This is a genomic window from Collinsella aerofaciens (assembly GCF_015546965.1).
GTDB lineage: Bacteria > Actinomycetota > Coriobacteriia > Coriobacteriales > Coriobacteriaceae > Collinsella > Collinsella aerofaciens_X.
Genome location: NZ_JADMUF010000013.1, coordinates 1 through 48,269, shown reverse-complemented (window position 1 = coordinate 48,269; position 48,269 = coordinate 1). Strand labels below are relative to the sequence as shown.

The following is a 48,269-nucleotide window of genomic DNA, read 5'->3' as shown; positions in this document are numbered from 1 at the left end:
GCCTCAAGAAGGAGTAACATCGGGGCTTGCAGCGACGGACCTCAGGACACTCTTACACCACGTCTGCGCGCGCGACCAGGTGGGTCATGTCCCGACGTACATTTTTGGGAGTATTCAGCATTGGAGCGCGCCGTGCGCCGTCCTCGGCGCCCCATTTGATGCGCACATTGCGTCCGATCGGCATAAAAAGTGCCGCCGATGGCGAAATACGCCACCGGCGGCACTTAAAACAGTCGTTCTGCGCCTCATTCAGGGCATGCCAATGCTGAATACTCCCAAAAATGCACGTCGCAAGAGGGGGTACCTGCCCAATCGGCTAAATTCCCGCAAGTTCGCAGTAGCGGTCGACGTTGCTGCCAAACACCATCTCGACGGCGCCCTTTTGCACAGGCTCCGCCGGTGTCTTTCCCCACAGCAGGTAATCGCCTAAGGTCTTGGCGCCACGATATGCCAAACTCACTGGGTCCTTGTAGACGATATTGGTAAAAATGCCGCGACGCAGGGCAAGCACACTCTCGGGAAACAGGTCATTGCCGATCACCATGACCTCGCCCGCCTTGCCGGCCGAAACGAGCGTATCGGCAACCAGCTCGGAGCCCACGGCAAACACGCTGCAGATCAGCTCGGGGGCGTCCGGAGCCTTGAGACGATTCTTGAGCTCGCGCTCGAGCTGCTTGACCTGGGCATGAGCGCCGGTAAGGTCCTCGACCTGCCAAGGAACATCATGCTCGCGCAGGTACGTATGGAAGGCGCGAGCGGTCAGATAGTGTGAATCGGTATAGGGGTCGCCCGCTAGCAGGAGCACACGGGCATCGACACCAGCGGCGTGAACCAAGTTGACCGCCTGCTCGGCCATCAGGCTGCCCGCCGTTGAATAATCAGCCAGACTGGCGCCCAGACGGTCGAGGTGCGGACGGTCGCCGTCGACGAGCTCGATCGTCACGCCCGCCTCGGCAATCTGCCCCAAAAGCTCAGTTGCACGATCGTCGCCCGGCGCATAGGCAAGCAAGCCATCAATCTTCTCGCCCACCTGCAAACGCTCGTCGATTTGCTCGAGCGCATCAGCGTAGCCGCCCACGCCAAATTCAACACGCTCAACCGTAATGCCCTGGTCGATGACCTCCTGCTCAAAGCGATTGCAGCCCTCCCACAGGTAACGGAAAAAGTACGCTCCCTCGCGCGATGCGCGGGGCAGGCAAAACACCAGATTGATATCCTTGCGGCGCAGGCTTGAGGCACTTGTGTTGCGGTGATAGCCCATGGCCTCGGCCTTGGCGTTCACCTTGGCGCGCACGGATTCGCTCACGCCGGCCTTTCCCGTCAGAGCCTTGTGCACGGTATTGATGGAAACGCCAAGCTCGGCGGCTATGTCCTTCATGGTTACGCGAGCGCTCATGCGGTTACTCCGTTATAGATAAGTTGCCAATTAATAGTCCAGTTAACGATACCCCAAAAATGCTCTTCGACTCGCCGCGCTCTCCCTCAAATGCGCAAAGCGCCCCGCGAACGGATGCTCGCGAGGCGCTTAGATGTCTGGGCCTTACTTGATTCCGCGGCCCAAGTCTTCGGCGATTTTGTCCACGCCCTTAAGTGCAGCGCACGTCTTTTTGTTGGAGCAATGCCCCGTGCAAACGCCACCCTGGGCGCAGTCGGCGCAGGTGCCCTTGCGGTAGATGCGCACGCATACCGCGACAAACGCAATACCGATAACAGCCAGTACAACAATATCGATAGGTGCCATAGCAAGCCTCCTCTAGTTAACCATCACTTACTTTACCCCATTCTCCACCTACCAAAAAGGGACAGGTTTATTTTGGTCGGTTTTATCTGCGGAAACGCCATATCTTACTTCTGGAGCAAAGCAATCTGTCCCCCATTGCACCATCCCCAATGCACCAAAAAGCCCGGATATCGCGAAGATACCCGGGCTCGTGGAAAGGGGCTACCTTGATGCAGGATTAGGCAGAGATGGCAGCAGAAGCAGTGTTGGTCTCGTCCTCGTCCGTCCAAGCAAACTTAGGCATGGGACGGAAAATCTGGAAGAGCATCGCAACCAGCAGCACAATGGCCACAACCGTCCAGATACCAAACTGCCCCAGAACAAGCAGGTTGTAGAACTGGTTGATGAACAGGGCGATCACCCAAGCAAAGGCGCACTCGTAGCCGATGGCAATCGCAGTCCACTTGCCGGAGTCCATCTGGTTGCGGATGGTGCCAATGGCGGCAAAGCACGGAGCGCACAGCAGGTTGAAGGCGCCGAAGGCAACGCAGGCGCCCATGGTGGGGAACATGCCCGCAAACGCGGTCCACAGGCTCGGGTCGGTCTCGCCCGCGTCGGCGACGGACAGCAGCGAGCCGGCGGTGGCGACGACGTTCTCCTTAGCGACAAGGCCAGAGACAGTCAGCGCAGTTGCCTGCCAGGTGCTAAAGCCGAGCGGGGCGAAGATCCAGGCAACCAGGTTGCCCAGCATGGCGAGCACAGAGTAGTCCGTGAACTCCTCGGGGATGCCGTCCATCGCAGGCAGGAAGCCAAAGGAACCGTTATAGCTACCAAAGTTGGAGAGGAACCAAACGACGACGGTGGACGCGAAGATGATCGTGCCGGCCTTCTTGATAAAGGCCCAGCAGCGCTCCCACACGTGTAGTGCCCAAGAGCGGATCGCCGGGAAGTGGTAGGCGGGAAGCTCCATAACGAACGGCGTCGGGCGACCGGCGAAGAGTTTGGTCTTCTTGAGCATGAGGCCCGAGGCGATGACGGCAAAGACGCCCAGGAAGTAGAAGAGCGGGCTGATCCACGCGGCGGTGGTGGAAGAATCGCCGATGATGGAACCCATGAGCAGGGCAATAATCGGCAGCTTGGCGCCACAGGGAATGAACGTGGTGGTCATGACCGTCATGCGGCGGTCCTTCTCGTTCTCGATGGTCTTGGTAGCCATGACGCCGGGGACGCCGCAGCCCGAGGACACGAGCATGGGGATGAAGGACTTACCGGACAGGCCAAACCGGCGGAACACGCGGTCCATGATAAAGGCGACGCGGGCCATGTAGCCGCAGTCCTCCAGGAAGGACAGCATCACAAAGAGCAGGAACATCTGCGGGACGAAGCCCATGATGGCGCCAATACCGCCGACGATGCCGTCGCAGACCAGCGAATCGACCAGGCCACCGTCCTCGGTGCCACCCGCCACAAGTGCGTCGTGGACCATGGTGGTAATACCCGGAACATACGGGCCATACTCCGCCGGGTCAACCGAATCGGCGGCGTCACCCGCAGCCTCGACTGCTGCGTCATAGGCATCGCGGCCCTGACCGAGCACATACCAGCCGTCGGTTCCAAAGAGCTGGTCGTTGGTGAAGTCGGTCACCGTGCCGCCCAGAGTGGAGACGGCGATGTAGTACACGCAGAACATGATGACCACAAAGATCGGCAGGCCCAGGATACGGTTGGTAACCACGCGGTCGATCTTCTCGGAGGTGCTCATCTTGGCCGGAGCCTTGGTGAGGCACTCGTCGATGATGTGGGCGATCACGCCGTAGCGCTCACCGGTGATGATGGACTCGGCATCGTCATCGCAGTCCTGCTCGCACTGGGCGACCAGCTGCTCCACGCGAGCGGCCTTCTCCTTGGTGAGATTGATGAGCTTGCAGGCGTCCGCATCGCGCTCGAACAGCTTGACGGCATAGTAGCGGCGCTTGTTGGCGGGGACGCTTGCCGGCAGGTTGTTCTCGATGTGGTCCAGAACGTCCTCGATGGAGGAGTCGAACTTGTGCTCCGGCACCTGGCCCTTGGAAGCAGCGGACTTCTTAACCTGCTCAAAGAGCTCCTTGATGCCCTTGTTCTTAAGAGCGGAGATCATCATAACCGGGCAGCCGAGCTTCTTGGAGAGCTTGTCCGTGTCAATCTTGTCGCCATTCTTCTCGACCAGATCGGCCATGTTGAGGGCGACGACCACAGGCAGGCCGGTCTCGATGACCTGAAGCGCCAGGTATAGGTTGCGCTCGAGGTTGGTGGCGTCGACCACCTGAACGACGACATCGGGCTCGCCGCTCATGAGGTAATCGCGCGAGCATTGCTCCTCGGGGCTGTAGGGGGAAAGCGAGTAGATGCCGGGGAGGTCCGTGATGGTAACGTTCTTGTCGCTTAGGAGCTTGGCTTCCTTTTTCTCAACCGTGACGCCGGGCCAGTTGCCAACGTAGCCGTTGGCGCCGGTGATCAGGTTGAAAAGCGTGGTCTTGCCGCAGTTGGGGTTACCCGCCAGCGCGACATGGATCTGAGAATCCGCCATTCAATCCTTCTTCCTTGTGTGCCTGCGCTGCTTTCTCCGCGCAGGCTGGATAATGTGCTTCAAAGTTGCAGCATTAAGTTAGAAAAACCTAACTTTATCTGCAGAAATATACGTCGCGAGCCCTTACTGGACCTCGACGACGGCCGCCTCCTCCTTGCGGATGGAAAGCTCGTAGCCGCGCACGTTGATCTCGACCGGATCACCGAGCGGTGCAACCTTCACGACCTTGAACGAAGTGCCCTTGATGAGCCCCAAGTCCATAAGGTGGCGGCGAAGCGCACCCTCACCGTGAAGCTTGACGATGGTGGAGCTCTCGCCCACCTTAACGTCACCCAACGTCTTCATCCTCTTGTCCCCCTTTCGGTTTTTTTGAAATGCTGCGGACTAACCGACAGTCATGATGTGCATGGCAACCTTGGAATCGATACCAAAGCGTGCGCCCAGCACGGTGACGATGATATTGGCGCCACTCGAGCTCACCACGTGGATTTCGTTGCCCTCGACAAAGCCGAGGTCCTTGAGGTGGTGCTTCATGTCCTCATTGCCCTTTACGCGAGACACGCGCACGGTTTCGCCCGCTTTTACCATCGAAAGCGGCATGGCCGGCATCTGCGGTCCGCAAGACATGAGTTGCTCCTAACGTCAGTTCGTCCTCAACATCGACGCGTTAAAAGTTAACCACGTCTATGTTCGCTATAGTAAACTAGCACGTGGTTAACTTTTTGGAAAGGGTCCCTATTCAGATTTCGAAAAAGTTTCCTATACGAAACAAAGGGGCGCAGCAAAGGACCATCCTTTACCACGCCCTGTCATGCTTAAAGCGAGAGGTTTCTGATCGACGTAACACAGGAAGCCTCATCCACGCCCGAAACGCGGAACACGATGTCCTCGCCGCACTCGCCGTAGAGAGCCATGAGTCCCATGACATCGCGGCCATCCGTGTGGCGATCACCAATCGAAACCGACACGTCACTACGGTGCTTGGCAATGATGTCATAGAGCAGCGCAACCGGGCGGGCGTGAAGTCCCAACGGATCTTTAATCGTCTTTGTAAACTCGACCATGTCCCCTCCCGCGGCATCGCACATTCGGCCGGCAAACCCAGCCACGTGGTAGTTATTGTACGTTACCGGCGCACCCCCGTCCCACAAAAAACGAGGGAAGGAGCGCGTCCTTCCCTCGCAACGGGCAATATGTAGCCGCTCGCCTACATCAGGCGCAGGCTGACGTCCTTGAGCTGGGCGCCGCTAACGGCACTCGGGGCGCCCGACATAAGGTCGGAGCCGCTGGCCGTCTTGGGGAACGCCATGACGTCGCGGATGGAGTCGGAACCGGTGAGCAGCATGCACACGCGGTCCAGGCCCAGAGCGAAACCGCCCATCGGGGGCGCACCAAACTTGAGGGCCTCCATGAGGAAGCCGAACTGAGACTCGGCGCGCTCCTCGGTAAAGCCCAGGAGCTTGAGCATGGACATCTGCATCTCGGCGTTGTGGATACGCATACCGCCGCCACCGGCCTCAAAGCCGTCCATGACAAAGTCGTAGGTGCAAGAACCTGCTGCCAACGGGTCGGCCTCGATCTTGGCGATGTCGGTCTCGGTCGGCAGAGTGAACGGCTGGTGCTCGGCTGCATAGGCCTTGCGGTCCTCGTCCCAGTGGAACAGCGGGAAGTTGACAACCCACAGGAAGTCGTGGCCCTCGCGCTTGATCTCGAGTGCGTTGGCCATGTGAGAACGCATGCCACCCAGGATCTCGTCAGAGAGCAAACGCGGGCCGGCGGCGAACATCACAAGATCGCCGGGCTCGACGTCCATGCGCTCGCGCAGGGCAGCCATCTCCTCGTCCGAGAAGAACTTGACGATGGGGCTGTTGATGGAGCCGTCCTCGCGGAAAGCGATCCAGGCCAGACCCTTGGCGCCAAACGTGGAGGCCACGCCGGCGAGCTTATCGATCTTGGCACGTGCCCAAGCACCGGCGCCCTTGGCGTTGATAGCCTTGACGACAGAGCCCTCCTCGTTTGCGGCGGTCGCAAAGACCTTGAACTTGGAGTTGGCAAAGATGTCGGTCAGGTCGACCAGGTGCATACCGTAGCGGGTATCGGGCTTGTCGGAGCCATAGGTATCCATGGCCTCCCAGTAGTTCATGCGACGCAGCGGCGTGGGCATCTCAACACCCATGCGACCGAAGGCATCGGACAGGACCTCTTCGAGCGCGCTCATGACATCGTTCTGGTCCACGAAGGACATCTCGATATCGACCTGGGTGAACTCGGGCTGACGGTCGGCACGCAGGTCCTCGTCGCGGAAGCACTTGGCAACCTGGTAGTAGCGCTCAACACCACCGACCATGAGCAGCTGCTTCAGGAGCTGCGGGGACTGCGGCAGGGCGTAGAAGTTGCCCGGCTGAATACGGCTGGGAACGATGAAGTCGCGGGCGCCCTCGGGCGTGGACTTGAACAGGGAGGGCGTCTCGACCTCCATGAACTCACGGTTGTGCAGCGCCTCGCGAATGGCAAAGGTAAAGTCGGAGCGCAGCTTGAGGTTAGCCATCATCTCGGGACGGCGGAGGTCCAGATAGCGATAGCGCAGACGGGTGTCCTCGCTGGTCTCGATGCCGTCCTCGATCTGGAACGGCGGAGTGACGGACGTGTTGAGCACCTCGGCATGGTCGGTCAGGACCTCGATCTCGCCGGTCGCGAGCTTGGTGTTGGTGGTCTCCTCGCCACGAGCGCGCACGACGCCGTGGATCTTGATGGGCCACTCGGGACGCATGGTCTCGGCGATCTTAAAGGCGTCGCCGTCGGAGTGCTCGGGGTCGAAGGTGAGCTGCGTGATGCCCTCGCGGTCGCGAAGGTCGCAGAAGATAAGGCCGCCGTGGTCACGGCGACGGCTCACCCAACCGGTGAGGGTGACCTCTTCGCCCACGTTCTCGAAGCGAAGCTCGCCGCAGGTACGGGTGTGCATGGAATGCTCATCGATGGGACGGGTCTGGCTCATACCAGTGATCCTCCTTTATGGATCTGTGCCGCCCCGTGTCGTTCCGGGCGGCGTCGTACAGATTTGCCCAGCCTGCGTAAACCGCGCAGCCGGACATGGCGTTCTATCTTATCGCACCCGCGTCGATGTGCCGCGGAAAAGTAGCTCATGCCCAAAGACTTGACGGAGACGAAACAATTGATGCGTCGCAGTGTCTGCCGACGCGCGCCACGTGCGACAATGTGCCCCAATACAACTGCACTCGGAAAGGCCCGCCATGACTGCACGCCTCATCGTTATGGATATCGACTCCACGCTCATCAACCAGGAGGTCATCGACCTGTTGGGCGAGGAAGCCGGCGTGGGCGAGCAAGTTGCGCAGATCACCGAGCGCGCCATGCGCGGCGAGCTCGACTTTAAGCAGGCGCTCGAAGAGCGCGTGGGGCTGCTTGCCGGCTTGGACGAGAGCGTGTTCGAGCGCACCTTTGCGCGCGTGACGTTTACCCCCGGCGCGCTGGAGCTTGTGCGCTCGGCGCACAGCAAGGGATGGAAGGTCGGCGTCGTGAGCGGCGGCTTCCACGAGGTCGCCGACAAGATCGTGGCCGCCGCGGGCATCGACTTTTGCCTGGCTAACCGCCTGGAGGTCGTGGACGGCAAGCTCACCGGTAAGCTGGCGGCAGACATCGTGACCAAGGAGTCCAAGCTCATCCGGCTGCTGGATTGGGCGGTTGAGTGCGGTGTCGATATGGCCCATACCGTCGCGATCGGCGACGGCGCCAACGATATCCCCATGATTCAGGCCGCGGGCACGGGTATCGCGTTTTGCGCCAAGCCCAAGACGCGCAAAGCCGCCCCGTTTGCCATCGACGAGCGCAACCTGATGCTCGCCATGGACATCATCCTGCGCGACTAGTCGATCCGTCTGACAATTGAATCAGTCTGTCCTATAGTTTCCGAACAATTTTGTCTTAGTGTTCGGAAACATACCCTTTGAGTGCTAGACTTTGCGCCGTCGAAGGGAACATATATGGATAAGCAAGATCTTGAGCAATTGCTGAGCGATGTTGCCGGCGGAGCAGTCACCCCTGCCGACGCCCTCACGCGCATCCAGACGGCTCCGACCGCCGATTTGGGCTTTGCGCAGCTCGATCTTTCGCGCGGGGTGCGCCAGGGAGCCGGCGAGGTTGTCTACGGTGCCGGTAAAACCGCCGAGCAGATTGCCGCCATTATCGAAGCACTGCGCGATGCCGGCCAGGAGCGCATCCTGGTCACGCGCCTGGATGCCGAAAAGGCAGACCGCACCTCGGAGCTCCTCGACAACGGCATCGACCTGGGATATGTCCCGGACGCACAGCTCGCCCTCGTGGGCGGCAAGCCCTCCCCTACCGGCAACGGACGCATCGTTGTCGCCTGCGCCGGTACGAGCGACCTGCCCGTCGCCGAGGAAGCCGCATTGACGGCCGAGTTCTACGGCAACGAGGTCGACCGCCTCTACGATGTGGGTGTCGCCGGCCTGCACCGCCTGCTCGCACATGCCGAGGAACTTGCACAGGCGCAGGTGATCATTGCCGTCGCCGGCATGGAGGGCGCGTTGGCGAGCGTCATCGGCGGCCTGGTGAGCTGTCCAGTCATCGCCGTTCCCACCAGCGTGGGCTACGGTGCAAGCTTTGGCGGCGTGGCAGCACTGCTCGCCATGCTCAATTCCTGCGCCAGCGGCGTCTCGGTCGTCAATATCGACAACGGATTTGGTGCCGCCTACCAGGCAAGTCTTATCAACCATCTGAGCGTCGGCACGCCCCGCGCCCGCTAAGGAGCATTCCATGTCCAACCATCAGCACACGCTTATCATCGACGGCACCTCGGGCATCAGCGGCGATATGACCGTCGCGGCCCTGCTCGACCTGGGCGCCAGCGAGGAGCATCTGCGCGAACAGCTCGCCACGCTTCCGGTCGACGGCTTTGAGATTGCCGTGACGCGCGTAAACAAGCATGGCATCGACGCCTGCGATTTTGACGTCCAGCTTGCAGAGGAGCTCGAGAACCACGATCACGATATGGCCTGGCTCTACGGCAACGAAGCAGCTGCCGAGCACACGCACGAGCACGAGCACCACCATCATGACCATGGCGAGCACGAGCACTGCCATGAGCACGTGCACGCGCACGACCACGACCACGACCACGACCACGAGGGTCACCATCACGCCCACCACCATCACCACCGTTCTTTGACGGACGTCACCGACATCATCGACGGCTCGCAGCTAAGCGATGGCGCCAAGCGTCGCGCCCTCGCCATCTTTACCGCACTCGCTGCTGCCGAGGCCAAGGCTCACGGCAAAACGCCCGAGGCCGTCATGTTTCACGAGGTGGGCGCCGTCGACTCCATCGTCGACGTCTGTTCTGTCGCCATCTGCCTCGACGACCTGGGTATTGAGGACATCGTGGTCGAGTCGCTCTCCGAGGGCCACGGAACCATCCGTTGTGCCCACGGCCTCATGCCTATCCCCGTCCCCGCTGTCGTCAACCTGTGCCAGGCGGGCAATATCGCCCTCACGCCTGCACCGGTCGCCGGCGAGCTCGTGACGCCCACGGGCGCCGCCATCGTCACCGCGCTGCGCACGTCCGACCAACTGCCCTCACGCTACCGCATCGAGGCCGTCGGCTACGGCGCAGGCAAGCGCCCCTACGAGGGCTGCTCCGGCACGCTCCGCTGCCTGCTCGTTCACGCGGACGCATAGCCATGGATGCCCGCAAAGAAAAAAGCCGCGCTGCCATCGTTGCGGCGTTCTCCGAGCTGCTACGCGAAGAGGACTACGGCAAGATCACCGTCGGCGACATCATCGCTCGTGCCCATGTTGGTCGAGCCACGTTCTACGGCCTCTTTAAGAGCAAAGACGACCTACTGTCCGAGCTCGTGAGCGACATCTGCACCCACGCCCTCGACGACGATGGCACACCGCTCGACGACCCATTCGTGCAGGTCGAGCATATCCTCAACAATCTATGGGAACGTCGCCAGGGCGTCCGAGCGCTGGTAGCCGGCGCCGGCTCACGCGTCTTCGCCGACTGTCTCCGCAAGACCATCATGTCGCGCGCAGCCGAAACCGTCCCCGTCGACCCCGCAGGCCCCGCCGCCGCCATGGACCGCAGCTTCTTACTACACCACATAGCCTCAAGCTTCGTAGCCACCGTCCAATGGTGGGCCTGGCACAACTTCCAAGCAGACAAAGCCGACGTAGCCAAAGACTACCTATCAGCCATAAATCCCCTCTTCACCTAAGTAAGAATCTCACCCCAAAGCATCACCCCAACCCAAGGCGCCACACATCCCAAAGTGTCACCCGCGCTTCAACGCCCCCAACAGCAACAAGCCCCTCCCATCCAAATTCAAATTCAGATTTATACGTTGGGCTGCTTGTACGAACGCAACAAAGACCCCGCAGCTGGCCGCATGGGGTAACTTCCCAGCGCATTCCGCAGGACGAAAGAACCCCCGCCGCACGAAGTGCGCAGCGGGGGTTCTTTCATGTCCGAGGACGCGCTGGGAAGTTACCCCATGCGGACGGCGGACAACTATGTAGCCTTAGCCTAGAACATGCCCAAGAAACCATGCACAAACAGCGCGGCCAGAGCGGCACCGACAAACGGAGCGATGCCGGGAACAAGCAGGCCATACTTCCAGTTGTTGTCGGCCTTGTTCTTGATCGGCAGCACCTGATAGGCCATGCGAGGACCAAGGTCACGAGCCTGGTTCATGGCGAAGCCGGTGATGCCGCCCATGCCCATGCCAACGGCCCAAACGATCAGACCGACGCAGATAGCGAGCATCAAAACGTTCTCGCCGGCGCGGCTAGCGGCAGCAAGGATGGCGCTGATGAACACAAAGGTGCAGATAGCCTCGCAGAAGAAGTTGCGGGCATAGTTCGTGCCCTCGGTAGTAGGGTTGGTCGAGAAGATGTTGCGCTGGGCAATAGGGTCGACGACGCCCTCGGAAGCCTTGAACTCATCGGCATACATAAGCCAAGCGATTACGGCGCCCACAAAGCCGCCGAGCATATCGGCAATCATGAAGGGAATGCAGCTGCTCCACGGCACCAGGCCTACGATGCACTGGGCAAGCACCATGGCGGGGTTCATGCACACGGCACCGCCAAAGACAAACAGGCAGACCGAGATGCCAAAAGACCAGGTGGTGATGGCAAACATGTGGCCGGAGCCCTGATACTTGGTGCCCTTGAGCACGGTATCGCAGTGCACGCCCACGCCAAAGATGATCATGAGGGCCGTTGCGCCGAATTCGCAGAGGAGTTTGGTAAGCATAAAACCTTATCTTTCTTGTCGGTTATAAACGATTCGTTTAGGCCGCGTACTAGTGCTGAGCGACGACAACGCCCAGGCCATCGGGAATGACGGCCACCTTGGCATCGGCACCCTTCATCTCAAAGGCGAGCTTGAGCGCCTCATCGAGAGTGTTGACCGGCGTCATGTGCATATCCTTGATCATCTGGTGATCGCACAGGTCGGTAACCATGATCACAGGGTGATGCGCCAGGATGCGGGCAAAGATCTGGCTCGTCCACTGGTCGGGCAGGGTCTCGTCCTTAGGACGGTCGATGCAGGCGCGCTCAAACTCTGCCGGATCATTGTCGGCGATGTTGTGATAGAAGCCCTCGCCACCGTGACCGTCGGCACAGCCGGCGACGTCGATAATTACACCGCCCTCGGGAAGCGTAGCCTCGGCAGAGCACATGCCCTTCACGGCCTGGTAGATGTTCTGGTCGAGCGGGTAGCCGCCGTTGGTGGTGATGGCAATCTCGCACTCAACGGGCTCAACGCCGGCAAGGCTCTTCACGAACTCGCAGCCGGCCTCGTGCGCCTTGTGGATGTCGCCGGCAAAGGAGCCGATGACCTCGTGCTTGCCGTTGAGCACCACGTTAAGCACAAAGGCAAGGTGAGCCATCTCGGCGGCAGCAAACATGTCCTCGCTCACGTGGTTGTGGCACAGGTTGCCGGCACGCGAATGGGGATCGTTCACAAACTGACCGTTGTGGTTGTACATGATGGTCTTGTAGCTGGCGATGCCAGGCAGGACGGACTTGCGGCTACCAGAGAAACCGGCAAAGAAGTGCGGCTCAATAAAGCCCTCGGCAAGCAGCAGATCGCAATCGGCGGCAATCTTGTTGATGATGCACTCGCCACCAGAAGGCAGGGTGCCGATCTTTTTCATCATGCTGTCGTCAGTCGCGACGTGCATAACGATTTCCTCGTTGGCAACGATCTCCTCGCCATACTTGTTGACGAGCTCCTCGTGCGTCGACGGACGATGCATACCCGTAGCAACCAAAATACGCACTCGAGCCTCGGGCGCAGCGGAATGGATGTGATGCAGCAGAATAGGCATCGTCACACGCGAGGGAACGGGGCGCGTATGATCGGAGCTAATAATGACGATATCCTTCTTGCCAGCGCAAAGCTCCTCGAGCGAAGGCGAACCATAAGGGTTGGCAAGTGACTCCTCTACCAGCTCTTCCTGTGATTTTGTAGTCTTAAACTCGTTTTGATGACCTTCCATCACACCCGCGAAGTTCTTATCCTCGAGCTCCAGATGCAACGTCTTGTGGTCAAACGGCAGTTCACATTCAAACAATGACGAGCGCCCTCTTCCTTTCAACTGACACACTAGATAAACCGTTGGAAGGATACGCCGCTTACCGAAAAACACCACCGTCCACCGACTCATTAACACAACGTTCATATTTGACCCACAACAAAACGGCCGCGACCCCAAACGGGACCGCAGCCGCCTGTCAAAGACACTATAGACAGGATGATTTACGCAACGCCGAGGCAAACATCTAGCCCGAGACGTACGCACGTAAGCCATTTTGCATAAATGCGTTAATTAATTGCATAAAATGGCGCATAGATTTCTAGCCGTAACAGGGTGGTACCCTCCGGAGCGTGCATTTTTGCGAGTATTCAGCATCGCGGGATAAGATTTTGGTGCCAAAAGTCTTTCGAAAAGTAGATAGTCCTCATGGCTCGACCCATCTGGATAGCATGCGGCGAGAAACCAGCCATATATGATCGTCGCCAAAGCCCAATCGTCGTGCAAAAGCATCAACAAGGGCCGCGAACGTCACCCACAGCCTTATGCATCAATCTTTAGCTGCTGAAAACTCCGTTTTTTGCACGTCGCCCCAAGCACCACCCTCACCCAGCGGCTGATCCGCCGTAAACCGAGGACGAAAGGACCCGATGGGTTTCACTCTGAATGCATTCCGCAGCACGAAGCCCTTTCCAAACGCGCGAAGCGCGCTATATTTCTTCAGCCCGTAATCCGCAGAAGACCGGACATCGTAGGGCCCGCCATTAGTTTACTTTTAGGCACACTCCGCAGGACGCAAGAAGCCCTCGCCGCACGAAGTGCGCAGCGAGGGCTCCTTGCATGTCCGAGGACGTGCCTAAAAGTAAACCAATGGCGGGCTCGGACGACTACAGGACTATCGATTACCCCGTGTTCTGCAGACCTGCCGAGACGCCGGTCACAGTCGAAAGAATCAGGCTCATGTACTCGGCCTTCTTCTCCTCGGCCATCTCGTCCTGGTTCATACGCACCTCGCGAAGGGCGCGGACCTGGGCGATGGACAGAGCGTCGACGTAGGGGTTGCGCACGCAAACGGCACAGCCGAGCACGCGACGACGCTGCAGCGGCCACTCGTCACCGACGATGGCAAGGACCCACTTACGCGTGAGCTGCATCTCGGTAAAGACCTTCTCGGACAGATCCTGGCGATCGCCCAGGTGCAGATACATCTTGGCGATGCGCTGGTCGGTCTTGGCGATCGACATCTCGATGTTGTCGATAAAGGTGCGGAAGAACGGCCACTCCTGGTAGGCAGCCTTAAGCTGGTCCAGATCGCCAAACTGCTCGCAGGCGGTGCCCAGGCCGTACCAAGCGGCCAGGTTAATGCGTGCCTGGCTCCAGCTGAAGATCCACGGAATGGTACGCAGGTCGTCGAGCGACTTGGCACCCAAGCCGCGCTTGGCGGGACGCGAGCCGATCGGCAGCAGACCGACCTCGGTCAGCGGCGTCACGGTCGAGAACCACGGCGTAAAGTCCTCGGTGTTCAGCAGGTCCAGGTAGCGCTCGTGGCTCGCGGCATTGAGCTTCTCGGCCATATCCCAGAACTTCTGCGTGGTCTCGGTGTTGGTCTTCTCGACACTCGGAGCCGACTGCAAAAGCGTTGCGGCGGCAACGGACTCAACATGGCGCTGAGCCAGCGTTCGGTTGCCGTAACGGGCAAAGATGACCTCGCCCTGCTCGGTGAGCTTAAAGAAGCAGTTGACCGAACCCTTGGGCTGCGCCAGCACGGCCTTGTTGGCCGGGCCGCCGCCACGGCCCACGGCACCGCCGCGACCGTGCATGAGCACCAGGTCGATATCGTTCTTCTCGGCCCACTTGGCGATGCGCTCCTGCGCGGAGTGCAGTGCAAGCATGGCCGTGGTAGGACCGGCATCCTTGGAGGAGTCGGAATAGCCCAGCATAACCTCCATGCGGCGGTTGGTCTGGGCAAGGCGCTTCTGCACCACGGGCAGCGTAAGCATCTGGTCGAGCACGTCAACGCAGCCCTCGAGGTCCTCGAGCTGCTCGAACAGCGGGATCACGTCGAGCTCGGGAACGTCTTCCTCGTGTGCGAAGGACAGGTGGGCCAGCTCAAAGACGTCGGCCACATGCTGGGCACTCTTGGTAAACGAGATGATGTAGCGGTGCGCCATCTTCTTGCCGTAGCGCTTTTGGATGGAACCGATGGCACGGAAGGTGTCGATGACCTCGCGCGTCATGGGCTGCAGGTCACCATGGATACCGTTCTCGTGAATATCCTTGAGGGCGCGGGCGTGCACCACGGAGTGCTGACGGAACTCCATCTCGACCATATGGAAGCCGAAGGACTCGACCTGCCAGATGATGGTCTGGACCGGACCGTAGGCGGCACGGACGGCACCGCAGGCGGCTAGCGAGCGCTGGACGACGCGCAGGTCATCCAGGAACTCGTCGGCGCTGTGGTACATGGTGTCGGTGATACGGCGCACGGTGGCGTTCAGACGGTCGGCCATGACGAGCATGACGGCGCGATGCGGCTCGTGCTCGGAGATCAGCTCGGCGCGGGCCGTGTACCGAGGGCTCATCTCGACCTGATGGTTCCACAGGTTGATGAGCTCGGCAGACGGCTTGCTGTAGGTGGCCTCGAGCGTGAGGTTGCGGCCGATGCGACGGCACTTGTCCTCGAGCTTGAGCACCATGTGGGTGAAGTACTTGGCGGCGACCTCACGGCTCACCTTGGCGGTAACGTTGGGGTTACCGTCGCGGTCGGAACCGATCCAGCTGCCGGGATGGAAGAACGCCGGGCACAGCGGCGGCACGGTACCGGCCTTGTCGCCCAGCACCCAGTCGTCAAAGCGACGATAGATGACGGGGATAACGTCGAACAGCGTGTTATCGAAGATGTCGATGATGGTATCGGCTTCCTCGACCGGCGTGGGCTTCTTCAACGCGATGGGACTCGTGCGAACCAGGGCGTCGATCTCCTGCAGCATATGGCGCTCGTTCTCCACCAAGTCGGAGCCGCCCAGACGCGGACGCTCCTCCAGCAGGTTGGAGATACGGCGAATCTTGCCCTCGACGGCCTTACGACGGGCCTCGGTGGGGTGCGCGGTAAAGACGGGATGGAACTCAAGCTTGCCGAGCAGCTCGTTGGCGCCCTCAACGCCCAGCTCATTCACCAGCTGGTGATAGGCGACGGTGAGCTCGTTAGCGGGATCGACCTCGGTATCGGTCGACGCACCGGCCTCGCGCTCGCGCAGCTGCGCCACACGGTAGTTCTCCTCCGACAGGTTTGCCAGATGGAAGAAGCTCGTAAAGGCGCGAACGATGACCTGCTGCTTATCGAGCGGCAGACTGTCGATCAAATCGACGACCTCACGAAATGCCACGGCAGTGGGCTCGTCGGCGGTGGGCACGCCCTGCTCGTCGACGGCCTCGTCGGCAGCGCGGGTACCGGGGTTGCCGGCATTGGCCACAATCTCGGCCGACAGGATTTTATCGAACAGGTCCGCGATCTCAGGATCATACTCGCTAAGCACACGACGCTCCAGGCGCAGGAACAACGCCAGATTGTCGCGCAGCTCCTCGGGGATCTCGATCTCGGCGAGACGCTCCCTGGACTCGGCATTCGAGCCGATTCGGTTAACGAGGCGGTTGACCACGGCAGCGACGCGCGCCGCGGCTTCGGGTACAGACTGGTTGCTTAGGTTCTCAGCCACGTTTCCTCCCATTCCTCCTTCTATGCACGTAACATGCGGTATTCATTATAGGCGCTTGAGAAATACTTTCGACACTGATTGCGCTTTACCACACAAAAGTATTTTCTGCATTGCAAGGGTTTTTGCTCTAAATGGTCGTATTTCTCGGTGGACGGCATACACAAACGGGGGCATTCCGCATAAATGCGAAACACCCCCGTAACAATCGCTCGCCGCGAGCGGGACACTCAAGCGGGTCCGCAGCTCAAAAAGATGCGCTACAGGCGCTCGCGAACCGCCTCGACGACGTTGGCCAGATCGGCAAGAACCTCTTCGTGGCTCTCCATGTCGCGCACCTTGACCTTGCCGGCGGCAAGCTCGTCGCCGCCCAGGACCAGGATGAGCTTGGCGCCCACCTTATCGGCCTGTTTAAACTGGGCCTTGAGCGAACGGCCCTGATAGTCGGCCTCGGTCACGATGCCTGCGGCGCGAAGCTCCTGCGTAATGGCAAAGACGTTCTGGCGCAGTTCCTTGCCGGCGTTGGCGACATAGACGCACGGGGCCTCATCGGCACCCAAATCGCTGCCAAAGGCCTGCAGGGCCAGCAGGGCGCGCTCAAAACCGACGGCAAAGCCGACGCCCGCCGTGGGCTTGCCACCCTCGAGCTCGACCAGGCCATCGTAGCGGCCGCCGCCGCCGATGGAGCCGACGCCGGCGCCAGGGGCCTCGACCTCAAAGACAGTACGGGTGTAGTAGTCCAGGCCGCGCACCAAGGTGGGATCCTCGACATACTCGATACCGGCGGCATCCAGATAGCGCTTGACCTGCTCGTAGTGCTCGCGGCACTCGTCGCACAGGTTGTCACCCATCAGCGGAGCCTCGGCCATGATCTCGCGGCAGTGGTCGTTCTTGCAGTCGAAGGCACGCAGCGGGTTGAGCTCGGCGCGCTCGCGGCACTCATCGCACATCTCGTCTGCGTGATCGAGGATGAACTGCTTAACCTGCTCGCGGTAAGCCGGACGGCACTGGGCGTCACCCATCGAGTTGATGAGCAGACGAAGCTTGGAAAGATCGAAGCCCAGGCGCTTGTAGAACTCCATGAGCATGATGATGCACTCGGCGTCGGCAGCCGGATCGGGAGCGCCGAGCCACTCGATGCCCACCTGGTGGAACTGGCGCAGGCGTCCCTTCTGGGGGCGCTCGCCACGGAACATGGCCTCGGCGTAGTACGCCTTAAACGGCGTGGAGCCCTGGGGCACCAGATTGTTCTCGACGACGGCGCGCACCACGCCGGCCGTGCCCTCGGGGCGAAGTGCCAGGCGCTGCTTGGGCTTGAGTTTGGTGTCGGTGCCCTCGGTAAAGACGCGCTCCAGGTTGGCACCGCTGAACACGCGGAACATTTCCTTGCGCACGACGTCGGTCGACTGGCCGATACCGTGGACAAACACATCTACCTGCTCGATCGCGGGCGTCTCGATGGGTTTAAAACCAAACGGCTCGAACACGCCGGCCGCAATCTGCTGCATCTTTTGCCAGGCGCGCATCTCGGCGCCGATAAGGTCGCGGGTTCCCTCCGCCTTCTGTGCCTGCATGGGCAAACACCTTTCTTTTGTATCGCGTCATAGGTAACGGTCATTATACGGCACAAACACAAACCGCGGCGGCGCGTCTGACCGAACGAGGGTATGGGGGCTCGTTCGGCCAGACGCGCCGCCGCTGTATGCGATCCCTATTCCTCCATCCCCAAGGGATCACGTGGTCCGAAGGGGACGGAGGAAAAGGGATCATTTCGTAGGCCCGTGGCCGCCTTGGAAACCGAATGATGGTACGAGCATCCATTCGGCTTCCAAGGCGGCCACGGACAGAACGGGGCGAACAGAAAAGAGCGACGGACGTCTACTCCCCCGCCACGCTCGCGCGCAGCTTGGCAGCGATGGGCTCCGAGGCCAGCAGGAATACGAGCATGACCACAGAACACACCAGGCACACGATCCAGGTGCTCGCAAAGGAGCCCGTGGCATCGAACAGCACGCCCGAGACAATGGCGCCTACGGTGCCGCCGACCATCTCGAGCGAGGTGATGGTGCCCGTGACCTTGCCGAGGTCGGCCATGCCAAACTGCTTGGACGCGGCGATGGTAGGCGTGATGGTGCCCATGCACGTTCCGATACCAAAGCTCACAGCGGCGACAATAGGACCGAGGTCCGTCGTCGGGAAGCACAGGGCGACGCAGGCGATAATGCACGCAACGGAGCCAAGGATATTGCCAAAGCGCAGACCGAAGCGGTCATAGATCGCACCGAGCGAAATCTTGGCGATAACGACGGTGACCATATAGGCCGAAAGCACAGTGCCCGCCCACATGGGATCGTGGCCGCCCGTGACAATCTTGGCGCCGTTGACGGTAACACTCGTCATGTTGGTGACCTGGTTGGGCAAGATGGCGCCGTTAACGAGACCCATAAAGAGGAAGGCGACGACAAGCAGCCAAAACGCCGGGCTCTTCTTGATACGAGACCAGCCGACGCTAACCTCGGGCGCCGTGTGCTCGTCCTTGTCGCCAGCCGTCGAGACGGACGGATCGCCCGGGTTCTCGCCGAGCGGCTTAAGGCCGATCTCGGAAGGCTTGGTGCGGAAGGAATAGGCCGTGATGGGCAGTGCCGCCACAATGCAGACGGCAGCGAGTACCAGGAACGCAGAGCGCCAGCCCACACTCACGATAAGCGAGCTCACGATCGGCGAGAGAATAGCGCCGCCAAAGCCCGAGCCCGAAAGTGCGATGGAGATGGCAAGGCCTCGCTTGGCGGTAAACCAGTTGGCGGTCACCAGGCTAATGAGCAGACGGGTCGAGGCCACAGCGAAGCAGCCCGAAACGGCAAAGAGCACGTAGACCTGCCACAGCTCACCGACAAAGCTCATGCCGGCAAGCACCGCCGAGGTAGCGATAACGGTGAGCGAGCCCAATACGCGGCCACTCACCTTATCGGCAACATGGCCGATAACGAGCGAACCCACGACACTCACCACGGTGGAGATGGCATTGGAGATGTTGTACTGCGCAAGGGAAATGCCCAGGTCGCTGACGATCAGCGGTTGGAACAGGCTCATGCAGTTGACGAAAATCGTGTAGCACGTGGCCATGATCACGAAGCCGGAGGTCACCACGAGCCAGCCGGGGAAGAACTTACGCTGCTGGGGCATTGGTTACTCCTTGTGGTCCGCAATGTATCCGAGAGCGACGGCGGCATAGGCCGCGGCACCGAGCGGCAGCTCGGCATCGTTAAAACGTGCCTTGGGATGGTGCTGGGCAAAGTGTTCGTCCGTGTCGGTTACGGCCGCGCCCACGGTAAAGTACGCACTCGGAATCTCGCTCGAGATAAGCGCGAAGTCCTCACTCGCCATGGCATGGAAAAGCGGCAAGAAAGCCGCCTTGGGCAGCACCGCGCCCACGTAGCCAAGCGACGCCTGAGTCATATCGCTGTCGAGTACAAGCGGCGGAACATCCGAAAGCGTCTCGATGGTCGCCGGCGTACGATATGTTGTGGCAACGCCGTTAACGACCTCCGCGATGCGGGTCTTGAGGCGCTCCATGAGCTCAACATCAAAGCCGCGCAGCGTTCCCTCGAGCACGCAGGTGTCGGGGATGACGTTGGCCGCCAAGCCGCCAGCAAACTTACCAACGGTAAGTGCGACTTCCTTGGCCGCCGGCACCTCGCGGGCGATAAGCTCCTGGAGCGCCAGGTGCACGTGGACGCCGGCCGTGATGGGGTCGATGCAGATCTCGGGGCTCGAGCCATGGCCGCCCTTGCCCTGGAGCGTGATGCGGAAACCGTACACGCCCGAGAGCGCCGGGCTGCCGTAGAGCACCAGGCCAAGCGGCGACTGGCTGTTGACATGCATGGCAAAGGCCGCCTGAGGGCGCGGGTTCTCGAGCAAGCCGTCGGCGATGGCGGCGCGGGCGCCCTCGAAGGTCTCCTCGCCCGGCTGGAACAGCAGTTTGACGGTAGCATTGGCGTCGACGAGCTCGGCCTCGCGGGCCTTGAGCAGGCGCGCCGCACCAAGCAGGGCCGTCGCGTGCATATCGTGACCGCAAGCATGCATGCAGCCATTGGTGGATGCAAAGGGCTCGCCGGATTCCTCGGCAACGGGAAGGGCATCCATATCACCTCGGAGCATGACGACCGTTCCAGCCTGCTCGTCCTTGCACGTGCCATTGCCCTGAGCGGCCGCGGCCGCACCGGCACCGATCAGGCCAACAACACAGGAGTCGTCGACGAGCGTAGCAAATGGGATATCCATCTCGGTCAGGCGCGCTTGAATATACGCAGAGGTCTGCGGGAGGCTATTACCCAGCTCGGGCATCTGGTGCAGATCGTGTCGCCATGCGGCAAGCTCACCGGCAAATGCCTGGGCTTCTTTGACCAGGCCATCGCCGATAGCGGTCTGCGCCGCTGTGGTAGCCTGAGGCGCTGGTTTCGGTTGAAGATCGGACAGAGCTGGTGCCATAGATGCCCTCCAGTAACGTTTTTGCAGCACGCACTTTGACAGCGTAAAGTGCAAGGCACAACTGTAAGGGCATGACATAAAAAACGCCGCCCTGGGAGGGCGGCGCAACAAATTGTTTACAATTGCGGGCGAGATTTTCGGCGCAAGAAATCGAAATGCGTCTCGCTCAAAATGATCGATAGGAAGATGAGGACGAAGCCGGCGAGCAGACGCGAGGTGAGCGCCTCCCCCATCAGCAGCACCGAAAACAACACGCCCGAAGGGGACTCCATCGATAGGAGCAATGAGCCCGTCGAGGCTGGGACGTGCGCCAAGCCGACGTTTTGGATGAGCAGCGCCACGCACGTGCAGCCCACCGAGAGGAAGGCCATCACGCCGATAAAGCTCGGCGTCCACACGGACGCGGGCGCTTGGGTCTCGAATAGCAGCGACGTTGCCAAGCTCAAGACGCCGTTGCCCACAAACATCCAAAACGTGATGACGTTGATGTCCATTTTGCGACCGTACTTGGCGGTCACCGCCATCTGGATGGCAAAGAAGACCGCGCCGCCCAGTGTGATGACATCGCCGACATTGAACTCGACACTATCGAGCGCCACCAGGCCAATGCCCGCCAGGCACAGCAACGCGGCGCCCAAGTTGTAACGGGTAAGCTTTTCGCCGCTTAAGACGTAGCTCGCAAACGGCACGAGGATGCAATAGGTACCCGTCAAAAATGCACTCTTGCCCGCCGTGGTCTGTGCCAGGCCAATCGTCTGCAAACCATACGCGCCCCACATAAGCGCGCCCATACCAAGTCCGACGATCAGGTTGCGGGCATTAAAGTGCGCGATGATGCGTTTGTGGAAGATGACGAACATAACCAGCGAAGCCGGAAGGAAGCGAACGTAGAGCAGCTCGAACACCGGAATGGTGTCGAGCGCATCTTTCATGGTGGTAAAGGAATAACCCCAGATGACCGCCACCGATAGCAACAAGACCTTCCAGAAGAACGGCGAACGCGCGCCAGCGCCGCGGGAGGTGCCGCCGGCGCCCAGGTCCTCCCGTGCGACAGGGCTATCGGGCATGTTTTCGATTTCATCAACGGCATTCTGGGCCATAGGGCATCCTCGCACTCAATCTGGGCGTGGTGTCCGCACGCGTATGGCTGCGTGCCGCCTCATGGTCAAATAAAAACAGGGCGCACCGGACCCCCGGCACGCCCCGCTACTGTAGCAACAACCAGCACTGCATCGCAATCCAGCCCACTAAAGTACCAACTTGAATAACCTCGATGTTCCGACGGCGTTTACGTTGCTGTATTAAATCAATTTGGTCGATTCCAGCTTTTCGATGATCCAGTCGTTGGCTTTGATGACCGGGCGGCGGAAGACGACGCCCAGGGCCAGCGACGGGATCAGATAGCTTGCCAAGATGCCCAGCTCAATCCAGTACTCCATATGGTAGGCACCGGCCATGGCGGCATGCATGGCGTTGATGCCGTGGGTGAACGGTAGGAACGGATAGATCGCCTGGAACACGGGGCCGGTCATCTCGATGGGGAACGTACCGCCCGAACCGCCGACCTGCATGACCAGCAGCACGACAGCGAGCGCCTTGCCGATATCGCCAAACGAGACCGTAAGCGTGTAGACGATATTGGAGAACACGAGACTCGCGACCCAGCCCGCCAGCACAAACTGCAGCGGGTCGTCGCACTGGATGCCAAAGAACAGGATGTCGCCCGCGCACACGAGCGTTGCCTGCAGCAGGGCCAGACCGCCAAAGAACAGGTAGCGGCCCAAGTAGATCTCGTGCAAGCGCACGGGGATTAACTCATTGATGAGTTCGTCGTCAACCGACACCTTCATCATGGCCGCCAGCACGATCGAGCCGACCCAGAGCGACAGAATCGTGTAGAACGGCGCCATGGCCGAGCCGTAGTTGCGGATCGGATAGACCGGCTTGCGATCGAGCGCGACGGGACCGGAAAGCGACACGGCCAAACCCTCGGGATCATTGCCAATCATCGTCTTGATCGTGGCCAGATCGTCCGACATCAGGGCACCGTCGAGCTCGTCCTTAAAGGCACTGATCTTACCGGACGCTTCACCCAGCTGATCGGAAGCCTTGTTGACCAGCTTTGCAGCCTTGGAGAGGCCCTTTGCCAGCGAACCGGATGCATCGGTTAGACCGGCAACAGCGCTATCAAGATCGCTCGAGATGCCGTTCAGCGAATCCAAAACACCCGAAATGGTCTTCTTGAGCTCCTTAGCCTTAGCCGAGAATGTGGAGTCGTAATCGATCTTGGCACCCGAGACGCCCGCCTTGGCGTCGGCGATCGCCTGGTCGGTTTCGGCGCGGACATCGTTAACCTTTGCCATGCTGTCCGAGAGCGACGTCGCGATGCCCGTCAGCTCCTTGGCATTGTTGCGGTACTCCGTCGCGATTTTGCCCAGCTCTGCAGCCGCGTCCTCAAGCCCTTCCTTGAGCTTGTCGTTACTCACCTGGCCGGCAAGGCTGCGGAGCTTATCGGCCGCAGCGTCAATCTCATCGGCACGCGCGTTGAGCGACGCGGCACCGTCGTTGAGCTGTGCTACCGTCAGATCGACATGCTGGTTCGCGGCGTCAAAGGCCTTTGCGAGCTCGGTGGACACGTTGTCGAACGACCCGGCACTTCCATCAATCGCCGCATCGATGGCATCGCTGGCTGCCTTGAGCGCCTGCCCGGAATCAGCAATACCGCTCTCGGCATGCTCCATCAGCTGCTTCACCGACTGGTCGGTGGTCCCGGTTTGCTTGAGCAGGCCGCCCGCCGACGTCAGCGAATCGGAAGTCGAACTCAAAATGCCCGCAAGCGAAGTCGCGCTGGCCTTGATGTCCTGCAGGTCCTGAACCGAGTCGCCGAGCGTCGAGGACAGGTTGGCGATAAAGTTGCTCACTTGGTCGGTGCTCATGTAATCGAGCAGGCTGGACACCGTCTTAAGACCGATGGACGTGATGGTCTTGGTAAAGGTCTCGTTAACCTGGCTCTGAACGGCACTCGAGCCCTTTTCGGTCACGATCTGGGCGATGGCGTTGGCCTTCTGGTTCTCATAGAACTCAATATCGGCGTGTTTCACGTCGGTCGAGAAGAGCGTCATCATGTCGGAGCTAAAGCTCTTGGGGATTACGACGGCCGCATAGTAAGCGCCCGACTTAACACCGTCGATAGCCTTATCGCGATTGTTGAGCACAACCCAGTCAAAGTTCTCGTTACCACGCAGAGCGGCGGTAACGTTTTCGCCCACGTTGACCTCGACGGGAATCAGGTCGCTCTCGTAACCCTCGTCGGTATTGACCACGGCGATCTTAAGATTGCCGGTGTTGCCGTACGGGTCCCAGCTGCCGGCGATGTTAAACCACGCGTACAGGCACGGCACGATAATGAGGCCCATCACGACAACCATGCCGATCACGGAGCGAGACACGTTTTGGACGTCGCGCTTAAACAGATGCAGGATGTTCTTCATTTATGCCTCACCTCCTTTTGAGTGCTTGCCAAGCGGGGCGCTATCCTCATTCATCACAAATGTGTCGTCCCCGTTCGCGGGCACATGGTGCATATCGTGGCGAATGGACTGGTCGGCAGCCTGATCCTTGGATTTAGAGCCTCGCTCGCTGGCATTCAGGCCAAACATACGACGGGCGGCCGGAATAGCGGCCGTGTGCTCGCGCATCTCGCGGCGCAGGTCCTCGTCCGAAAGCGCCGAGATGCGCATCTGGGTGTTGAGGCTTGCGCGGATGTACTCGATATTGATCAGCCAGCCGCAAATGACAATGACCGAGATAATCCAAATGACCAGCAAGATGATCTTGCCGTTATTGTCGATATCGAGAACCGTCGAGAGCACAAAGATCAGCACCTGCACGCCCACCACGGCAGCAAAGCCGCCTTTGATGTAGTACGGGTAACGATGCTCAAAAGCCACCGCATGTTCGAGCAGCTCACGGCGATACGAATCGGAATCGAGTATGACGCGCATGGCCGTACGCAGCGAATAGCGCTGGCGCGGCAGGTCGTTGGACTCGCAAATCATCAGACCGGTCGTGGAAAGCTGTTTATCAAAGAGCAGATTGAGGTTGAGCAGCAGCGGACGCAGCTGCAAGCCAATAAAGAGTGCGATGGCAAGGAACACGCCCAAGATGCACAGGTTGAACAGGTAGTTGAACGAGTACATGCCGCCGACGGTCTCGCGCAGCAGATTGATGCCGTAGGTAAAGGGCAGCAGCGGATGCAGCCATTGGAAGAAGCCGGGCATCATCTCGATGGGATACATGCCCGACGAACCGGGAATCTGCACGATAACCAGGATGACGCCGATTGCCTTACCGATATGCTTAAACGTAGTAGATAGCGCATAAATGATGTTGACGTACGTAAACGAGATGGCGATGCCACCCAGCACGAACAGCAGCGGGTTGATGCACTGCACGCCAATCACCAGATCGCCCGCCGTCACGATGATGGCTTGGAGCGCGCCCAAGATCACCAGGAGCATCCAACGGCCGAAGTAGCCCTGGCGCGCCGTAAAGCTGCCAATGCCCTCGCGATCGACCTCGAGCTTGTAGATGGCGATGAGTACGTAACCGCCCACCCAAAGCGCCAGATTAGTGTAGAAGGGGGCGATGCCCGAACCAAAGCTCTTGACCGGATAGATCGACTTGGACGTCAACTCAACCGGAGATGCCATGAAATCTGCCACGTCATTGACATCGACGCCCATCAGATCAGACAGCTCGCCCATGGACTCGGAGGTCTGCAGCGCCGCGATGTCGTTGGCAGCGGTCGCAAGTTTGTCCTGAACCTTGGCAAGTGAGGCATCGGTCTGGGACAGCGTGGTCTTGGCCTGCTTGAGCGTGGCATCGAGCTGCGATAGCGTACCGCGCGCATTGGCGATTGTAGGCGTGAGGCCCGACACGATACCGGTTAGGTCGCCCGATACAACCGAGAAAGAGTCGAGCGCGCTGGAAGCCTTCGGCAGCGCATTTTGACCAAGATCCGTCTGAGCCTGGCTGATGTTGGCCGTACCGGTCTGAATTGCAGTATTGATAGCGTCACTGGCGCTCGAAACGGCCGAAGCGTCATTCGCAATAGCACTCGACTGCGCCGAGAGATTGTCCTTGACGGCCTGGAGGCTTTCGTTTTGTCCTCGAAGCGTATCGATTGTCGACGCGATGAGCGCGTTGATTTCCTCCGAACCCGTCGGCACGCTGTCCGCCAACCTCTGCAGGCGGTCGATCAGCGCGTTGTTGTGGTCAATTGTCGTTTGAAGCGATTCGAGCGAGTTGTCGATGCGAGTGGTCGTAGACGTCAAGGCGCCCGTCATCTTTCCGACCGCAGCGTTCGCCGAAGCCGACGTCTTGGACAGTGCAACACTTCCCTCCGAAAGCGCCTTAGAGAGAGAAGTGATCGATCTGCCCGCGGTGGTGCGCGCTTCGCCCAACAGGTCGTTGCCTTGGGAGATCGCTTGAGTCAGCGAAGGCGTCTGACCCTGCAAACCGGCCAGCGCACCATCCGCCGAGGCGATAGCGCCGCTCGTTTTGTCGATAGCGGTGTTCATGTCGTTGATCGAATCGCGAACCTCGCTCAAGGTACCGGATGCCTCGGACACCGAACTCGTCAGCGAATCCTGAACCTGGGCGGTCTTATCCTTAAAATCGATGCCGGCATCTTTGGCAATGCCCGCTACGGTCTCGCCCACCGTGGAGACAAACTCCGAATTGATCTGCTCCTCGATAGTATTAGCGCCGGTATCGGTTACCTTGGGCGCAATGGCGCTCTTCTTCTCGTTAACGTAATACGTAAGCTTGGGCTGGCGGTAATTGCCATCGAGCATCGAGACAAGATTGTCGGAGAAGTTCTTGGGGATCACGATGGCGGCGTAGTACTCCCCGCTCTCGACGCCCTCTTTGGCATCAGCCGCCGAGTCGACGAAGGTCCAGCCCAACTGATCGTTTTCCTTGAGCTGATCGACGACCTGGTCGCCCGCGTTGAGCTCGCCCACCAGGTCGTTCTGAGTGCCCTGGTCGTTGTTGGCGATAGCAATCTTGATGCCCTGGGTGTTTCCATACGGATCCCAGTTTGCCACGATGTTGTACCAGGCATACAGCGAGGGGATAACGCACACGCCCAAAGTAACCACCAAGGCGACGGGGTTCACAAGCAGTCGCTTGATGTCGCGCTTAAAGATCGCAAAGGAGACCTTTGCGTTGGATAGTTTGCTGCCGAGACTCACGCTTGGACCATCCATCCTGTCGTTGAATCGAATCGTACTATCGACAACCATTGTACGTAGGCGCTTTAGTGCCTCGCGGCACAATGGTGCTGAGTTTTGCGGGTAGCAATATACTACGAAGATGAGTTAGCGTACAGATGTACAGTATCTTAAATTTCAGCAGGTCACAAAACCACAACCCGCACAAATAAATGATCCCTTGGGGACGAAGGGATCATTCAAATAGTCATTGGGGACGTTCTTAAATGACCAGTCAAACAAGAACGTCCCCAATGACTACTCCGTACAAAAGGAAACAAGAGTGGAAAATCTCCCACTTCAAGCCCGCATTCGAGCCAAAAGTGGGAGATTATCCACTCTCGTTCTAATCTAGCTACGGTGCCGTATCCCCGAACTACATCAAGTTGCAAACAGCCGCCGCGAAGGCAACGGGGTCCTCGGGGAGGATGCCCTCGACCAGCAGGGCCTGATCGTAGAGCAAGCCGGAGTACTGCTTGATCTTGTCGGCGTCGCCTGCCTTCTGGGCAGCGACAAGCTTGTCGAAGACCGGGTGCTTGGCGTTGAGCTCGAGCACGCGCTGGCTCTTGGGCATGCCGTCGGGCGCGCCCTCGGGTCCCTTCTGGAGCACCTTCTCCATCTCGAGCGAAAGCGGGCCCTCGGTGGTGATGCAAGCGGGGGCATCGGTCAGGCGCGCGGAGACGGCAACTTTCTCGACCTTGTCACCGAGCGCCTCCTTCATAGCGCTAAAGAGGTCCTCGTTCTCCTTGGTGGCGTCCTCGGCCTCCTTCTTCTCGTCCTCGGTCGCCAGGTCAAGATCACCGGTCGCAACGTTCTTGAGCTCCAGATGACGATCCTCGACCTCGGGCTCGGCACCGTCGACCACAGCCTTCTCGGCAGCCTCGCGGGCAGCGTCGTCCTCGTAAATCTTGGGCATATCGGCGGCAACGTACTCACGCATAGCCTGGAACGTGAACTCATCCACATCCTGCGTCAGCAGCAGCACGTCATAGCCGCGGTCGAGCACGCCCTTTACCACGGGCATCTTTGCCAAGCGCTCACGCGAGTCGCCGGCGGCGTAGTAGATGGCCTTCTGATCCTCGGGCATGCCCTTGGCATACTCGGCCAGGGTAATCATCTTCTGTTCCTTGGCAGACCAGAACAGCAACAGGTCAGCGAGTTCATCGGCCTTCATGCCATAGCTCGAGTAGATGCCGTACTTAAGACCGCGGCCAAAGTTCTCAAAGAACTTCTCGTAGGCCTCGCGGTCGTTGTCACGCATATCCTCAAGGTCGGCGGTAATCTTCTTTTCCACGCGCTTGGCGATGGCCTTGAGCTGACGGTTCTGCTGCAGCGTCTCACGCGAAATATTGAGCGTCACGTCAGCAGAGTCCACGACACCGCGCACAAAGTTGTAGTAGTCGGGCAGCAGGTCGTCGCACTTCTCCATAATCAGCACGTTGGAGCTGTAGAGCGCCAGACCCTTCTCGTAGTCCTTGCTGTACAGATCGAACGGGGCGCGACCCGGCACAAACAGCAGGGCGTCGTACTCGAGCGTGCCCTCGGCGTGGAAGCTGATGGTGCGCGCAGGATTATCAAAGTCGTGGAACGTAGACTTGTAGAACTCGTCGTAGTCCTTCTGCTCAACATCGGAGCTGCGCTTTTTCCAAATCGGCGTCATGGAGTTGATGGTCTCGAGCTCCTGGTAGTCCTCATACTCGGGCTTGTAATCGTCGCCGGCGTCCTCGGGCTTGGGTTTCTGGCGGCTCTTGGACACCATCATCTGAATCGGATAGCGCACATAGTTGCTGTACTGCTGAATCAGGCTCTTGAGGCCCCACTCGGTCAGGAAGCGATCGTAGGTCTCGGCCTCGCCGTCGGCATCGAGCTTCTCGTTCTCGCGCAGCGTCAGGATGACATCGGTACCGTGCTCGGCGCGCTCGCCATCTTCGATGGTGTAACCCTCAAGACCATCAGACTCCCACACGTGAGCGGTGTCCTCGCCATAGGCGCGGCTCACGACCTTCACGTGGCTGGCGACCATAAAAGCCGAGTAGAAGCCCACGCCAAACTGGCCAATGATGTCGACATCCGAACCCTGCTGCTCGGCGTTCTCGGTCTTAAACTCCTCGGAGCCGGAATGGGCGATGGTGCCCAGATTGCGCTCGAGCTCCTCGGCTGTCATGCCAATGCCGTTATCCGAGATAGTAATGGTGCGGGCATCTTTATCAAAGGAGACGCGAATAGCCAAGTCGCCCTGGTCGAGCTTGACGCTCGGGTCCTGCAGGCTCTTAAAGTTGAGCTTGTCGACGGCGTCGCTCGCGTTAGAGATAAGCTCGCGCAGGAAGATTTCCTTATTGGTGTAGATGGAGTTGATCATGAGGTCGAGCAGTTTTTTGCTCTCGGTCTTAAATTGACGCATGTGCAGTCCTTTCGCGCTACCCCCGTCCGCAAAAACGGCCCGGTTGCCCGAGCCGCATCGCAGACCTGCTATGTTCAGACTTAGATTTTATAACCCATTAGCGCGCACATATACATACGGAATCGAAAAACTGTATGTCTAAGCGCTCCGATGCGCCAATTGCCAAGGAGTGTCCCCAACTGCCGGCAGAAAAGGAACGTCCCTATCTGCCATCTACGCGCTTGGCCATCCAGACATGGGGCTGGCCCTCGTCTTCGTAATCTACCGGGGCAATTTGCGTGTAGCCCGCCTTTGCATAGAGCGGCAACACGTATTCCTGCGCATGCAGCTTAATAAGCTTAGCGCCGGCATCGCGTGCACACGAAGCACTGGCCTCGACAATCTTGCTCGCCAGACCGCGACGGCGCATGCTCGGCAGCACGGCCACGCGCCCCATAATGTAGGTCTCCCCCGCCGCGACACCTTCGTCCAAGTCGCACGCCAGCGACACCGGAGCCTCTGCGTCAGCCGCGCGCTCAAGCTCTTCGGGAAACACGCGCGAGCAACCGGCAAGCTCGCCGTCTACATAGAGCGTCACATGAATGCAGTTCGGATCCTCGTCGATAGCGTCGAACTCATTCTCGTAGCCCTGCTCGTCCATAAAAACGACGCGGCGCACCAACGCCGCGTCATCAAAGCATCCCGTCTTAAGTTGGATATCCATGCTGCCCTTTCATTCAATGCGAACGTTAGGGACAGATTTTAGCGAAAATGAGCTCCGCGCACGCTAAACTTCGCGCGAGCCTTCGCCAGGCAGTCGTAATGACCCACGTTATGGGCATCGCTCGCGATGAAGCTGTACAGGTTCTGATCGAACAGGCGCTGTGCCGGCTTTTTCTCGCGACCAAAGCGACCGCCGGCAATAAAGTCCGCCGAAGCTTGCAGCTTGCAGCCCATATCGACCAGGCGCTCCGCCACGCTTACATCCTTTTGAACCGCACGATAGCGCTCAGGATGAGCGATGATCACCTGGTAGCCACGGCACTGCAAATCGTAAATCGTGTTCTCGTACTCTCTAAACGCATACGCATCGGCATGCGTCGAAAGTTCAAGCAGGAACTCATTGGTTCCATCAAAATGCAAGTGCTCCGCGGCATCGATACCAAGATCAACGAGCTTTCGATGGTTGACTTCGAAGCCCATCTGGAGCGGAAAACCGTCAGCGTTATCGCGCAGCAGCTCAAAGGCATCCCACATCTTGTCGTAATCAAAATAGGGATCACGGCAGTGAGGAGTGCAAACGATTCTGGTTACACCGGCCCGCTTGGCAGCCTCGAGCATCGCCAAGCTCTCATCGAGATCGGCGGCGCCGTCGTCTACACCCGGCAAGATATGGCAATGAATGTCACGCATAGGTCAGCCTTAATCAACTAAACGTTTGCTCGGTTGGTGAAGATGCCCTTTTTGGAAGTGCCCTGATCGTCGGAGCCCTTCTTAACCTTCTTACCGTCCTTGGTGTAGTAGGAGTAGTAGTACTCGCTGGTCTCGGTCTCGCAGTAGTTCATGACGGTACCGATGAGCTTGACCTTCTCGGACTTCTTAAGCTGGCCGATAGCGTTGAGTGCCTCCTCGCGCTTGGTGAAGTCCTCGCGCACCACGAACAGCGTACCGTCGGTCAGGCTGGCAATCTCGGCAGCATCGATGAAGGTGCCGACCGGGGGAGCATCAAAGATGACGTACTGGAACTTGGCGGACAGTGCCTTTACCAACTTGGAAAAGCGATGGGAGACGATGATGTCGGCAGGATTGGGAATATGCGGCTCAGCATCGAGGAAGTAGAAGTTCTTCTGACCCGTCTCGACAATTGCCTGGTCAATGGAGATCTGCTCGGAAAGGACCGCATAGAGTCCGCCGCGCGAACGAACGCCGAGCATATCGGAAAGGGACCTGCGGCGCATATCGGCCTCGACCAGGAGCACGGACTTGCCGCTCGTGGCGATTGCCTGAGCAAGGTTAATGGAAACCGTAGACTTGCCCTCGTTGGGAATCGAGGAGGTAACGGTGATGGTGCGAATGGGGTCGTCCACGCTCGCAAAGCGGATGTTGGCCAGAAGGGTCTTGGCGGCATTCTGTACAACGAGCTTGTCGGTGTTCTTTGTCTTAGCCATGCCTATTTACCACCTTTCATAGCCGGAATTCGGCCAACAACGGGAATGCCCAGGAGCTCTTCTGCCTCTTCGGCACCGCGGATGCGGGTATTGAGCATGTCTGCCAAAACGACATAGGCAACTGCGATAAAGATGCCCGCGAGGAACGCGACAGCAACGTACAGCATACGCTTGGGACCGCTGGGGGCTTCGGGGGTCTTAGCCTCGTCGATAACGTTGATGCTCTGGGCGGCGCCGACGTTCTGAGCGACCGTACTCACCGAGCTGGCCATGGCCTTTGCGACCTTAGCCGTCTCCTTGGCATCGGTGCCGGTAACCGAAAGCGTAATGACACGCGTGGTGGTCTCGGAGGAAACAGACACCTTGTAGTCATCCAGATCGGTGAGGCCCAGTTCATTGGCTGCGCCGCTCTTAACGCTATCGCTATCCAGCAGCGTGGCGATATCGTTGGAAAGCATCTGGCTCGCTGAGAGATCGTTGTAGCTCATCTGACCGCTATCGTCGGTCTTGGCGAGAATGTACATGCTCGTCGTCGCGGTGTAGGTGTTGTCCATCGCAACGAAGGACACGATGCCCATGGCGATCGCGCAGACCACCGGAAGGGTGATGACCAGCTTGAGGTGCTTCTTCAGCAGCTGGAACAGTTCGAGAAGGGTCATGCAGCTTGCCTTTCATTTCCCCAGTTCGGATTGACAAAACTGTCCGTATGTTATCGCATCTTTTTACCGAGACCAAACTCTATACATAAGAAACAGGCTCTCCTGTAAAAATGTCGGAAGCAATCGTAAAATTGCACAACAACGCCGCACCCGAAAGTCAAATGCGGCGTCTACATCAATATCTATGTTGTATCGCTATGCGAATGGCTCATCCTGCTGTATGGGAAACGTCACCGTGATGGTGGTCCCCACCCCCAGCTCGCTTGACAGATCGAGCGAGGCGTGATGATACAGGGCGGCATGCTTGACGATGGCCAGACCCAGGCCCGTTCCACCGCGCGCTTTAGAGCGGCTCTTGTCAACGCGATAGAAACGCTCGAATACCTTACCCTGCTCCTCGGGCGCAATGCCAATACCAGTATCGGCAACCGACAGATACGGGTGCCCGTCGTCGTTGGTTCCGCACCGCAGCGTCACCGTACCGCCGGGCCGGTTGTAGCGAATGGCGTTGCTCGCCAGGTTATAGATGAGCTCATCGATCAGACGCGATACGCCTTCGACGACCACAGGCTTGGTCTCATGGCCTATCGTCACATTTGCCTGGCGAGCGACCTGCTCAAGACGCTGCTCGACCGCGTAGATAGCACGCGAAAGCTCAATGGGCTCCGTTGAGCCAATGGGCACCGCCTCGCCATCGCTCGCACGCTCGGCCTCATCCAAGTTCGAAAGCGTGAGGATATCGTTGACGAGCGCCGCCAAACGGCCCGCCTCACGGTAGATGCGGCCGCCGAAGGTGCGCAGATCGTCCTCACCCTCGACCATGCCGTTTGCGATGAGCTCAGCATAGCCCGAAATCGCCGTAAGCGGCGTCTTGAGCTCATGGGTGATATTCGCCGTGAACTCGCGGCGCATACGGTCGTTGTCCGCTAGCACCGCCATTTGGCGCTTGAGCTCCTGGCGCTGCGACTCGATACGCTCAAGCATGGGGACCATCTCGGCATAGGCGTGCTCATAGCTACGGCGTGGGTGGTCCAAATCCACCTCTTGCAACGGCGCGATGATGGCACGGGACTCGCGGCGCGCCATAAAAAACGAGAGTACCGCACCCGCTGCTGCGATAAGCAGCATCGGCGCCACCATCGACAGCAAAATCGCCGCAACGCCAGGCTGGGCCTGCGCCAAGCGGACAACCTGACCGTTATCAAGGGCGACGGCGCGATACAGCATAATCTCGTCGAGCGTAGAGCTTGCGCGCTCCGCGGAACCCGAACCACTCTCAAAGGCCTCGATGACCTCGGGGCGATCGCCATGGTTGGGCAGTGTGGAAGGCGACGCCTCGTTGTCGTAGGCAACCGATCCATCCTTGTTAATCAGCGTGATGCGCAAGTCCTCGCGATCGAGGCTACGCAAGAACGGGATGGGCTCCTGCTGCTCGTCGAGGGCGGCAGCAATGAGCTCGGTTTCCTGTGCCAGATTGGCACTCGTGGCATCCGCCAAGGTGTTTTGCACAAAGAACGCACCCAGCACCGTAAACGCCACGATAACCGCCATGGCGCAGACAAAGATCGTCACAAAAACGCGGTGCGACAGCGTATATTTTCCCTGGGGGGCGAAGACCACGGGTTACTCCTCCGATGCGGTGGCCGCGGTGCCGTCACCTTCGGCACCATCACCGGCAGAAGGCTCGGCCAAGCGGTAGCCCACGCCGCGCACGGTCTCGATGGCGCCGGCATGCTCGCCCAGTTTTTGGCGAAGCGTCTGCACGTGCACGTCAACGGTGCGCGAACCGCCGTCGAAGTCCCAGCCCCACACGCTCTGCAGCAACGACTCGCGGGTAAAGACCACGCCGGGCTTGCGCATGAGATACTCGAGTAGGTCGAACTCGCGCAGGGTGAGCTTAAGCGGCTCGCCGGCAACGGTCACCTCGCGATGGCTGGGCGAGAGCACGATGTCGCCCACGCTGAGCACATCGCTCGCCTGCTTGACCATGCCGCCGCGACGCAGCAGTGCGCGGCAGCGGCTCGCAAGCTCCATGAGCGAGAAGGGTTTAGTCAGGTAATCGTCGGCACCGCCATCGAGCGCCATCACCTTGTCGAGCTCGGTATCCTTGGCGGTAAGCATCATGATGGGCACCGTCGCCGTCAGGCGATCGGCACGCAGGCGACGCATAATCGCCAAGCCATCGGTATCGGGCAGCATGATGTCGAGCAGGACGGCATCGGGTACCCGTCGCGCCACGGCAGCCTTAAACTCACCGTCGCACGAAAAGCCTTCGGCCTCGATCCCCTGCTTGCGCAGTGCATAGACCGTCAAATCCCTGATGTTGTCATCGTCCTCGACGTAATAGATCATGTTGAACCCCTTTGCGGCCGGCATGACCGCATCTTAATCCTAAAGGTACCTTTACTAGATGGTATCAGCCAAAACGTCCCGTCAAATAATCCGCCGTGCGCGGATCGGTCGGATTCTTGAAGAGTTGCGCGGTGGGCGCGTGTTCCACCAACTCACCCAGCAAGAAAAACGCGACCGAGTCGGAGATACGCGCCGCCTGCTGCATATTGTGTGTAACGACCACGAGCGTACAGGCCTCCTTGAGCTCGCAGGCCAGCTGCTCCACCACGAGCGTCGACACGGGGTCGAGCGCCGAGGTCGGCTCGTCCATCAGCAGAATGTCGGGCTGCACGGCAAGCGCGCGGGCGATGCACAGGCGCTGCTGCTGTCCACCCGAAAGACCCAGGCCCGACTCTTTGAGCTTGTCCTTGACCTCATCCCATAGCGCAGCGCGACGAAGGGAGTCCTCGACCAGCTCATCGAGCACGACGCGATCGCGCACACCCATGCCGCGCGGACCATACGCGACGTTGTCGTAGATGCTCATGGGAAACGGGTTGGGGCGCTGGAACACCATGCCCACGCGCTGGCGAAGGCGGCAAATGTCGTAATCGCCCAGGATATCTTGACCATCGAGCGCAATCTTGCCCTCGATGCGGCAATCCTTGATGCCGTCGTTCATGCGGTTAAAGCAGCGCAGCAACGTGGACTTTCCGCAGCCCGAAGGCCCGATGAACGAGGTGATCTGCTTGTCGAGGATCTTGATATTCACGTCCTTGAGCGCATGATGGTCGCCATAGAACAGGTCGAGGCCCTCGACATCGATGCGCGTCGGCGAGGCGGCAAGATCCTCTGCCGTGGGGCGAGTCGCATCCCCAACCTCGCGCTCGCGCGCGGCCTCGGCCTGCGCTTTCATGAGTTCTTCAAGCTCCGTGGGCTCCACAGCCGCAGCAGCCGTCATACCGCATACCTCCACATCGATATCAATTCAGCAGTATCGATAGTAGAAATCGCGGCTCATATGTACGTGAGCGCATTGTCAAGTGTTTGTAAGGGCACGCTGGCTATGCGGCGGGCAGCTCGATGGTGAACATCGTGTGTTCGGGCGTCGATTCACATGCAACGGTACCGCCGTGTGCCGCGATGATCTCCTTGGCAATAGCAAGGCCCAGACCGGCACCACCGCGATTGGTCGCACGCGCCGCATCCAGGCGATAGAACTTCTCAAAGATCACCTTGAGCTTAGCCGCAGGGATAGGATCGCCCTGATTGATAAAGCGCACGCGCACGCCACCGTCGTCCCGGCGCCTGGCCTCGATCGTGATGGTCGAGCCCTCATAGCTATAGGCAATAGCGTTTTTCATGATGTTGTTAAACACGCGAGCCATCTTGTCGCCATCCACGAGCACCGTCAGGTCCTCGCGAATATCAACTTGGACTTCCTTATGCTGCTCGTTGAGGATGGGATAGAACTCGTCAGCCACCTGAGCCAGCAGCAACCCCAGATCAACATAGCCGCGCGTGAGCACGATATCGTGGAAGTCAAAGCGCGTGATATCGAAGAACTCCTCGATGAGCGCATCGAGCCGGTGCGCCTTGTCGAGCGCCACGCCCGTAAAGTGCGCACGTTGCTCAACCGGCAGCTCAGGAGCCTCTTGCAGCAGCGAAAGATAGCCCACCACACTGGCAAGCGGGGTGCGTAGGTCATGTGCCAAGTACGTGACCAGATCGTCCTTGCGATGCGACTCGTCGCGCAAAGCTTGCCGCACCTTGCGTTCACGGTCACGCACGCGGTTAAGAGCGCCCTCGACCTCCAAGAAGTCGCCGTCGATGTTGTCCCAGGTGTCGGGGTGATCGATCAGGCGGTCCTGGATGCGAGCCGCGAGCACGCGGTCGGCATGCTGCTCGCCCTGTTCGTAGCCCTGGTAGTACAGGGCGCGACCGCACAAGAACAGCACGCACGCGGCAAGCGCCAGCACAAAGCCAAGCATGTTGAATACAAAGCCGGCATCGAACAGCACCGGCCCTTCGATGCCGCCGAGCGCCATGGCGCCAATCGCCAACGTCATGGCCCACGCGGCGCCGCCAATCACCATGCAGCGGCGCACGATCTCAAATCGATCGATCAGCAAAAAGCCGACAAGCAGCACCGCCAAGATTCCGACGATGTTGTCGATGCCAATCAGCAGCAGGCTCAGCAAAAAGAGCAGCACCGTTGCAAGCGCGCGGTTGTCGACGACCGACCTCACGTATTCAAAGAGCCGATCGGGCACCTCGAACGCTTGCCTATCGTCTTTTGTCATATCAAAATCCTCACAAGCGAAAAGCGTTATTCGATGATGTAGCCGACGCCCCAGACGTTTTTGATAAAGCGTGGCTTTTGTGCGTCGTCGCCGATCTTTTCGCGCAAGTGGCGAATGTGCACCATCACCGTATTGTTGGAGCCGGGCATAAAGTCCTCGTTCCACACCGCGCGAAACAGGTCCTCCACGGCCACCACGCTGCCGCGATGCTCGACCAGATACAGCAAGATTGAATACTCGGTGGGCGTGAGGCGAACCGGCGAACCGTCCACTGTCACGGAACGAGCATCGCGGTTGATCTCCAAGCCGTCGAGCTGAATGGTCGGCGACTCGGCCACCTGTGCACGGCTACCGTAGCTGGTGTAGCGGCGAAGCTGAGCGTGCACGCGCGCGATGAGCTCCAGCGGACGGAACGGCTTAACCACGTAATCGTCCGCGCCAAGCGAAAGGCCCCCGATCTTGTCTTGCTGGGCATCGCGCGCCGTCAGCATGATCACGGGATAGGTATGGCTGGAACGGATCGTACGCAGCAGCTCAAACCCATCGATATCGGGCAGCATGACGTCCAGCAGCGCCAGATCGAACTCCTGCTCCAAAATCGCCTTGGCAGCATCGGCCCCGCTATAGGCAATCTGGACATCAAAGCCCTCTTTTGTAAGGTAGATGCCAACCAAGTCGGCGATGGCCTTCTCGTCATCAACTACCAAAATGCGCTCGTTCATGCGTGCTCCTCTCGCGCCCCATTATGCCCGAGGGGGCGCCCGCCACACACAACAAGCGTGGGTGATTAAGTCGGTCTTAAGCACCCTTGTGCCCGTTCGGGCGCGGATGTGGGCCACGCACGCACGCGATGATCGCCGACGCCGGCAAACGATATACTCTAGTTCCAGAAGAGACCATCCCGTCGAAAGCGAAATCCGTGAAGTCCCTCACCTCTTTTGCAAAGCGCTCAGCCCAGCTTGCCGCCGGCTTTGTCTGCGCTATCGCCCTTGCCGCTGGCGCGCCCACCGTCGCCGGCGCCCAAGTGCTCACGACCGACAATGTTTGCGGCAAAACCGCCAATGCGCGCGGCATCACGGTCGAAAACCTGCCCGATATCGATGCGACCAATGCCCTCGTCATGGGCAAAGACGGCACCGTCTACTATGGGCGCGGCGCCGATGAGCAGGTCAAGATTGCCTCGATCACCAAGGTCATGACCGCAATCCTAACCGTCGAGAATTGCAAGATGGACGAGAAGGTCACGGTGAGCAACGCCGCAGCCACCGTGGGCAATTCGACCGCCGGCTTGCTCGAAGGCGACGAGCTTACCGTGGAGCAGGCGCTGCGCGGCCTGATGATTCCCTCAGGCAACGACGCCGCCATCGTGCTCGCCGAATATGTGGGCAAGAAAATCGACCCTAAGACCAAAGACGCCGAGGCCACATTTGTGAAGGCCATGAACGAGCGCGCTAAGAAGCTCGGCTGCACCGGTACGCTTTTTGAAAACCCGCATGGTCTGGACTTTGATGAGTGGGCTGGCGATATGCACTCAACCGCACACGACGTAGCACTGATGATGCAGGAGGCCATGAAAAACGACACGATCCGCGAGGTCGTAGCGAGCGAGGATTCCTGGATCGAGGTCACGGGCGCCGACGGCACCGACCATTCGCATTCCATGGACACGCATAACTATTTGCTGGGCCAAGATGGCAACATCGGCGGCAAGACCGGCACCACCGACGACGCGGGCTATTGCTTTACGAGCGCCTACAACCGCGACGGCGACGAGATCTACACCGTCGTTTTGAACTCCACCACCACCGACCAGCGCTTTACCGATACCGCAACCCTTGCCAATTGGTACTACGGCCACAAGGTCACGGTCGCAATCGCCAACACGCAGGAAAAGACCGCCAACGGCAACCCGCTCATGGCACGCATTAGCCAGACAGATTGGACGGACAAGACAATCGACGCCACGCTCGCCGACCCCGCCGCACAGGCAACGGTGTTCTCACTCGCCGGCGAAGTGACCGAAAAGGTTAGCTACGATGACCTTTCGGGCACGGTGCATGTTGGCGACAAGGTAGGCAGCGTTACGCTCAAGCAGGACGGCACCAAAGTCGCCGTCATGGACCTGGTTGCCGACGAGGAAGGCACAGGGCCGAATCCCATTGAATGGCTCCTTGTGAAGCTCGACCGCTTGGGCCGCCGCATCGACAACCGGCCACTCACGGCAGAGAGCGAGACCGTAGCCAAGGCTCCTGAGATGTAGGGCCGGAGCGATATCACATCGAACCAAATGAGGCGTTCAACGGGGCGCCTCATTTTTGAGGGTTCGAATCCCCAGCGCCCTTTCTCGATAATAAAAAAGGGTCCCCGATGGGACCCTTCTTTAAAGTTAAACTGGCGGAGAGCTGGGGATTCGAACCCCAGATGCCCTTTTGGGGCATACTCGCTTAGCAGGCGAGCACCTTCGGCCTCTCGGTCAGCTCTCCGTAACAGCCGTTCTATAGTAACCAAATAGCCGAAGTTGGGCAAGAGGGAATTTTCTAATTGCTTAGCGGCCTTTCCTCCTTGCAGTTTTCGCCCCTACCCCAGCGAGCGGTTGAGGGAGCCGAGCTCGTCGTTGCCCATGGTGCGCCACATTTGGAAGATGCAACCGCGTGCCAGGAAAAAGAAGCCGTTGTCGACCAGTTGAACAGCGGCATCTGCCAGCTGATTCGTCACGGCGGACACTGGCGGCAACTCGAGTCCAGCCTTGCGGATGGTCTCGACCGCTTCCTCGAACGTCGGAGGCTCGCTGACGCCCATCTCGTTCATAAGGCCCTGCATTTCTTCCAGCGCGCTGCTGCCCGACTCCTCGCCGCGCGGCACCAGACGGTAACAAGCCAGCGCCAGGTCGAGCTGATCGCAATTCCAATAGGCAAACGCCAAGCGATAGAACAGGTAGCCGATTGCAGAACGATCGCTGGCAATACGTAGACCGTGGCGCGCCACCTCGATAATCTCGTCAAAGCGCTCCAGACGCGCAAGCACGTTGATGAGCGCAAAGTGCGATTGCATGGACGAGCGCGCCAGATCGTAAAGATGACGCACCTCGGGCAGTGCTCGTTCAAAGTCTTCTTGCTCGGCGTAAAAGCTGCAGATCTCGTGCTGGGCAAAGTACAGCGCATCGGGCGCACGAAGAATCCGCACCGAGCGGTCTTCTTCCAACACCGGTAGCACCATGCGCACCAGCTGGTTATCGCAAAACTGCGTTTGAACCGGACCTGTCGCCAAAAGCTCGGCGACGGCGCACTTAGCCTCCAACTCTTCGACAAGACGGGAAAAGCCTTCAAAAGCACCTGTACGGTCGACTTTTGCCTGCTCGCGCAATTCAACAACACGGGCCACGTATGGGTCGTCGTCCTCTTCCATGACCTCCAACTCGTCAGCCGTATCGGCAAGCAGCAGATCGCGCAGCGCCGGCGGCAGCGTGCGATGGTCATCACGCGGACGAGCATGAACCTCCGCAGGCTCAATCGTCTCCGGAGCGGTTGACTCATACGCCTCAAGCACACGCTTGCACGGCATATCGTCCATGTCCATGCTCTCAAGATCCTTGGCGACAGACACGCAATCGGCCAGATAGGCCGCGCGCCCAAAGAAATACGTTGTGACAACGCGCTCGCCCTGCTCACTGTCGGGAGCAGCAATCTGCACATAGCAGCGCGTGATGCAGGTGCCCGCGGCAAAACACGCTGCCGCAAGCGTGAGTGCCACGCGCGCATCGTGCTCCGCGGCCCAGATCGCACGCGTGTCCTCGTCCAGCTCGCGCCAGGCGTCATCCTGAGCGTCGTATTCACGTTGCGGCATGGCATCAACGACAGACTGCCCAAACCGAACGAGCATAGTCCCCTCGGCAACGTTTGCCCGATAGGTATAGTCGAGCCGCGTGACCACGTTAAGCGCCTCGACAATGCGCGCGAAGCGGGTACGCACATCCCACTCACCGCCCGGCCGGCAAGCCACCGTACCCGGTTTGCCCCACGGGTTATCGCTCGAGGCCGTATCGAGCAGTCGGGGGACATCGTTGGTCGTCTTGGCGATATGCCACGAGTCAAAGAGCGCGCAGCCCTCAAGGCTCGGCGAGGATGCCGCGGGGGCCAATCCAGCCCCGATGCGCTCAAGGATGCCGGAGAGGCGGTTGAGACGGCACTCGATGGCAAGCAGCATGTCAATCTCGTCCTGGTCCAGCAGGCTGCGATCAAAATTGAGATAGAACAGCTTTGACCGGTCGATGCGCGCTAGGCTCATTTCGGACTTGGCGGCAATGGTGCGCAGACGGGGCAAGTCGACCTCGCTCATAAGGGCGGCGGCATAACGCTCGATACCGCTCGGATTCTCGGCATGGTCAACGCGGTAGAGCAGCGTCTCGATAGCGTCAGGTAGCGGTGCCGTGTTAAAGCCCAAAAACACCTCGACCTGCTCGGGCAACTTTACGAGCTTGATCTTGTCGACAACGTTTTGCATGTCCGCATCGAGACCGTCGACGCCCGCCGTGTTCGCAATGGCATTTTCGGAGTCAGCGAATATCACGTAGCGCAGGAACATCGATGCCATGAACTCGCCGTAAGGAAGGGCGCGGGTCGAATTCCATGTCTCGTGGTCGGACCGCTCGCGCATGGGGCCTTCGGGAGAGCCGGCAGTTTGCGCACACGCGCGCATTGCACCGTTGGCTTCCCTTACCATAATCTCACCAATACTGGAATCCGACTCGTCAAGGACCAGTTCCATGTCGGGATCGTTGGGCAGCGGAGCCTCGCTGACGGGGCGGTCCGCCTTGTACACCTCACCCGAAACGCTTACGTAGCCCAAAAGCGACACATGACTTTTGCCAACGAACTCGACGACATAACAAGATTCATGCTGATCCTCGCCAAAGAGTTTCCAGACCACTCCATATGAGCGTCCCGCAGGCTGCTCGGGCATCGCCGGAAAGCGCTTCTTGGGATCGAGAAACCTGAGCTTGTATGTCGGACGCTCTGCCACGAAATATCACCCTGATCGGTCGCTTGAAGAAGGAGTGGTCGCGAATGGGCCGCGACATCTACTCGGAATCTTACACGAGTCGACAGGAAATCGTCCCTGTGGACGAAAGCACTCAAGCTGGCGCAAAAGAAAAGCCCCCGTTGCCGGGAGCTTTAATCTCAAATGGTGCGGCGTATAGGATTCCGCGCATCCGCTGCGCGGATCCGCACCGGCTTCGCCCGCCTGCCGGCGCGCTCGCCCGCGGGCTAAAAACGCTCCGCGTTTTCTTTACGCCCGCGCCTCGACCGAGGTTCGAATCCATGCAGTGTTTACGTAAAAGAAAAGCCCCCGTTGCCGGGAGCTTTAATCTCAAATGGTGCGGCGTATAGGATTCGAACCTATGACGTTCTGATTCGTAGTCAGACCCTCTATCCAGCTGAGGTAACGCCGCGACTTGTTGATTATTATGCACATGGACTGAATATAGGTCAAGCATTTTTTCAAAAAAGTTTATTGAATTGGATTTTTACTCATTTGAAGGAATCGATCGAGTCCGTATCCCCTGGTATGCGACAGGGCGGTTAGTTCAGATGTATCGATATATAAGAAAAGCCCCCGTTGCCGGGAGCTTTAAACTCAATTGGTGCGGCGTATAGGATTCGAACCTATGACGTTCTGATTCGTAGTCAGACCCTCTATCCAGCTGAGGTAACGCCGCAACGCACGGATTATTATGCACGTGACCCCTCAATGGGTCAAGCAACAATTTGGAAAAATTTTATGAAGCACCGATTAAGTTCCTTCGCAGATCCGCACCGGCTTCGGCCGCCTGCCGGCGCCCTCGCCCGCTCGCTAAAAACGCTCCGCGTTTTCTTCACGCTCGCGCCTCGACCGAGGTTCGAATCCATGCATGGTTTCCGAAAAAGAAAAGCCCCCGTTGCCGGAGGCTTTCAATTTCAATTGGTGCGGCGTATAGGATTCCGCGTATCCGCTGCGCGGATCCGCACCGGCTTCGCCCGCCTGCCGGCGTCCTCGCCCGCTCGCTAAAAACGCTCCGCGTTTTCTTGGCGCTCGCGCCTCGACCGAGGTTCGAATCCATGCATGGTTTCCGAAAAAGAAAAGCCCCCGTTACCGGAGGCTTCAAGTTCGATTGGTGCGGCGTATAGGATTCGAACCTATGACGTTCTGATTCGTAGTCAGACCCTCTATCCAGCTGAGGTAACGCCGCAGCGCAAGACATATAAAACCACTTTAGCTTATTGGAGTCAAGCACAATCTCAAACTTTTTTGTGGAACGCAGTTTTGTCATGCTGCTCCGCATATTCCGCTGTTCCCCGTACGATCGATTGGCTTTTCGATCACGTCAAACTTAGCATCAAGTTCCCTCAGGAGCGATCTCACCCGCTGGGCACAATCATAATCGGCAAACGAGATGCTCAGCATGCGCGCGACCTGGTTGGAAGTCCCAACTCCATAGAAGTGCTCCAGCGCCACAAGTCCCTCGTGCGTCACAAAGGTCTCGGCCACATGCGGCGACTCCTCAAAGCACCATTGTGTCAACGGACCCTCACTCGTCTGCCGAACCACCAGGCCGCCCATGCCAGACGGCTCACACGTTACAAGCAGGTACTCCCCGCCCTCGTCGCTCTCAAACAAAACCACCCGATCATCAAACAGCTCCATCGCGTCCCCTTTCTCTCGCTCTTATTTAGCAAAAGCATAGCAGGTAGATGGCTGTATACAGAACAGTTGTTCGTGTGTTTTCTATTGAGTTGTCCGCACGGCATGGTATGGACCTGCGCACGAAATAGGGCGCCCCCGAAGGAGCGCCCTTGCATATCCCCTATGCAGCCAAGTTACGCGACCGGCTCGATCTTCTCGAGACCACCCATGTAGGGACGCAGAACCTCGGGGATCGTGATGGTGCCGTCGGCGTTCTGGTAGTTCTCCAGAATGGCGGCCATGGTGCGGCCGGCCGGCAGGCCGGAACCGTTGAGAGTGTGCAGGTAGCGCGAACCCTTGAAGTTCTCGGGGTCGCGATACTTGATGTTGGCGCGGCGAGCCTGGAAGTCACCACAGTTGGAGCAGGAGCTGATCTCCTTGTAGGCGTTGTAGCTCGGCAGCCAGACCTCGACGTCGTAGGTCTGACGGGCAGAGAAACCCAAGTCGCCGGTGCACAGGCTAATCACGCGATACGGAAGGCCCAGCTGCTGCAGCAGGTACTCGGCCTCGGCGGTCATGCTCTCGAGCTCCTCGTCGGACTCCTCCGGCTTAGCGAACTTGACCATCTCGACCTTGTCGAACTCGTGCTGACGGATAATGCCGCGGGTGTCGCGACCGGCGGAACCGGCCTCCTCGCGGAAGCAGGGGGTGAAGGCGGTGTAGCGGCGCGGCAGGGTGTCGGCATCGAGGACCTCGCCGGCGTGCAGGTTGGTGAGCACGACCTCGGCGGTGGGAATCAGGAAGTTGTCGCCCGAGACGTGATAGGCGTCGTCCTCGAACTTGGGCAGCTGACCCGTGCCAAACATGGTCTGACGCTTGACGACGATAGGCGGCCACCACTCCTTAAAGCCACGGCTAATGTGCGTATCGAGGAAGAAGTTGATGAGGGCGCGCTCCAGGCGGGCGCCAGCGCCACCGAGAACGGTAAAACGGCTGCCGGAGAGCTTGTTGCCGCGCTCGAAGTCGAGGATGTCGAGGTCGGTGCCCAGATCCCAGTGCGGCTTAAAGTCGAAGTCGAACTCGCGCGGGGTGCCCCAACGACGGCGCTCGATGTTCTCGTCCTCGTCCTTGCCGTACGGCGTGGCCTCGCAAGGAATGTTGGGCAGGTGAGCCATGAAGTCGTACTGCTCCTGCTCGAGAGCAGTACGGCGCTCGGCCAGACCGTCAATCTTCTCGTTGACGGCGCGCACGGCCTCCTTGGCGGCCTCGGCCTCGTCCTTCTTGCCCTCCTTCATCAGGGCGCCGATCTTCTTGGACTCGGCATTGCGCGTAGCCTGGAGCTCCTCGACCTCGGTGATGACGGCACGACGCTCGTCGTCGAGCTCAAAGAACTTCTCGCGATCCCAAGACGTCTGGCGGTTAGCCATGGCGACATCGATGGCATCGGGGTTCTCGCGAACAAACTTGATATCAAGCATTAGATCCTCCGGCGATATACATTCCATTTAGGTTGCAACCTTGTACATGTATGGGCAAGTATATACTTATGAGCGTTTACGACCCAACTCAACTACGCAAGAAGGCACCCAATGGACGCAGTTTTTTCCTTTTTGTTTGGCACCCGCACCGGTTTTGCCATCCTTTTCGCCGGCGGCATCCTGTTATTTGCGATTCTTGCCTTTGTAATGGAGAAGCGTACCCATAAGATGTACGTCGACCGCGGACCCAAGTCCGAGGATGAGGAAGACAGCTTCTGGGACTAACCTGCCAAAAAGGAACAGGTTTATTTTGGTCGGTTTTATCTGGGCAAACGCAAGCGCCCCGCAACCGGTAACGATCCGGTTGCGGGGCGCTTTTCGCACATACGACAAAACCGCAGGAAAAACCTGCCAAAATAAACCTGTCCCTAAATGGCAGGTTTTACTGGAGAGTTGCGTCGATTGCCTTGACCAGGGCGCTGCGCATGCCGGAGTCCTCGAGCGCAACGACGCCCTTGATGGTGGCACCACCGGGCGAGCATACGGCATCCTTCATCGCCGCAGGATGCTGGCCAGTTGCAAGCTGCAGCTTTGCCGTACCCAGCACCATCTGGCTCACAATGCGATAGGCATCGGCACGCGGGATACCGTGCTTGACCGCTGCATCGCCCAGGGCCTCGATTGCCATGGCGACAAATGCCGGAGCGCAACCACCCACCGTGCCGCCCACAAACAGCAGGCTCGTATCGAGCTCGACCACTGCGCCGAGCTTGCCAAGCAGATCAAGCACCACTGTGCTCTGCTCATCACTAAGCGTGGAAGCCTTCTCGCAAGCGATGACGCCCTCGCCCACCGAAACCGGTGTGTTGGGCACCGTCGAGATATGCGCGACGCCCGGCAGGACCTGCTCCCACTTGGCACTGTCCCAGGTCCAGGCAACCGACAGAACGACCTTTTTGGCAAGAGCATCCTTGAGCGGGGCGAATATCTTCTCGATCATGTACGGTTTGACCGCAGCGACCACGATATCGGATGCGGCGACAACCTCGGCGGCATCGTGGCAGGCGGCCATGCCGCGCGCCTCGCAGCGCTCAACCAGTGTGTCGTAGCGACCCGCGCAGGCGCACATGTCGCTCGCAGCTACACCGGCAGCGATCCAGCCATCGGCCATAGCGCTCGCCATATTGCCAAAACCGACAAACCCAATCTTCATATCTCATAGTCCTCTCAGACACGCTCTTCAAAACGAAAGGTATTGTCCCACGCCATTGTTTCGTATTGCCGACCTATTTGTGATACGGCTCGCCACGACTGATCTTGCAGGCACGGTAAATCTGCTCTAGCAGCACCACGCGCGCCAAGTTATGCGGCAAGGTAATGCGTCCAAAGCTGAGCATCTCGTCGGCTCGTGCTCGCACGTCATCGCTCACGCCGTCCGATCCGCCAATCACAAAGGCGATGTCGCTGTTACCACGCAGCATAAGATCATCGAGCCGCGCCGAAAACTCCTCGCTCGAGCGCTCTTTGCCCTCAATGGCCAGCAGGATCACATGCGCTCGAGACGGCAAGGCAGCAAGAATCGCCGCCCCCTCCTTGTCGCGCGCGGCATCCACGCCGCCCGCCTTAGCCGGGTCGATATCGGCCACCTCGCGGATATCAACCTTGGCATAGGCACCCAGGCGCTTGGTGTACTCAGCGCAGGCGTCCTTCCAAAAGCGCTCCTTGAGCTTACCGACACAAACGACGGTGTATTTCACGCGTGTCTACTCCTTTGACTCGTTCTGAACCTTACCGGCAGCCAGCATCTGCTCGAACATAGAGGCCGACTGCGAAAAGTCGCTCGGCAGCACGACCGTCGAGGTTTTACCCATGCGAGCGAACTCCGTCATCATCTCGGACCACTGCGTAAACATGAACAGTTGGTTGGCCTCGTCATTGCCGACACCCGTCTCCTGGATGATCTCGAGCGAATCTTTGATACCCAGCGCGATGGCCTTGCGCTGGTTGGCGATGCCCTCGCCCGCCTTTTCCATAGCCTCAGCCTCGGCGGTCGCCTCGGTGACGCGCTTGATGCGGTCTGCCTCAGCGAGCTCCTGTGCCGCAGCGCGCTTGCGCTGGGCGGCGTTGATGTCGTTCATGGAGTTCTCTACCTCGGTCGGCAGTGCGATTTTGGTGATGAGCGTCGACACGAGGGTGAAGCCGTAGGCGGCCATCTGCTCGGAAACGGTAGCGTTGACATCCTTGGCGATGTCGTCCTTCTTGGCAAAGACCTCATCGAGTGTGTAGACGGGAATCGAAGAGCGCAGGGCGTCGGTGATGAAGTCACGCATCTGGTCGACGGGCTCCTGCAGCATATAGTAGCTCTTGTAGATGCCCGAATCTGCCGGGCCGGCGCCCATGTCATAGCTCACGTGGTACTGAGCAGAGACCTCAAGGCCGATGGTCACGTTGTCCTGGGTCTTAACGTCGATGCCAAAACCGTTTTTCATGGTGCGCAGACTCACCGTGGCGGCCTTGCGGTCGATCACGGGCACCTTCATGTGGAAGCCCGCGTTGACGATGCGGTTAAACTTGCCCAGACGCTCGATGATCACGGCATGCTGCTGTTCAACGACGTAGCAGGCGTTGGGAAGCAGCAGCAACAGAATGATGATGGGAATCAAAAGGCTGGTAAGGGCAGCGATGATACCGGACAACAGCATGGTCTCTCCTCTGATAGGCACACGTTGGCATTAGGATACCCGCACGAAGCAGCTGTGTGACACCAACAAGAGGACCCGTGGTCAAAAAAGGCCAAATATGAGTACTGTTACCAGTTTAGTAACAGCGTATTTGGGTCAAAATCGCCTCGTTGAACCCGAGGTCTGGTCGCGCGCGCAGACGTGGTGTAAGAGTGTCCTGAGGTCCGTCGCTGCAAGCCCCGATGTTACTCCTTCTTGAGGC

The 48,269-nt window shown here is 59.2% G+C and carries 38 protein-coding genes and 4 tRNA genes; 6 read left to right on the top strand and 36 right to left on the bottom strand.

Annotated features, from left to right (window positions below):
- Positions 1 to 316 precede the first annotated feature (316 nt).
- The 7 genes from I1M21_RS08765 to aspS all read right to left on the bottom strand — a co-directional run bounded on the left by I1M21_RS08765 (position 317) and on the right by aspS (position 7,281).
- The gene (locus I1M21_RS08765) at positions 317 to 1,396 is read right to left on the bottom strand and encodes a substrate-binding domain-containing protein (protein WP_195193267.1); all 1,080 of its coding nucleotides are present in this window, start codon (positions 1,394 to 1,396) and stop codon (positions 317 to 319) included.
- Positions 1,397 to 1,540: 144 nt separating this feature from the next.
- Positions 1,541 to 1,741, bottom strand: a complete 201-nt coding sequence (locus tag I1M21_RS08760) for a hypothetical protein (protein ID WP_035136858.1) — start codon at positions 1,739 to 1,741, stop codon at positions 1,541 to 1,543.
- A gap of 217 nt (positions 1,742 to 1,958) precedes the next feature.
- On the bottom strand, positions 1,959 to 4,286 hold the full coding sequence (gene feoB / locus I1M21_RS08755; RefSeq protein WP_195193266.1) for a ferrous iron transporter B: 2,328 nt from the start codon (positions 4,284 to 4,286) through the stop codon (positions 1,959 to 1,961).
- A 123-nt stretch (positions 4,287 to 4,409) separates the two neighbouring features.
- Positions 4,410 to 4,631, bottom strand: a complete 222-nt coding sequence (locus I1M21_RS08750) for a FeoA family protein (protein WP_006234774.1) — start codon at positions 4,629 to 4,631, stop codon at positions 4,410 to 4,412.
- A gap of 39 nt (positions 4,632 to 4,670) precedes the next feature.
- On the bottom strand, positions 4,671 to 4,913 hold the full coding sequence (locus I1M21_RS08745) for a FeoA family protein (RefSeq protein ID WP_022094360.1): 243 nt from the start codon (positions 4,911 to 4,913) through the stop codon (positions 4,671 to 4,673).
- Between the two features lie 188 nt (positions 4,914 to 5,101).
- Entirely contained in the window at positions 5,102 to 5,350 is a 249-nt protein-coding gene (locus tag I1M21_RS08740) for an HPr family phosphocarrier protein (protein WP_035136856.1), read from the bottom strand.
- Positions 5,351 to 5,493: 143 nt separating this feature from the next.
- A complete protein-coding gene (gene aspS / locus I1M21_RS08735) occupies positions 5,494 to 7,281 on the bottom strand; it encodes an aspartate--tRNA ligase (protein ID WP_161115468.1) in 1,788 nt (595 codons plus the stop codon).
- A 256-nt stretch (positions 7,282 to 7,537) separates the two neighbouring features.
- Between aspS and serB the strand changes: the two genes are divergently transcribed.
- The 4 genes from serB (at position 7,538) to I1M21_RS08715 (ending at position 10,543) form a co-directional block, all read left to right on the top strand.
- Positions 7,538 to 8,173 (top strand): phosphoserine phosphatase SerB, encoded by a 636-nt coding sequence (gene serB / locus I1M21_RS08730; protein WP_195193265.1) that lies wholly within the window; start codon positions 7,538 to 7,540, stop codon positions 8,171 to 8,173.
- Positions 8,174 to 8,287: 114 nt separating this feature from the next.
- Positions 8,288 to 9,070: a nickel pincer cofactor biosynthesis protein LarB gene (gene larB, locus I1M21_RS08725; RefSeq protein ID WP_195193264.1), complete on the top strand. Its 783-nt coding sequence runs from the start codon at positions 8,288 to 8,290 to the stop codon at positions 9,068 to 9,070.
- A gap of 10 nt (positions 9,071 to 9,080) precedes the next feature.
- Positions 9,081 to 10,001 (top strand): nickel pincer cofactor biosynthesis protein LarC, encoded by a 921-nt coding sequence (gene larC, locus I1M21_RS08720; protein ID WP_195193263.1) that lies wholly within the window; start codon positions 9,081 to 9,083, stop codon positions 9,999 to 10,001.
- 2 nt (positions 10,002 to 10,003) lie between these two features.
- Positions 10,004 to 10,543, top strand: a complete 540-nt coding sequence (locus I1M21_RS08715; RefSeq protein WP_195193262.1) for a TetR/AcrR family transcriptional regulator — start codon at positions 10,004 to 10,006, stop codon at positions 10,541 to 10,543.
- Between the two features lie 308 nt (positions 10,544 to 10,851).
- Here the strand turns inward: I1M21_RS08715 and larD are convergent, their stop codons facing one another.
- The 19 genes from larD to I1M21_RS08620 form a co-directional block, all read right to left on the bottom strand.
- Complete coding sequence (gene larD / locus I1M21_RS08710) at positions 10,852 to 11,583, bottom strand: D/L-lactic acid transporter LarD (protein WP_152067525.1); 732 nt, start codon at positions 11,581 to 11,583, stop codon at positions 10,852 to 10,854.
- Positions 11,584 to 11,632: 49 nt separating this feature from the next.
- A complete protein-coding gene (gene larA / locus I1M21_RS08705; RefSeq protein ID WP_195193261.1) occupies positions 11,633 to 12,910 on the bottom strand; it encodes a nickel-dependent lactate racemase in 1,278 nt (425 codons plus the stop codon).
- An 863-nt stretch (positions 12,911 to 13,773) separates the two neighbouring features.
- A complete protein-coding gene (locus I1M21_RS08700; protein ID WP_411160880.1) occupies positions 13,774 to 16,587 on the bottom strand; it encodes a phosphoenolpyruvate carboxylase in 2,814 nt (937 codons plus the stop codon).
- 257 nt (positions 16,588 to 16,844) lie between these two features.
- Positions 16,845 to 18,158 carry a histidine--tRNA ligase gene (gene hisS, locus I1M21_RS08695; protein ID WP_117821387.1) on the bottom strand — a complete coding sequence of 438 codons (1,314 nt, stop codon included), beginning with the start codon at positions 18,156 to 18,158 and terminating at the stop codon, positions 16,845 to 16,847.
- A gap of 304 nt (positions 18,159 to 18,462) precedes the next feature.
- On the bottom strand, positions 18,463 to 19,767 hold the full coding sequence (locus I1M21_RS08690) for an MFS transporter (RefSeq protein WP_195193259.1): 1,305 nt from the start codon (positions 19,765 to 19,767) through the stop codon (positions 18,463 to 18,465).
- Between the two features lie 3 nt (positions 19,768 to 19,770).
- Complete coding sequence (locus tag I1M21_RS08685) at positions 19,771 to 21,072, bottom strand: M20 family metallopeptidase (RefSeq protein ID WP_195193258.1); 1,302 nt, start codon at positions 21,070 to 21,072, stop codon at positions 19,771 to 19,773.
- 116 nt (positions 21,073 to 21,188) lie between these two features.
- Entirely contained in the window at positions 21,189 to 22,172 is a 984-nt protein-coding gene (locus I1M21_RS08680) for a DMT family transporter (RefSeq protein ID WP_195193257.1), read from the bottom strand.
- A 201-nt stretch (positions 22,173 to 22,373) separates the two neighbouring features.
- Entirely contained in the window at positions 22,374 to 24,563 is a 2,190-nt protein-coding gene (locus I1M21_RS08675; RefSeq protein ID WP_195193256.1) for a YhgE/Pip domain-containing protein, read from the bottom strand.
- Positions 24,564 to 27,329 (bottom strand): YhgE/Pip domain-containing protein, encoded by a 2,766-nt coding sequence (locus I1M21_RS08670; RefSeq protein WP_271763300.1) that lies wholly within the window; start codon positions 27,327 to 27,329, stop codon positions 24,564 to 24,566.
- A gap of 394 nt (positions 27,330 to 27,723) precedes the next feature.
- Complete coding sequence (gene htpG / locus I1M21_RS08665; protein ID WP_195193254.1) at positions 27,724 to 29,748, bottom strand: molecular chaperone HtpG; 2,025 nt, start codon at positions 29,746 to 29,748, stop codon at positions 27,724 to 27,726.
- A 202-nt stretch (positions 29,749 to 29,950) separates the two neighbouring features.
- Positions 29,951 to 30,451 (bottom strand): GNAT family N-acetyltransferase, encoded by a 501-nt coding sequence (locus I1M21_RS08660; RefSeq protein WP_195193253.1) that lies wholly within the window; start codon positions 30,449 to 30,451, stop codon positions 29,951 to 29,953.
- Positions 30,452 to 30,489: 38 nt separating this feature from the next.
- Positions 30,490 to 31,140, bottom strand: coding sequence for a tyrosine-protein phosphatase (locus tag I1M21_RS08655; protein WP_195193252.1), 651 nt, complete (start codon positions 31,138 to 31,140; stop codon positions 30,490 to 30,492).
- Positions 31,141 to 31,157: 17 nt separating this feature from the next.
- On the bottom strand, positions 31,158 to 31,895 hold the full coding sequence (locus tag I1M21_RS08650) for a CpsD/CapB family tyrosine-protein kinase (protein WP_195193251.1): 738 nt from the start codon (positions 31,893 to 31,895) through the stop codon (positions 31,158 to 31,160).
- A 2-nt stretch (positions 31,896 to 31,897) separates the two neighbouring features.
- Positions 31,898 to 32,554: a YveK family protein gene (locus I1M21_RS08645; protein ID WP_117770434.1), complete on the bottom strand. Its 657-nt coding sequence runs from the start codon at positions 32,552 to 32,554 to the stop codon at positions 31,898 to 31,900.
- A gap of 195 nt (positions 32,555 to 32,749) precedes the next feature.
- The gene (locus I1M21_RS08640; protein ID WP_271763303.1) at positions 32,750 to 34,174 is read right to left on the bottom strand and encodes a sensor histidine kinase; all 1,425 of its coding nucleotides are present in this window, start codon (positions 34,172 to 34,174) and stop codon (positions 32,750 to 32,752) included.
- A 3-nt stretch (positions 34,175 to 34,177) separates the two neighbouring features.
- Positions 34,178 to 34,906 (bottom strand): response regulator transcription factor, encoded by a 729-nt coding sequence (locus tag I1M21_RS08635; RefSeq protein ID WP_195193250.1) that lies wholly within the window; start codon positions 34,904 to 34,906, stop codon positions 34,178 to 34,180.
- A 64-nt stretch (positions 34,907 to 34,970) separates the two neighbouring features.
- Positions 34,971 to 35,846, bottom strand: a complete 876-nt coding sequence (gene pstB, locus I1M21_RS08630; protein WP_229025713.1) for a phosphate ABC transporter ATP-binding protein PstB — start codon at positions 35,844 to 35,846, stop codon at positions 34,971 to 34,973.
- Between the two features lie 103 nt (positions 35,847 to 35,949).
- Positions 35,950 to 37,188, bottom strand: coding sequence for a sensor histidine kinase (locus tag I1M21_RS08625; RefSeq protein ID WP_195193249.1), 1,239 nt, complete (start codon positions 37,186 to 37,188; stop codon positions 35,950 to 35,952).
- 26 nt (positions 37,189 to 37,214) lie between these two features.
- Positions 37,215 to 37,910, bottom strand: a complete 696-nt coding sequence (locus tag I1M21_RS08620) for a response regulator transcription factor (protein WP_195193248.1) — start codon at positions 37,908 to 37,910, stop codon at positions 37,215 to 37,217.
- A gap of 197 nt (positions 37,911 to 38,107) precedes the next feature.
- Between I1M21_RS08620 and I1M21_RS08615 the strand changes: the two genes are divergently transcribed.
- Complete coding sequence (locus I1M21_RS08615; protein ID WP_195193247.1) at positions 38,108 to 39,448, top strand: D-alanyl-D-alanine carboxypeptidase family protein; 1,341 nt, start codon at positions 38,108 to 38,110, stop codon at positions 39,446 to 39,448.
- Between the two features lie 132 nt (positions 39,449 to 39,580).
- On the opposite strand, the gene I1M21_RS08610 is transcribed toward I1M21_RS08615, so the two are convergent.
- The 7 genes from I1M21_RS08610 to serS all read right to left on the bottom strand — a co-directional run bounded on the left by I1M21_RS08610 (position 39,581) and on the right by serS (position 45,326).
- Positions 39,581 to 39,671, bottom strand: a tRNA-Ser gene (locus tag I1M21_RS08610).
- Positions 39,672 to 39,765: 94 nt separating this feature from the next.
- Positions 39,766 to 42,207: a tetratricopeptide repeat protein gene (locus I1M21_RS08605; protein WP_195193246.1), complete on the bottom strand. Its 2,442-nt coding sequence runs from the start codon at positions 42,205 to 42,207 to the stop codon at positions 39,766 to 39,768.
- 353 nt (positions 42,208 to 42,560) lie between these two features.
- A tRNA-Arg gene (locus I1M21_RS08600) sits at positions 42,561 to 42,637 on the bottom strand.
- 190 nt (positions 42,638 to 42,827) lie between these two features.
- Positions 42,828 to 42,904, bottom strand: a tRNA-Arg gene (locus tag I1M21_RS08595).
- A gap of 433 nt (positions 42,905 to 43,337) precedes the next feature.
- A tRNA-Arg gene (locus I1M21_RS08590) sits at positions 43,338 to 43,414 on the bottom strand.
- Positions 43,415 to 43,491: 77 nt separating this feature from the next.
- Positions 43,492 to 43,869: a hypothetical protein gene (locus I1M21_RS08585; RefSeq protein WP_195193245.1), complete on the bottom strand. Its 378-nt coding sequence runs from the start codon at positions 43,867 to 43,869 to the stop codon at positions 43,492 to 43,494.
- 173 nt (positions 43,870 to 44,042) lie between these two features.
- The gene (gene serS, locus I1M21_RS08580) at positions 44,043 to 45,326 is read right to left on the bottom strand and encodes a serine--tRNA ligase (protein ID WP_195193244.1); all 1,284 of its coding nucleotides are present in this window, start codon (positions 45,324 to 45,326) and stop codon (positions 44,043 to 44,045) included.
- Between the two features lie 111 nt (positions 45,327 to 45,437).
- Here serS and I1M21_RS08575 point away from each other — a divergent pair, with 111 nt between their 5' ends.
- Positions 45,438 to 45,611, top strand: coding sequence for a DUF6724 family protein (locus tag I1M21_RS08575; protein WP_006235069.1), 174 nt, complete (start codon positions 45,438 to 45,440; stop codon positions 45,609 to 45,611).
- 157 nt (positions 45,612 to 45,768) lie between these two features.
- Here I1M21_RS08575 and proC read toward each other — a convergent pair whose 3' ends face one another.
- The 3 genes from proC to I1M21_RS08560 form a co-directional block, all read right to left on the bottom strand.
- A complete protein-coding gene (proC, locus tag I1M21_RS08570) occupies positions 45,769 to 46,539 on the bottom strand; it encodes a pyrroline-5-carboxylate reductase (RefSeq protein WP_195193243.1) in 771 nt (256 codons plus the stop codon).
- A 73-nt stretch (positions 46,540 to 46,612) separates the two neighbouring features.
- Positions 46,613 to 47,083, bottom strand: coding sequence for a 23S rRNA (pseudouridine(1915)-N(3))-methyltransferase RlmH (rlmH, locus tag I1M21_RS08565; RefSeq protein WP_099432630.1), 471 nt, complete (start codon positions 47,081 to 47,083; stop codon positions 46,613 to 46,615).
- A gap of 6 nt (positions 47,084 to 47,089) precedes the next feature.
- Positions 47,090 to 48,028: an SPFH domain-containing protein gene (locus tag I1M21_RS08560; RefSeq protein ID WP_195193242.1), complete on the bottom strand. Its 939-nt coding sequence runs from the start codon at positions 48,026 to 48,028 to the stop codon at positions 47,090 to 47,092.
- Positions 48,029 to 48,269 lie beyond the last annotated feature (241 nt).

Bases quoted from the DNA above. Each gene is read 5' to 3' on its own strand.
- I1M21_RS08765 (WP_195193267.1), bottom strand. From the start codon at position 1,396: ATGAGCGCTCGCGTAACCATGAAGGACATAGCCGCCGAGCTTGGCGTT.
- I1M21_RS08760 (WP_035136858.1), bottom strand. From the start codon at position 1,741: ATGGCACCTATCGATATTGTTGTACTGGCTGTTATCGGTATTGCGTTT.
- feoB (WP_195193266.1), bottom strand. From the start codon at position 4,286: ATGGCGGATTCTCAGATCCATGTCGCGCTGGCGGGTAACCCCAACTGC.
- I1M21_RS08750 (WP_006234774.1), bottom strand. From the start codon at position 4,631: ATGAAGACGTTGGGTGACGTTAAGGTGGGCGAGAGCTCCACCATCGTC.
- I1M21_RS08745 (WP_022094360.1), bottom strand. From the start codon at position 4,913: ATGTCTTGCGGACCGCAGATGCCGGCCATGCCGCTTTCGATGGTAAAA.
- I1M21_RS08740 (WP_035136856.1), bottom strand. From the start codon at position 5,350: ATGGTCGAGTTTACAAAGACGATTAAAGATCCGTTGGGACTTCACGCC.
- aspS (WP_161115468.1), bottom strand. From the start codon at position 7,281: ATGAGCCAGACCCGTCCCATCGATGAGCATTCCATGCACACCCGTACC.
- serB (WP_195193265.1), top strand. From the start codon at position 7,538: ATGACTGCACGCCTCATCGTTATGGATATCGACTCCACGCTCATCAAC.
- larB (WP_195193264.1), top strand. From the start codon at position 8,288: ATGGATAAGCAAGATCTTGAGCAATTGCTGAGCGATGTTGCCGGCGGA.
- larC (WP_195193263.1), top strand. From the start codon at position 9,081: ATGTCCAACCATCAGCACACGCTTATCATCGACGGCACCTCGGGCATC.
- I1M21_RS08715 (WP_195193262.1), top strand. From the start codon at position 10,004: ATGGATGCCCGCAAAGAAAAAAGCCGCGCTGCCATCGTTGCGGCGTTC.
- larD (WP_152067525.1), bottom strand. From the start codon at position 11,583: ATGCTTACCAAACTCCTCTGCGAATTCGGCGCAACGGCCCTCATGATC.
- hisS (WP_117821387.1), bottom strand. From the start codon at position 18,158: ATGCAGGCACAGAAGGCGGAGGGAACCCGCGACCTTATCGGCGCCGAG.
- I1M21_RS08690 (WP_195193259.1), bottom strand. From the start codon at position 19,767: ATGCCCCAGCAGCGTAAGTTCTTCCCCGGCTGGCTCGTGGTGACCTCC.
- I1M21_RS08685 (WP_195193258.1), bottom strand. From the start codon at position 21,072: ATGGCACCAGCTCTGTCCGATCTTCAACCGAAACCAGCGCCTCAGGCT.
- I1M21_RS08680 (WP_195193257.1), bottom strand. From the start codon at position 22,172: ATGGCCCAGAATGCCGTTGATGAAATCGAAAACATGCCCGATAGCCCT.
- I1M21_RS08675 (WP_195193256.1), bottom strand. From the start codon at position 24,563: ATGAAGAACATCCTGCATCTGTTTAAGCGCGACGTCCAAAACGTGTCT.
- htpG (WP_195193254.1), bottom strand. From the start codon at position 29,748: ATGCGTCAATTTAAGACCGAGAGCAAAAAACTGCTCGACCTCATGATC.
- I1M21_RS08660 (WP_195193253.1), bottom strand. From the start codon at position 30,451: ATGGATATCCAACTTAAGACGGGATGCTTTGATGACGCGGCGTTGGTG.
- I1M21_RS08655 (WP_195193252.1), bottom strand. From the start codon at position 31,140: ATGCGTGACATTCATTGCCATATCTTGCCGGGTGTAGACGACGGCGCC.
- I1M21_RS08650 (WP_195193251.1), bottom strand. From the start codon at position 31,895: ATGGCTAAGACAAAGAACACCGACAAGCTCGTTGTACAGAATGCCGCC.
- I1M21_RS08645 (WP_117770434.1), bottom strand. From the start codon at position 32,554: ATGACCCTTCTCGAACTGTTCCAGCTGCTGAAGAAGCACCTCAAGCTG.
- I1M21_RS08635 (WP_195193250.1), bottom strand. From the start codon at position 34,906: ATGATCTATTACGTCGAGGACGATGACAACATCAGGGATTTGACGGTC.
- pstB (WP_229025713.1), bottom strand. From the start codon at position 35,846: ATGACGGCTGCTGCGGCTGTGGAGCCCACGGAGCTTGAAGAACTCATG.
- I1M21_RS08625 (WP_195193249.1), bottom strand. From the start codon at position 37,188: ATGACAAAAGACGATAGGCAAGCGTTCGAGGTGCCCGATCGGCTCTTT.
- I1M21_RS08620 (WP_195193248.1), bottom strand. From the start codon at position 37,910: ATGAACGAGCGCATTTTGGTAGTTGATGACGAGAAGGCCATCGCCGAC.
- I1M21_RS08585 (WP_195193245.1), bottom strand. From the start codon at position 43,869: ATGGAGCTGTTTGATGATCGGGTGGTTTTGTTTGAGAGCGACGAGGGC.
- serS (WP_195193244.1), bottom strand. From the start codon at position 45,326: ATGCTTGATATCAAGTTTGTTCGCGAGAACCCCGATGCCATCGATGTC.
- I1M21_RS08575 (WP_006235069.1), top strand. From the start codon at position 45,438: ATGGACGCAGTTTTTTCCTTTTTGTTTGGCACCCGCACCGGTTTTGCC.
- proC (WP_195193243.1), bottom strand. From the start codon at position 46,539: ATGAAGATTGGGTTTGTCGGTTTTGGCAATATGGCGAGCGCTATGGCC.
- I1M21_RS08560 (WP_195193242.1), bottom strand. From the start codon at position 48,028: ATGCTGTTGTCCGGTATCATCGCTGCCCTTACCAGCCTTTTGATTCCC.